Raw genomic sequence first — 57671 nt, 5'->3', positions numbered from 1 at the left:
TAGAAAATGAGATCACTGTGCTAGATCGCAACATCAAATTAAAAAATTGTTTCTTCAGTTGATTCGTTGAGAACATCCAGAAAGAGAGGCAGGCATGCTGGAGTATTACTTTGTGGATAAAAAGAATAAAGTGACCCGAACAGATGACCGTAACTACAACTGGTTGGTGATCGATAGCACGAATGAGGAAGATATCCAAGAGGTCATTGATAAATTCAGGCTACCAGAAGATATTTTCGTAGGAACTACCTATCCAGAAGAAGTATCGAGGATGGAACATTTGTACGACACGAAACTTCAAGATCCTTTGTCCCTGGTGGTGATCAACCTTTCAAAATCAGGGACGAGAATTGAAGAAAGACTGACGCCTATTTCATTCGTGATTTCAGAGGGTCTTTTGATCACGTGTCTTGACCGTGAAACAGAATTCATCGATCGGTTGCTGCAGAAATATCCTGAACAGCTCGATACTTTCGAAAAGATCATCGTTTATTCATCTCTTGATATCTATACGCATTATGTCTCAGAACTTCGAGAAATGAAAAAACGGATCGATGCATTGGATAAAGCAGCGCGAAAAACGACTGAAAACGAAGAATTATACAAGCAGGCGGACTTAGAGCGTGACATCGTCTATATCGACCACACTTTGAGAGACCAAAGAGAAACGATGGACAAATTATGGAAGTCTGAACGTTTTATCGAGCGCTTGAATAATGAACGACTACTTTATGATGTCCATTTGAGACAACGGCAGACAGAAAAGATGATCGAGATTTACCGTGATCTGTTGGAAAGTATCGGTGATTTGTTCAATGGGATGATGGATAACAATCTGAATCATCTGATGAAATATCTGGACTCGGCTGCTTTGATCATTTCCGTACCAGCACTAATCGCAGGTATCTGGGGGATGAATACAGGTGGTCTTCCCGGAAAAAGCTCGACACTCGGCTTCGTCCTTGTCGTCTTAGGATCTGTGATCGCCGCTGCAGTTCTCGGTTATCATTTATATAGGAAAGATTACACGAACTAAAAATGTGGATAAAACAAAGAAATTTGTTTTGATAATAATAGTTAAAATCTAGGAGGAATACAACAATGGCAGAACCAAAATTAATCGATCCAAGAAATCTTTATCACACGGACAAATTCCCTAAACAAGATCAAGACACACCAGCATTACAGGAAAATATGATCCCTGTACCTGACTGTGGGGAAGAATCTTATGAAGGAAACAATCAATTAGAAAACCGTCGTGTCCTAGTTACTGGAGGAGATTCAGGTATCGGTCGTGCGGCAGCGATCGCATTTGCTAGAGAAGGAGCAGATATTGCGCTTCAATTCTTCCCAGGTGAAGAAAAAGATGCGGAAGAAGTCGCTAAATATATCGAAAAAGCGGGACGCAAAGCTATTTTGTTACCGTTCGATCTAAGAGATGAACAAGCGCCGAAACAAATCATCGATCAAGCAGTAAGCGAACTAGGTGGCTTGGATACAATGGTACTGAATGCAGGTCAACAGATTTCTTGTCCGTCGATCGCAGAACTTCCGCTTGAACAGATCAAAGACACATTTACGGTAAATATCATTGCGATGTTTGCATTAGTGAAGGAAGCTGTTCCTCACTTGCCAGCTGGTGCTTCTATCGTGACAACCACATCGATCCAAGCATTCAACCCAAGTGAACATCTATTGGATTATGCTGCGACGAAAGCATCGATTGCCAACTTCACGATCGGTTTAGCGAAGCAGCTTGCGCCTAAAGGGATTCGAGTGAACGGTGTAGCTCCTGGCCCAATCTGGACACCACTTCAGTTAGACCATGGACAACCATCGGATTCGATCCCAGAATTCGGACAACAAAGTTTGTTAGAACGTGCAGGACAGCCAGCTGAATTAGCTCCTGTGTATGTCTTCTTAGCATCGAACAAAGCAAGTTATGTGACGGCTCAAATCTACGGAGTAACTGGTGGGGAAGCAATCAACTTATAAAAGTTGATTGCTTGTCTCAAGGAGGTGTAAAGATGAATAAAGGGGTTAAAACAATTGGCGTCATCGTTTCGCTGCTACTGTTATCCATACTTTTATTCGCGATTTTGTTAAGTGCAGTTTATCCATTGCCTTTTCAATTGGAACGATTCCGGTTCTTTTCGATTACAAATGTTTACGTACAGCAATATGTCTTTTGGTTAGCAGTCGCATTTGCGATTTTGACGATCATCTTGTTGCTCGTATTGATTTTTTATCCAAAAACGATCGGTTCATTCTTGCTGAAACGCGAAGATGGTGAACTGGTTCTCGATAAAAAGGCGATTGAAGGACTTGTACTTTCTCATTTACAGCAGGAAGAATTTATCCATGCGCCAAAAGTCAATGTCAAAGCGACAAAAAACAAGATCGCAGTCAACGTCAAAGGCGAGTTGAAACGAACTTCTGCATTGATCGGAAAAACAGGAACGGTAATGAAAGAAATCGAACAGGAAATCAAACATGTCCTTGGCGATCAGGAAAACGTCAAAGTGGCAATCAAGTATACAGGCTATGAACAGCCGAACAAAAAAACTAGCGACCAGTCTAGAGTAGAATAGGGGGACCAAAAATGAAAGAATTCTTTTCAACATACAAGCTCCCTATCATCTTTGGGGCGATCGGATTAGTGCTAGCGGTGCTATGGATAACAGTCGGATTCTTCAAGACCTTACTGATCTTGATCATGGCAGCAATTGGCGTCGGCATAGGCTTTTATTTGAAACAAACGAAAATCTTAGATCATTATTTCAAATCTTAGGAGGAACTATCTATGAACAACAATAAAAACAACAATAACAATATGAAGAATCAAAAACCGGTATCTGCACATCCAGATCCAACTACACCAAACCAATCAAATGGTGTAAATGACCAAAAAAATAAAACAGCGCCAGTATCTGCGCATCCAGATCCAGTCGTGCCAAATGTTCAGCAAGGAGTAGAAGAAAAGAAACATGAACATGAAAAGAATGCTCCTTCTCATGCAAATTCATCAGACCTTAAAGTACCTGAACAGCATGACGCAATTGATCCTTCCAAACCATTAGAAACACAAGAAAAGCATACTTCTGATCATGAAAAAGCCCAAGAGAAACTTGGTTCTGAACACACAAAAGGACAAGGAAATTCTGGTAATGATCATGGACAATCGATGAATGGGGAATTGACTTACGAAGATAAAGTGGTCCAAAAAATCATTGGTATCGCAATCGAACATGTCGATGGCCTATTATCTGTCGATGGCGGATTCTTCTCGAATGTCGCAGGGAAATTAGTCAACACAGATAATACGACTGCAGGGATCGAAACAGAAGTTGGGAAAAAACAAGTAGCCGTTGATATGGATATCGTAGTCGAATATGGCAAAGATATCGAACACATTTTTGAACAAATGCAAGAGATCATTGGGAAAGAAGTCAAAAACATGACGCACTTGGATGTCATCGAAGTCAACGCCAATGTTGTCGATATCAAGACAAAAGAAGAGTATGAAAAAGATCAAGAAACTGTCCAAGATAAAGTGACAGATGCTGCGAAAACCACAGGTGAGTTTGCATCGAAACAAACACAAAAAGCAAAAGGAGCCGTGGGTCAAGGTACGCAAAAAATCAAAGAAAATACAGAACCACGCGTACAGTAATACGTCAGCAGAATTGTAGGAGGAATGGAACATGGGATTTATTTGGTCACTAATCGTCGGAGGGATTATCGGAGCGATCGCAGGAGCGATCACGAATAAAGGTTCTTCGATGGGGATTATCGCAAATGTCGTTGCAGGTTTAGTTGGTTCAGCCCTTGGCCAAGCCTTGTTAGGATCATGGGGACCATCGATCGCAGGAATGGCAATCGTGCCATCATTGATCGGAGCCATCATCTTGGTATTGATCGTCTCATTTTTTGCAAGAAAGTTATAAGAACGGCCGAACGATTTAAAAACTTTTAAAAGATTTTTAAAACAGACTAGGACCACATCATTTTGTGGTTGCCTAGTCTGTTTTTTTAATAAAACAATGCTTCTCTGAATTTTTTTGACAAAGGAAAAACAAACATACATAAAAGAACCAACAGTTGAAATAGCCAGATCGTCAGTAGATGCGGCATTTGGAAACGGAAAAGCAAATAGCTGTGAATAAAGAATTCGACCAAGTTATTCGCTATCAGAAACAAATAATAGATTTTTCGTACACGTACACGTCGCAGCCAATAATAGCTAGTGTAGTAATCCAATCCGACTAATAAAAGCAGGAATAGCTTGGTCAGTGCTGTTACTGTATCATGCTGCTCTGCTAAACGGTTCACCAGCAACAGCAAAGTAGGAGCCGGGATATATAGTACCAGTAATGAAATGAAAAAATAAACAATAAACGGCATAGTCGACCTCCTGTTTTTATATAGTTTGATTCTAAAATAATAATAGGGATAAAGTAAACTCTCACATAATCATTACAAAAGTTATCTAATCATATTTTAAAAAACATCGGATATACAAAGAACAAATTTTAATTTTCCAGCCCAAAAATATATTTAGTGATTAAAAATCTGTCAAAAATTCCCTATCGACAGGGAAAACATGACATTACTAAAAACTTGGATTCATCATACATTGTATATGTGGAAGTTTGTTTCCGCGATCAATCAAATGAAAAGGAGCGTGAAGTAAAATCATATCGTTACTCATTTCATAACTGAAGCTGATTCAGTCGTATCACCAAGCAGACAATACTTAAAAGACGTTAAAAAGACTGACCGTCAGTTCCTTTGATACCCCGCATGCTTCACGTAGCTGTCACATCTTTGCGGGATACAAGGAACGAGCAGGAAGACCAGAGATTTTAATCGAAAAGAACTTGAACCCTCTTTTTAGCTGAATGAAATAGCCGTGAAATCCTCCTTCGATGCTAGACGGTTTAGAACAGACAAAATTATGTCTGTATAAGGAAAATAAAGGAGGTAACTTGATCTTTGAAAACTTTAAAAAAACTCATGAGCGGAACTCTTATCACTGGTTTGCTTTTTGGGAACATCGGTGGGACCGTCGTCGAAGCAGCCTCTGCTTTACGCAACATCGAAGTCCCAGCATTAAGGCAGTTGGAAAAGAAACAGATCAAGCAAAAAGAAGCAAAAGAAAACTTGGAAGGCACAACGAAAGAAAAGAAGGAAGATAGAGTATCTCCTTTTGTATCAGCACAAACCACTCCGCTGACCATGGATGGAAGAATGGAAAAAATACAAGAAACTACTTCAGTATCAGATGATCATTCTAGTACATTTGGTCTTGTTAGAAGCACTGTTGTTGATCATAGCAGATCTGAAAGTAACAGAGCTGAAATTCAAAGCGCCGTTGGAAATAAAATAGAATGGGCTATAGGTCGTGCTGTGTCAAGTACATCTGCGACCCAATTTAAGGACACTACAATAACCTTTAATCGTATTACTGCTAGAGGATGGGATTTTGGTAGCGACCGGGGGTTTGCACCTGATGTGGGAGAGTTTGTACAGGACAATTTGCTTTTTCTTTATTCCGACCGCCGTGGTATAGGATCTGGGCTATGGTCGACTACAACGGATTCGATTTGCGGGAACTGGCGGTTGACTGTATATGCTTCAAGGGAAGCAGATGATTCCGCCGATCACATATTTGCTAGAATTACCAGGCTGAAATGGGGAAGTCTAAATACGACGAGTGTAAACTTTAATTTACCAATAATAGTTTCTTACGGTGAATGGTTTAACTCTCCACCGTATTTCAGAGACGTTACGTTAGATGGTAGTACTCGTCCAATCAGTATCAACATTCCAGGTATCATACAATCACATGGGCAAATTACAGCTACTGCAAAAACTGGTCCTCATACGCTTACTCAAAATGAAACTGAACTGCCTGATCCTTCAACGTACATTACTACAGGTAATACTATAGGTCGTGTCACGACTGGCTGGAAAGATGGAAAAGCACCGGATACATCAACAGTAGGACGGGTAAATGGAGAAATCACGGTCACAGATGAGACGGGACGAACAACAAATGTAACAGTACCATTTACGGTTCAACCGGCACATTTGCAAGTGACACCAAAAGATGGTACGAATGAGATCTATCAATACGCAGCGTTGCCATCACCAGAAGATTATTTTGAAGTAACAAATCTTTATGGGACACATAGGCTGCAATGGATAGATGCAAGTACTCAAGAGTCTGGCACCCATACGTGGCAAGTAAAAGTTACGGCGAGCGATGGAAGAGAAGCGACAAGTTCGACCACGATGGAAGTCTTGCCCCATCCGGGAATTTCACTGAAATTAAAACCAATTGAAGATCGAAAGCTTGCCGGCGATTATGATACACTTTCGCATAATTTCAGAGAGTATATCGAAGAAGCGACAGCTTTAGGTAAATCGATTAATGTAGATGACTTGGAGTTCGTAGTTAGCGATTCTACAGAGCCAGATTATTCTGTAGTTGGAAAACAAAAAATCAAACTAACAGTTCAAACCAAACATCCTGAAACAGGAAACATCATAAAAGGAACTGCAGAAACAACTGTCAGTATCATATGGGGCGACACTTTCATGTTGAAATCCCACGATGGACAATCCGCTGGGGCGTACGCCTTCCAATTAAGGAATGGAACGACTGCTCGGATCACTGCAGTCAAAGGCCTAGACTCTCCGCTTGATCAGCGTGTCGGCAAAGAGGATTCTCCATATTACTCGATCGAGGTGCTGCGGAATAATGAGCGCACGTATTTCCATGAAGTTCCAGGAAGAGCCACGCTCCAGGAAGTCATCAATACCTTTGGCGATACGAATGGTTATCTCGATGTCCGATTAGGTGATGTCATCAAAATCGATCATCCGCAGCGTACAGACGGAAGTTCTGTCTTGATGGTTGATGAGAAAGAACAAGACTTCACATCAGGCACGAATTACGCGTACTACAAAGTGACTGCTTTTGGGTTCGAACCGATCCCTGTTCTGCCAGATACGAAAGTCGAATTGAAGTTGAAACCGATGGAAGATCGTAAAATCGGCGAGAGCTATGCCACGATGGCAAGTTCTTTCAAAGAATATATCGAAGAAGCCACATTTGAAGGTTCGCCTGTGAATGTGGATGACTTAGAATTTATCGCCGAAGAATCAACAGAGCCATCAAATATGATTGCCGGCGAACAATCTGTCAGGATCACTGTCCAAATGAAACATCCTGTCTCTGGTGAGAGGATCAAAGGATCGGCCGAAACCTCCGTGAATTATCTATGGGGCGATACCTTCATGATCAAATCAAGCACTGGCGGTTCAGCAGGTGCCTTCTCCTTGCAATTGAGGGGCGGGAACTCTGCACGATTGATCGCTTCTCGCGGATTGATCTCACCACTTGATGAACGTGTAGGTAGAGAAGATGCATTGCATTCTGTCTACTATTCGATTGATGTATTGCGAAACAATACATCCCAATATAGCTATGAAGTTCTAGGCAGAGGTACACTGCAACAAGTACTGGACAACTTTGGGGATGGAAAAGGATATCAGGATGTACGTTTAAATGATATCATCAAAGTCTATCATCCGAGACAAGCAGAAAATCATTCGATCGTCATGGTGGATGAGCAGGAGCAGGATTTCACTTATGAATCTGATCATGCCTATTATCGTGTGACTTCCTTTGGGTTTGAACCAATCCCGATAATGGAAGCAGAAGCAGCGACACAAGAATTGACACTCATGCAAGATATCAGCAAACTAGAGCCTAAAGAGTGGATCAAAGACGTGACGATCAACCACAAATCGATTACCGATGATCGCTATACGATCGAAGAAATCACGCCAATCGATGTAACGAAGACCGGAAAAAGAAATGCAAAATTGAGAATCAGAATGAATGATGGCTTAGCTGAGACAGAACTAGAAGTACCTTACGAAGTCAAATGGGGAAGCACGATCGTTCTGAAAGGTCTGGACAATATCACAGCAGGAGCGTACAGTTTGCTGAATCAAAATGATCAGTTGGCACTTTATGCTTCGCCAGGGATCGATGGCACGGATACCAACCAGCCAGTCAACAATCCATTCGGCCGTGGTGTGTATTACGCTGTTGAAGTATTAAAAACGGAAGAAAATAAACCAAAGACCAAATATATCCATGAAGTGACTGGGAATATGACGATCAAGCAAGCCGTGGACAGATTCAACGGCGGACAGCCTCTCCCTGTCGATGTTGGGGATACGATCAAAGTCTACCATGCAGAAACAGGAACGAAGAACGTTCTGATGATGGACGAGATGGAAAGAGATTATACCAGTGGATCGAACTATGCCTATTATCATGTGACAGAAGAAGGGCTAGAACCGGTAGCGGAATTGAAAGCAGATGCGATTGCCCAAGTAATGACTCTGGGTCAAACGACTGCAGACATCGATCCGGCAGCTTTGATCGAAAACGTGACACATAATGGCCGTCCACTGACAACTGATTTGTATAAAGTCGAGCAATTAGCTGCTTTTGATACGACGACGATCGGACAAAAAAGTATCCGTCTGAAAATCACAACGACAGATGGGATCGCTTCAACGGAAGTCAAAGTGCCATATGAAGTACAATGGGGAAGTACGATTCGGATCAAGAACCACGAAGGGGCAACGATCGGCGCATTCAGCCTTGTCAATCAAAACCAGAGACTGGAGATCCGTTCGTCCCAAGCATTGAAAGATACAGAGCTGACAAAAGTCGTCCATGACTACTTGGATCGTTCAGTGTATTATCAGTTCGAAGTGATGAACACAAATAATACCACGAGCAAATTCAATTATGAAGTCACTGGGAATCGAACGATCGAACAAGCATTGGCTCGTTTCAACAATGGTCAGCCATTGAATGTGAATGCGGGAGACATCATTCGGATCTATCATGCGAAAGATTTCAATCAGAACACATTGATGGAAGATGAACAGGAACGAAACTTCACTTATGGCTCTCAATACGCGTATTATGAAGTGACGAATTATGGTTTCGAGCCAACTGGGGAATTCAAGGCGGAAGCCAATGAAGTGGAATTGACTGTCGGGACCAAAGACATCAACCTGAAATCATTCGTCAAAAATGTTCGCGTCAATGGCAAACCAATCACCGAGAATTTTTATACTGTTGCACTTGACTCTGAGATCGATACTTCGACTGTGGGCTCCAATACAGCAACTGTAAGAGTCACAGCGAATGAAGAATATGGAGGATTCACACAAGAACTGAATGTTCCTTATAACGTCTTAGAAGAACAGATCAACGATGCAAGTAACGGCGGTGGAAACAACGGAACTGGGGCGTCCTCTTCGAATGAAACACCTGAAACACCAAGTCTGACAACAGATGGTCCTTCTAGTGAAAGTGGAGAGCTGACACCATCAGGACCAGAAAGCGGATCTTCTCAAAACATGCCGCAAACAGGTGAAATGAGAAACGCTGCATTCACAGCTATCGGATTCCTGATGGCAGGAGCTGCAGGATTCATTCTTTACAAGAGAAGAAAAACTGCTGCAGAAGAAAAAACAGAAACAGGCGAGTAAACGAACACTCGACATTCAGTAAAATACGACAAACAAATGAATAAACAATCAAAGAAGCGCTGAAGCATGGTCAATCATGTTTCAAGCGCTTCTTTGTTGAGTGATGAGAAAAGAAGCATAGAGCCATAATTTCCCTTTAGATGAGAACTTTTTTTGTATTTTTTTTGAAAAAATCGGCGTTTGATAACGTTCGTTTCTATTTGTAGCTACTGTTTGTACATATTACAATGAGAAAGAATTCAAAGAATACAGAAGAACAAACAGAGAACGGGGGGAGAAAAATGCTGGATCTTTTATCGAAAAAACTGCAGCGGCATCTAAAAATAATCGTGTTGCTGTTTGAAGGAGGCGTCTATCGGTTTGGCGACTTAAAAGAGTTGCTTGATTGTTCTTCTAAAACATTGCGGAATGATTTGTTAGACATCAACAGCTATATAAAAGGAATCGAGATCAAGTCGGACCGGGAAGCAGGCGTCACGGCAGTCATCTCTTCCCATATCGCAGAGGATTATATCTACCGTAGTGTGATGAACGAATCGATCGAATATACTTATCTCGAAGCAATTTTAATGAGAAAATTCAATAATTATTTAGAATTGGCCGAGCATTTGTTTGTGTCAGAAAGTACCTTGAGGCGATTGGCAAAAAAAATCGCTTCAGAGTTACAGAAATATGGTTTGCGTATCCAAGGTCTGACAAAAATCGTCGGAGATGACCAAATGCTTACGATTTTGACTGTACGTTTGCTGATGGAAAAATACCAAGTATTCGAAGAAGCTTTTGATCCCTCACTTTGTAAAAAAGTAAAAAGAGCCATTCAGTTATTCATGCAAGAAAATCGGTTATCTGAACCTTTTGCATTAATGGAGCCACAGGAAGATCGATTTTTATGTTTCTTCATTGCCTGCCGCATCATTCGATGGAACGAGAAGAAGTGTGCGGAAATGGAAAAAGAAACAGCAGACAGATTTACTTTCCACCAGCTTGTAAACGATAGCCAAAAGCAGGAAAGGACTATCCCCGCTATTTCATGGGAAGGCTGGCAGTATGTTTTTGAAGATACAATCGTATTTGGTCTGCTGAAGATGAGGCGGCTCGAAGCAAAAACGACTGGTTGTGAGTGTCATGAAGAGCTCGCGGAAATGATTCGTGTAATCGAAAAAAAATACCAGTTATATTGTAAGGACAAAACCAAGATCATCTTAAATATCACAAATGATTTACGTTTTCTCAAGATCCCGTTTTATATACTATATGATCCAACCCGTGCAATTTATAAAAATATCCAAAATGAATTCGATCATCTGAAAGAAGAGTTGATGAGCTATTTTCGACGGATCACTCAAACAATCGGGAAAGACCATCAGATGACGGAACTTATCAGCCAATTCATTCTTTTTGAATTGCTGACGAACTGGCCTGAATTATTAAAAAAAATGGAGCAAAAAAACAGGAGGATACGTGCATTGCTACTTGTCGATTCCACACAAGTGCATGTGAACTACATAATAAGAAAACTACAGGATTATTTAGGGAATCGTTATGAATTTACGATAAGCATGGATTTTTCCATGAACAACCATTTGATCCAACGGTCGGCTTTTGATTGCGTGATTTCAAATCGTACGCTCATAGAACCATGGAAGATCCCTGTATTTGGTATTTCTGTTTTTCCTAATTCAAGAGAGCTTCGCAATTTGCTTTATTTCCACCATCGATTGATCCATAAAACGCATAAACCGTATAAAACGATAGAAGAAAACATTAGTTAGCTATGATATTGCTTGAGCTGATTTGCATAAAAAAAGGCTACTCAGATAAAACAGTTTTTCGTTTTATCTGAGTAGCCTTTTTGTTGAAGACTATCAGTTTCTCCATCCAACTTTTATTTATTATCTTCATTTTCGTAATATAACAAATCACCAGGTTGGCATTCTAATACTTCACATATTTTTTCCAGTGTGGAAAAGCGGATCGCTTTTGCTTTTCCTGTTTTTAAAATAGAGATATTCGCCATCGTAATCCCTACTTTTTCGCTCAACTCTGTTACGCTCATCTTTTTCTGAGCTAACACGACATCTAAGTTGACAATAATCGCCATCATCTACACCTCACACAGTCAAATCATGATCTTTTTTCAATATGATCGCGTTTTCCAGCAGATTTTCCAAGACACTGGTCAATGTACAGACAGCAAAAGGAAGGAAAACGATCGCTAAACCAACTAGCATCAAACCTGGAGCATCGTCTAAATCAGCTACTTTCAGGAACTTAGGCAGTAAGCCGAAGAAGACGAGGCCAATCAGAAGAATCGTTTGCCGGATCCGTTTCAAAATCGATAAACTTTCTTTCGAGAAGGCAAGACCCTGCTCGATTTTTTTAAGCAGCACCAGTAAAAAATAAGCAATCACGATTCCGCAAACTAGCGCAAAGAAAATGACTGAGATAAAAAGCAGAGTCTGCCAATCATAATGGAACCCTTTTTCGCTCGTAGCAAGTTGTGTATAGAAGAGTACACCGAATAGAAGAAACACGGCGCTTAACCCTAAGACGACTGATTTTAAAATAAATGTCTTGAATTTCATCGATTGAACACCTCTTATGTTTTGATATAGTAAATATAGCAATAAAAATATCGTATTGCAATATTTATTTATCGAAAAACGATAAAAGCAAGGGAGTATCCCCGGAAATGAACGATAGCCTTCTCTATTTAGAGAAGGCTATCTAACGAATCAATATTATTATTTAAAGCGGGTGAAGACTATTACTAAAAATTAACTATTTCTCATTTAAACAATGTATTCCCTAACCACTAATACATCCTTGTAACCCTGTAGTTACGCCAGTGTGGATAAATTTCAACAAAACAAATTAAAGTGTCGTATAACATATTTTTCGTACATCTATTATTATAACACATTTTACTAGGGAAAGTAAGCAATAGATATAAATTAACTATCGGATGAGCACCTGTGTATTATTTCTAACGGTATTTTTGGTGTATTGTCACAATAAAATAATTTATATTATTTACAAAAAGTTAGTAAACCATGTTATAATTGAAATGTTCAAACAAAGAACGAAGGAGGAAGATAAAATCAGATATTTAACAGATTTTTTGTAATTATTTTTTATAATGTGTAGTGCGTTATGGAGGTCCTAAAGTGAATATATCAACTATGAGTACATTACTAATAATATCTAGTCAAGTAGGATTCCTGTTTTTTATTTTAGCTTACTTTGATAGGAATTTAAGAAATACAACATACATATTATTCAGCTTGAGTGGTACTTTATGTTATTTGTTTCTTTACCAATTAGTAAATGTGATGACAACTGGAATTCTCTGGATTTTTATGTGTTTACTCTTGGTCTACTTTGATGAGGAAATCTACACGGCGCTCTTTTATGGTTCGTTAACCATTTTATTATATATCTTTGCAGACTATTTATTTACGGTTATTACCTCAGAGTTCTTTGATTTTCAGTTTAATATCATTGCAGTTTTTTATTCATTCTCAATCATTTACTTTTTATTAGCTATCTTTTTCCATCATTTTATTAATAGAATTATCATGAGAAAAAAAGTTTTTATCCGCGTAGCTTCAATAGGTACATCGCTTACTTTCCTACTATACTTTTCAATTATTGTCATGGAACGTTTCTCTTTCTTAAAAAAATATTTGCTTGATATGCATTCTTTCTTCATCGTGATTTATGGCGTATTATCTGCCATCATCTGTATGTATATTGTTTTCATCAAAAAAACAGAATACGAAAATAAAGAAGAAAAAAATCAGATCAAATATCTAATAAAATATAGTGAGCAAATCGAAAAGAATTACACAGAGATACGCAAGTTCAGACATGATTACAAAAATATACTGATTTCTTTAGAAGATTATATTGAAAATGAAGATATCGAAGATTTGAAGGAATACTTTTATGACAATATTAAAGATACAGCTGGATTTTTTGAAAAAGATATTTTTGAAATGGCAGCTATCGGTAATTTAAAAATACGGGAAATAAAAAGTATCGTTTTGAGCAAACTTTACCTTGCTTACGAACAAGGCGTGAAAGTTGAAATAAATATTTCTGAAGAAATCAGAAAAGTAAGCGTTCCCCCGATTCACCTTATTCGAATGTTGGGCATTATATTAGATAATGCGATTGAAGAATCCCAAATGGTAGAGGACCCCAAGATCATGTTTACAGTATTGAGTGTTAATGATGCTTATTTGTTTATCATAGCGAATAAATGTCGAGAAGCTCTTCCAAAGCTTCATGTGTTGAGAGAAAGAGGTTTTTCGACAAAAGGAAAAAATCGCGGGCTCGGGTTAGCCAATTTAGATGAGTTAGTTCGCTTAACGAATAATGTATATCTGGAAACAAAGATTGAGCAAAATCAATTCATTCAAATAATCACTATTAGCGAGGTGTAAAGAACGTGTTGAAGATTTTTGTTTGTGATGATGAAAAAGTGTACAGATACAAGATGACAAAAATTATCCAAAATTATATCCTGATGCAAGATTATGATTTCAAATTTCAGATGGAAACCGCCAATCCCAACGATATTCTTTCCTACATTCGTGAAAATAAAACAGAAGGACTCTATTTTTTGGATATTGAACTAAATTCAGAGATGAGCGGAATCGAATTAGCTGTACGGATCAGAGAATATGATCCTTTAGCGAAGATCGTTTTTGTGACGACTTATACGGATTTAGCTTACCTCACTTTTTTATATAAAGTAGAAGCGTTGGATTATATCGTAAAAGAAGACGATGCGCTTTTGCAACAGAGAATGGTTAATTGTATCGAAGTAACGATCAAACGATATATGGATACGATGCTGCCGACAAGAGAGCAAATTCAAGTAAAAAGCGGGCCTGTACAGGTCAAGTTGTTTGTTGATGAGATTTTATTTTTTGAATCTAGTTCTTTGCCACATAAAATCATTGTCCATTTAGACAATCGAATCATTGAGTACACTGGAAAAATCAAAGATATAGAAAAATTCAGCGAATCGTTTTGCAGATGCCACCAGTCATTCGTAGTGAATATCGATAATATTGCTCAAATCGACCGGAAAGAACGAATCGTAACGATGAATAATGGCGCAATTTGTTTAGCTTCGACGAGACATTTAAAAAATCTGCTGGTGCGATTTGAGGATCGCTAGGCGTTGCTTAGAGAAAAAAGAGCTGCGACAAGGATTTTGTCACAGCTCTGTCTTTTTTATCCAATCCCATCACGTTCTTTCAATACACCAGTAAATAACAGAAGTATGTACACTTTTGTCGTAAACATACGCACTTTTGAGTTTATCAATAACTGGCTCGTTTTTTTACTATAATAAAAAAGAAGGGAGAAAAGATAAATGCCAGATGAATATATTTCTTTTGAAGAAAAAATTTCAAAAAAAATCAGTAGTAAATTAGGCGAAAGAGGGAACTTCTCCGAGCTTGATACAGCGAAAATAGAATACGGACTATCGATTTTACTTGTAGACTCAATCAAACTCATTTTTATCTATGGAGCAGCCATTCTTTTCAATAACGTACTTGCTGTGTTTGTCACTCATATCGCTTTTGTGATACTGCGCATGTTCACAAGTAGTTATCATGCAAGCAACAGCGTGATTTGTACACTGCAAAGTATCTTCCTTTTAGTTGTTTTGTCTTTTTTAGCAGAACATGCAGGGATTGCTGTTTCACGAGGGATGTTTTTGCTAGGTGCCTTATTGATTTGCTTGATTCTAGGAGTCAAAGATTCCTTTATCGCACAGAGTCATTCAAAACAAAAAGGTCATGTGAATCGAAAGTTGTTATTGGCTGGATTAAGCGATACAGTGATCGGTATCGGGATCCCGAATGATCACTTGCGACTGATGGTACTATTGGGCATGTCTATTTCAACCTTGCTGATCCTTATAAAAAAAAGAAAGGAATGGATTCTAGATGAAAAAAATGGGAAATAAAAGTTCTAAAATTTCAACGATCATTGCCAATGCAGCAATCGGAGTAGCAGACCATGCGTTGACAGTTGTTCAAGGCAGCTGTCATTTTGCTACATACGAACCAAAAATACCGGAAGCATTGAAAAAAGCACAAATGAAAAGCTGTACCGTATGAAGCGGTGCAGCTTTTTTTGCTTTAGATACGGAATTGAAGAAAGAAAGTTCTCAAAGCTTTTAGAGAAGGAAAATGATAAAAGCATGGGATAAAAGACAGGTAAAATTACAATTGTTATTTATTTTATTTTTTATTTTCAGAGAATATTTTAATAATAAAAACATTTTTTGTAATAATAACTGAGCATTATCTTTGCATTTTTTAATCTTGAATAATATCCTTTAAGTATAGCCAGTAATAAAAAGCAAATGACATCTGGAAAGATCATGTTATTTCACAAGCAAGGGAACAGTAAAAAACTTTAGGGAACCAACAACTTTTGGTAGCGCTTCATTTACGCTGTGTTGCTTGTTAGCGTAAAGTTTCTTTTCAGTTGGATGTCAATCTGTTTTTCATCACTGGTAGAAGCCATCAAAGTGTTCAAAATAAGTTTTTAGGAGGTGGAAAATGAATAAAGGGGTAAAAACAGTTGGTGTAATCATCAGTTTGCTGCTGCTTTCAGTGTTTTTAGCCATTGCGTTAATCAATGCACCGTATATGTTGCCCACTCAATTGGAACGTTTTCGATTCTTTACCATAACTAACTATTACATGCAGCAATATATTTTCTGGGCGGCTGTCGTGTTCGCGATTCTTGCTATTATCTTTTTGCTGGTCATTCTTTTTTATCCAAAATCAAGAGGAACATTCATCTTGAAGCGTGAAGATGGCAAGCTGACAATCGACAAGAAAGCAATCGAGGGACTTGTACGTTCGCATTTACACGAAGAAGAATTTATTCATTCACCAAAAGTGAGGATACATTCAACTAAGAACCGGATCAACATTCACGTCAAAGGAGACTTGAAGCGAACTTCTTCGTTGGTAGGAAAAACGGGTGCATTGATGCATGATATCCAGGAGCAAGTCACAAAAGTCCTTGGTACAAAAGAAAGTATCAAAGTGGCGGTCACTTACAGTGGGTATCAGGATCAGACGGATGTGAGAGATCACAAGCACTCTCGAGTAGAATAGGAGGGCCAAAAAAATGAAAGAATTATTTTCAGCATACAAGCTCCCTATTATCTTCGGGGGACTTGGTTTACTGCTAGCGGTGTTATGGCTGACAGTCGGTTTCTTTAAAACGTTACTACTCATCATTATGACAGCCATCGGTGCAGGTATCGGTTTTTATTTAAAACAGACAGGATTGCTCGATCAATTTTTTAAATCATAGGAGGACATGAATATGGAAAACAAAGACATGAAAAACATGAACGGCGCTTTAACAAACCAACAAGGAGCTGATCGTACAATGAATGGCGAATTGACTTATGAAGACAAAGTGATCCAAAAAATCATCGGTTATGCATTGAAAGATGTAGACGGATTGTTGACACTTGACGGTGGATTCTTCTCAAACATGGCTGAAAAACTAGTCAATACAGACAATGTAACTGCTGGGATCAATACTGAAGTTGGGAAAAAACAAGTAGCAGTCGATCTTGATATCATCGTTGAATACGGCAAAGACATCGAAGACATCTACAACCAAATCAAAGAATTGATCAGTACAGAAGTGAATAACATGACACATCTTGATGTGATCGAAGTCAACGTAAATGTGGCAGATATCAAGACTCAAGAAGAATATCAAAAAGATCAAGAAACAGTTCAAGACAAAGTCACTGATGCTGCTAAATCTACTGGACAATTTGCTTCAAAACAAACAGATAAAGCAAAAGCAGCAGTAGGCAAAGGCGCACAAAAAGTACGTGAAAACACAGAACCACGCGTACAGTAAGCGTGCAGATCAGAAACTAGGAGGTAAGGAAAAATGGGATTTATTTGGTCATTAATCGTCGGAGGAATTATCGGAGCAATCGCAGGAGCGATCACAAATAAAGGTTCTTCAATGGGAATCATTGCAAATGTGGTGGCAGGGCTTGTTGGTTCAGCGCTTGGTCAAGCGTTATTAGGATCATGGGGACCTTCCATTGCAGGAATGGCAATTGTACCTTCATTGATTGGGGCAATCATTTTAGTATTGATCGTTTCATTCTTTGCGAGAAAATTATAATTCTATAAAAGAAGGAAAGGCCGGGACATTTAGTTCCCGGTCTTTTTTGCTGTTTCAAAAAAATAAAAAAATTTTACAAAAAGAAATGGCTTTCTTACATAAATAAACGCTCTCCAACGATTGGGAAAAAGAATGAACGCTCGATTAACGTTATCATAAAAGAGTTTCTTCGTATTTTATCGATTTTGTTTCTTTTTGATTTTCCAGGGAGAAATGGAAAAAACTCAAGAAAAAAACAGATAGAGCCTCCTCTATACTCGTGACTATAGAAAGGAGGTGGATGAACATGAACAATTTATCGATCAACACTGGGGATACAGCATTTATGATTCTATGTACAGCGATGGTATGCTTGATGACTCCTGGCTTAGCGTTTTTCTATGGGGGATTGGCCAGAAAGAATAATATCCTGACAATTATGGCACAATCTTTCCTATCGATAGGGATCACTACAGTTATGTGGGTATTCGGCGGTTTCGGATTGGCATTTGGCAAAGATATTGGTGGGATCATCGGTAATCCGGCCGATTTCTTTATGATGAGACATGTGACCAGTTATCCGAATCTTTTCCATGGAGCAACGATTCCGTTTCTGATGTTTTTTCTTTATCAGCTGATGTTTATCATCATTACTGTACCTTTGATGACTGGAGCATTTGCCGGAAGGATCAACCTGAAAGGCTATGTCTTATTAGTTGTTTTTTGGAACTTGTTGATTTACTTTCCTGTTTGTCATTGGATCTGGGGCGGCGGGTTCTTGGACCAAGTAGGATTTAGAGATTTTGCAGGAGGTGCTGTCATCCATACGACTGCTGGTTTCGGTTCATTGGCTTGTATCCTAGCTCTAGGACAGCGCGATATCCCATTGGCTGAACGAAATCAGCATAGTAATCTGATGGCAGCAGCAATCGGGACTGGGCTTCTCTGGTTTGGCTGGTTCGGCTTTAATTCCGGTGGTTCGCTACGGGCGGATTTTCAGGCAGCAAATGCCTTTGGAGCGACATTTATCGCTCTTGCTTTTGCTATGGCCACTTGGCTCATCGTCACACGTCTCAAAGGAGCAGAATTTGATTTTGTGGATATCTTGACAGGTTCCGTGGCAGGTCTAGCGACGATCACACCTTGTGCCGGTTATGTGAGTGCGAAGAGCGCCATAGTGATTGGGATCATTGCAGGGATCGTCTGTCGTGTGGCTGTTGACTTTCGAAAGAAAAAGCAGTGGGACGATGCGCTGGATGTCTGGGGTGTGCACGGAATGGGCGGATTCACTGGTACGATTTTGATCGGGCTTTTCGCTGAGAATACACATCTTGAAAGTCCGCATAGCTGGTTCTTATTGGGCGTACAGATCGTGGGTGTACTGGTCGTAGCGATTTATTCGTATGTGATGACTACAGGCATATTGAAAGTGATGATGCACGCAACTACGATCACGACTACAAAAGAAGAACAAGAAGAAGGATTAGACTTCACCTTCTTCAATGAAAACTATCATTAAAAGAAAAGAGGAAGATTCATGCAAGAAAGCAAAACGAAAATTCCTGCAAAAAAATTGACATTCTTCGGCTTTTTAGCCATGACGATCTCGATGGTCGTTTCGTTATATGAATATCCTACCTTCGCCACATCCGGATTCAGTTTAGTCTTTTTCCTTTTATTGGGCGGATTGCTATGGTTCATCCCAGTTGCATTATGTGCAGCAGAAATGGCGACAGTGAAAGGCTGGGAAAAAGGTGGCGTCTATACTTGGGTCAGCCGGACGTTAGGGAAACGCTTCGGGTTTGCTGCGATTTTTTTCCAGTGGTTTGAAATCACAGTCGGTTATCTGACCATGCTGTACTTTCTGACTGGTGCGTTATCTTATGCCACAGGGATCAGTGCGATCCAAAACAATAAATTTTTGAAATTAGCGATATTATTAGTGATTTTCTGGGCGATCCTTTTGTCCCAATTAAAAGGAACGAAATACACTTCATTGATCGCCCGTGTCGGGTTTGTCGCAGGGATCTTATTACCGGCTTTAGTATTGTTCGGCTTAGGGATTCACTATGTTGCTTCGGGTGCACCACTTCAAACGACATTATCGATGAAAACACTGATTCCGGATTTTTCTAAATTGCCGACTCTAGTGGTTTTCGTATCGTTCATTTTAGCGTACATGGGGGTAGAGACTTCTGCCAGTCATGCGAATGAAATGGAAAATCCTAAAAAGGATTATCCGTTGGCTATGTTCGTGCTAGTTATTCTGGCAATCATTTTAGATACATTCGGTGGTTTGACTGTTGCGACAACTGTGCCTCAGCAAGGATTGTCTTTGAATACCGGCGTGATCCAATCACTTGAATTTTTATTGCGCCACATCGATCCTCAGCTTGCATGGATCGCAAAAATACTGGCTATCTTGGTTTGTCTTGGCGTGATCGGAGAAATCGCCTCTTGGGTGACCTCACCTTCGAAAGCACTGCACGTAGCAGCAGAAGAAGGATTGCTCCCTGAATATTTTTCAAAAGAAAACAAGCATGGTGTCCCAGCTCATTTGATGATCGCTAATGGGGTCGTAGCTACGATCTGGGCAGTTGTTTTCACGTTGAGCGGTGGCGGGAACAATCTTTCCTTTTTAGCAGCTATGTCGTTGACAGTGGTCATTTATCTGATGTTGTACTTTATGTTCTTTATCGGTTATCTGAAATTAGTCTTTACTGACGAAAATCTGGAAAGAGCTTATCAGGTACCAGGTGGGAAAGTCGTGAAAACGATCATTGCATGCCTTGGACTACTGACTTCCTTGTTTGCATTTGGTATCTCTTTTGTACCGCCAGCAAGCATAGCCGCTGGACAGCACGGCATTTATGAAACGATACTGATCGTCTCTTATCTGGTCGTTTTAGTCATCCCATTCACGATTTACGCGTGTCGGCATAAGTTCCATCCTGCTAAAGCAGTCACGTCTCAAAAATAAACAAACAGAAAGCTGGTTATGAATATGGATGTGAAAGAATTAGAACAATTAGTTGGGAAAAACTTTCATTACTATCAAACAGGACAAGTAGCGAATTATATTCCCGCGCTAGCAAAAGTGAACCCAGAACAATTAGGAATGGCCCTTTATGACTTGAAAAGCAATCGACTGATCCAAGCCGGAGATGCACAAGTTCGTTTTGCGATCGAAAGTATGTCCAAGGTTCCAGTCTTACTGCTAGCAATCAAAGACAACGGACTTGAAAAAGTATTCGAAACGATCAATACAGAACCTACGGGCTTTGCGTTCAATTCGATTTTGAATATGGAAATCAACCATCGAAAACATCCGATGAACCCATTCGTCAATGCCGGAGCAATTGCAACGACTTCTTTGATCCATGGGAAAGATGCAGACGAACGATTTTCACGTATTTTAACTTTCATGAAAGAAATCTGCGATGACCCTGGTATCACATTGAATGAAGAAATCTATCATTCTGAATCAAGAACCGGAGACATCAATCGTTCCTTAGCTTATTATATGAAAGGGAATCAGATGATCGAAGGGGATGTGACAGAGATTCTAGATGCCTATTTCAGACAATGTTCGGTCAATGTGACTGCAACAGGCATTGCAAAAATCGCGGCTGTTTTAGCCAATAAAGGTGTAGCTCCTTGGAATGGACAGCAGATCGTTTCTGAAGAAAGTGCAACGATCGTAAAATCCATCATGACAACTGCCGGTTTATATGATGAATCAGGCGAGTTTTCAGTTCATGTCGGTGTGCCAGCTAAAAGCGGCGTCGGTGGCGGTTTGATGGCTGCTGTACCGAATCGATTCGGTATTGGTGTATTCAGCCCTGCACTTGATCCTTATGGAAACAGCGCTGCTGGTATCCAGTTGTTAAAAGATGTGATCAAGGAATTGGATGCGGATATTTTCGAATAAAATCAGGAATCTATCAAAAGAAAACAGAAAAAATAGCTGTGGTTTTTACCACAGTTATTTTTTATTGGTCGAGAAAGGGGATTCTCTGTCAAAAAGAAAACAAAATACGCTTCTTAAGTTATGGTTTAATAAAAAGCAGATAACGTGATAGGAGTGTACCAAAAATGTTGGAAAGCTATATTGAACGAAATATCTTTCGCAAAGTATATTTATGTGAACAGCTATTTGAATTTCAAGAAATCAATATTGACGAAGCGGCTCATCTGCTTCATGTATCGACACCTACGATCGTTCATGACTTAGAAAGTATGATCGAATGCTTGGAATACTGTATAGAAGAACATGAGAAAAAGAAACATCTTTATCGAATTGTCTTCAAACACGGCATATTACTCTCAGAATTGACTCAATTTCTTTACGGACAATCGTACTTTTTAAGGTTTTTAAGCTATTATTTCAAGGGCATATTTTGCAGTACAGCTCTTTCTGATCTGGAATTCATTTCACTGAGCAAGGTCTATGCGATCAAAAAAACGGTGTTGGATTTTTTCAAGGAAAACCATTATCTCAAAGCAAAGCAAATCATCATTCCGGAATTTGACATCAGAAACATCCTATTGGCATTAGTACAGTATATCAACTGGGACGGCTACGAAAATAACAACCGGGACATCCGCCAAGCCTGTGAGGAACTGATCTGTTATGTGGAAACAAATTTTTTCAAAAGAAGATACCCGATGGAAGAAAAGCGGTATATCCAACGAGGGATAGAGATTGCTTTAGGAAGAAAAAATCATCCGATCAGTTTCTCTGAACAAGATAAATGCGAAGCAGAAAAAAAGCCGTTGTTCCAGCTAGTCGCACAAGGACTCCAAGAACAAGCACATAGGCTTAAATTGCAGGAAGAAGACGTGTATTATATCTTCTCCTTGTTCAACTCCAGGAATTACACCAATGAAAATATGGAATTGATGCGAAAAGATTTTGACATCGTTTACGAAATGTTCGTCTCCAATCATCCGATACTTACAGAGCTGACGAATGAGATTTCTAGACAAACTCAGCTAACTTGTGTCGATCATTTTATTTTCAAGCGATCGTTCCTGCAATTCATTCGAACTTTTTGGGGAGATGGGCAGATTTTTCTGCCGGAAAAAATCTATTTGTTGACAGAAAAGGAACAGGCACTTTATCTTTGTGTCGTTGAGATTTTGCATTCATGGAAAAAGAAACATGAACTTAGTATCAGATGGAACGAGAACTTAGTACGGAAATTTGTTAAGAGCATCTATCTGACGACTGATCAAGAGTCGGAAACTATGGAACGAGAAATCTTTGTCGTTTCAGACAATCCCTTCAAGCAAATCTATTATCGTCAGAAGCTAGTGGGGTATATCGATGAACAAAATGAGATCAATCCAACGATCTATCATCATTTGGATGAATTGGCAGAAGAGTTTTTATATGCGTCAGAACGAATCGTGTTTTGTGAAGCTGCTGTCTACCAAAAAGGGTTCGATACCGAAAAAACGAAAGTGGTCCAGATCTCATTGAAGAATATCGATGAGCAGCTTTGCCGTTCAATCAAATCGTTACATCTTGAAAAAGAACGGTTCACGCCGCAGACTTTTTAAAAATGATAAAAAAACTTCAAAAGGACGAAGATCTTTTTGGAGTTTTTTTGTGGAAAAATAAATACATAGTCGATCCACCTTATTTTCCTTTAAAATCCTCTTGACTTGGAGTTCACTCTAAGTAGTACAATGATTGCTGTGTTAAAAAATCTATCTTTAAGCATGAGGTATGATAAAGGAGAGAATGTCATATGAACACAGCTTTACGCGTACTGGACAAGATCAATCGTCCAGCAGATGTGAAACAATTGAATCTAGAAGAAATGACACAGCTTGCAAGCGAGATGCGTCAAATGATTCTGCAAAAAGACAGCCAATTCGGCGGTCATGTCGGTCCTAATCTAGGTGTTACAGAGTTGACGATTGCGTTCCATTATGTATTTGATTCACCGAAGGATAAGATCGTTTGGGATGTATCTCACCAATCTTACGGACACAAGCTGTTAACAGGGCGCAAGAACGGTTTTGAAGAAGGACACTATCATGAAGTGACTGGTTATTCCAACCAGCATGAAAGCGAACATGATTTCTTCACAGTCGGTCATACGTCAACGTCCATCAGCTTGGCTGTCGGGTTAGCAAAAGCAAGAGACTTGAAAAAAGAATCTGGCAATATCATGGCATTTATCGGAGATGGCTCTTTAAGTGGCGGTTTGGCATTTGAAGGATTGAACAACGGCGGAGCGTTGAAGTCCAATCTGATCGTCCTAGTCAATGACAATGAAATGTCAATCGATGAAAATCACGGAAGTTTGTATCGTAACCTAGCCGAATTGCGTCAAAGCAACGGGCAAAGCGAAAACAACTTGTTTAAAGCAATGGGCTTCGATTATCGTTACGTAGAAAACGGGAATGATCTAGAAACAGTGATCGATTTGTTCAAAGAAGTAAAAGATATCAGTCATCCAATCGTTCTTCATGTCCACACTGAAAAAGGACACGGCTATCAGCCTGCAGTTGACAATAAAATGAAATATCACTGGCATGCGCCTTTTGATTTGGAAACAGGGGAAGCAAAATCTGTAGCCAATGGAGAATCGTTCAACCAGATCATCATGGAATATATGGATAACAAAGCGCAAACAAGCACTCAGCCAATCGTTGCTGTCAATGCAGCTATTCCCGGGATGTTCGGACTGAAGGAATTCCAAAAGAAACATCCAGACCATTATTTTGATGTAGGGATCGCTGAACAGCATTCCATCACTTTTGCGTCTGCTTTAGCTTCTCAAGGTGTTCGCCCAGTTGTCTTCCAGTCAAGCACATTTTTACAACGTGCTTATGATCAATTGTCTCATGACCTAGCTATCAACGAAAACCCAGCAGTTATTTTAGTGGGTGGAGGAACGATTTCTGCAAGTGATCGGACACATCAGGGAACATTCGACATCCCATATCTGTCAAGTATCCCGAATATCAAGTATCTTGCACCTGCTACGAAGGAAGACATGATCTCAATGCTGGATTGGGCACTCGCTCAAACTGCTCAGCCAGTGGCTATCAGGATCCCAGCTCACGGTGTTCAGCATGGCGAAGCAATTGCCAAAGATTACAGCCAACCAGCTTATCAGCTGTTAGCGCAAGGTGAAAAAGTAGCGATTCTTGCATTAGGCGGCTTTTTGGAATTAGGCAAGCAAGCAGCCGAAGCCTTCAAGTCAGAAGGGATCAATGCTACTTTGATCAATCCAGGTACGATTACAGAATTAGATGAATCGACCTTGGATGCATTGAAAGAGAATCATCAACTAGTTCTTACATTCGAAGATGGCAGCTTGTCAGGCGGATTTGGTGAAAAAATCAGTCGTTTCTATGGTAACACATCAATGAATGTCTTGAATTTCGGTGCTAACAAAGAATTCACAGATAGTGTCCCCGCAGCTGAGTTGTATCAGCGCTATCATTTGACACCAAAACAAATCATCGAAGATAGCTTAGCTGTCTTGAACCAATAAATGTGTGACTCGTCTTACTCTTAGTGTACAATTAGGAGTAAGACGATTTTTTTGTATCTGCTAAAAGAAGGAGAAAACAAAATGACTGCAGCAATCGAAGAATATATCCATAATTTCAAGTTAGAATTTCCTGCGTATCATGCGGAGAAACTAAGTGGTTTTTCATTTGGGAATACAGAAGAGATGGCTGATGAACTGAGCCGATTAGTAGCAGAAGGCATCAAAACAGGTACTTCAAGCATGCTAGATGAATATGAATTTGCACATGAATCTATTCCTGCGAAAAACAAATTAGAGATTGTCTTAGATGGGAAAAACCAACCAGTATGTATCATCAGAAATGTCGCTGTCGATATTCTCCCATTCAATCAGATTACGGAAAGGCAAGCGTTCAAAGAAGGTGAAGGCGATAGAAGTCTATCTTATTGGCGTGAAGTTCATGAAGCTTATTTTTCTGAATGCTGCGAAAAACGAGGCATCGAATTTACTGAAGATAAACTGATCGTATACGAAGAATTTGAGGTCGTTTATAAATGAAGAAGCGTTCGTTCTTGGCAACCAAACGAATTGACACTTCAATAGAAAAGGGTTACATTTTTTATGTGCATAAAAACGTTAATCATCAGATGGAGGAGATGTCATGGATGTTTTAAAACAAATCAAGGGCGGTGTCGTAGTCTCTTGCCAGGCGTTAGAGAACGAACCGCTTCACAGTTCATTTATTATGGGGAAAATGGCTTTAGCTGCCCAAGAAGGTGGAGCAGTTGGGATACGAGCAAATACAGTCGATGATATCGTTGAGATCAAGCGAAATGTAGATCTGCCTGTCATTGGGATCATCAAGCGAGATTATGACGGCTCGGAAGTATTCATCACACCAACGGAAAAAGAAATCAGCGAACTTTTAAGTACAGAAACTGAGATCATCGCACTTGATGCAACTTCCCGAAAAAGGCCTACTGAAACGTCTATCGCAGGACTTGTTAAAATGATCCATGATGGGAATAGGCTGGCAATGGCAGATATTTCGACGTTTGAAGAGGCAGTGCAGGCAAAAGAAGACGGGTTCGACTTAGTATCAACAACGTTAGCCGGATATACTGACTATTCACGGAAAACTGATGAACCAGATATCGATCTGCTGAAGCAAATCGTGGAGCAAGTAGATTTGCCAGTGGTGATGGAAGGGCACACGAATCATCCAGCACAAGTGACGAAAGCTTATGAAGCAGGGGCTTTTTCAGTCGTTGTAGGTTCGATCATCACGCGACCACAGCTGATCACGAAAAGCTATGTCGAAGCCGCAAAAAAAGCAAATGACTGAAAACAGCGCAGTTGCTTGACAAAATCCAAATGTTGATAGATAGTTTAGAGCAGATTCTAAAGGATGGAGAAACCTTCCTTTTAGAATCTGCTTTTTAGCCTATTTTATAGAGAGAAGGTTGACAGATGCTGAAAAAATCTCCGACAGAACTGACAGAGCGGGAGAATTACAAACTGCTGATCGGTTCCGTCATTCCTCGTCCCGTTGCAGTAGTTGCGACAAAATCAAAAGAAGAGATCATCAATATCGCACCATTCAGTTACTTCAACATCGTGAGCTCGAATCCTCCGATCTTATCACTAGCGATCCAAAGAAAAGAGGGCAAGTTGAAAGACACCGCTCGGAATATCCTTGATACAAAAGAGGCCGTGATCCATATCCTAGACGAAGACAATCTAGAAGAAGCAAATAAAACAGCGGCGAACTTGTCTCAAGAAGAAAGTGAACTTTCTCTGACCGAATTTTCAGTCAAAGACTCCAATACAATAGCAGTCCCAGCCTTGGAAGAAGCAAAAGTCCATTTCGAAACGAGGTTGTATGACCATCTTGCCATCATAAAGGACCAAGAGACGACCGCTGATCTCTTCTTGCTAAAGGTAACAGAGTATCACTTAGACGAATCCGTATATGATGAGAAGACAGGGCGGATCGATCCAGTCAAGCTTGGAGCGATAAGTAGATTGGCAGGAAATGATTATGCAACGATCGGAGATATCATCAATATTCCTCGTCCTGAATAAAAATAACAGATGTTTTTTGAGAAGTGTGATAGAATATAGCTGTTCATAAAGTGGCTGGTTATTTTTGTACAGCCAAGAAGGAGAGAACGAACGATGTTGAAAATCAAATATAAAGTATCAGAAGACGCAAAAATCATGGAGAAAGACTACGAAAACGTCAATGCTTTCTTACAAGGACAATACTTAGAAGTACCGCCATTACAAGATCATTTTATGGTTGTCGAAGCAGCCGATGATGGAGAAGAAATCAGTCTGAAAGATCGAACGATCGGCGGATTATTCAACTATTTGAATAAGTAATTACTAAAACTATTTATTCCGAAAAGTTAAAGCATCAAAATTCAATACTTAAAAAAATATAAATTAATCACGAGCAGGCGACCTTTGATGTAAAAAAATACAGAAGAGGCTGCCTGTTCTTGATTTGTTATCAATCCACAGAAACAGACCCCGGTGTTTTTCTGTACGTCGTCCATTTCTTAATCTTTCTTAAATTTAGTTATTTAATTTCAGAATGTATTGCCAAAAAATGACGACAAGGATATGATGAATTCGTAAAAAACAAAAAAATATAGTAATAACCTTGTTAGGTGAGGCTCCTATACAAACATAGGCTATTGCCCAGAAACGTCGAAAGTCGCCAATGGGTAAAACAGAAACTGTCGGATTAAGGCTTTTTCCAATAGCTAAGAATATCTTCTTTACGTTGTATAGTGCTAAAACTCGGACGATGAGATGATGCTAGGTCAGAATTCTTGTTCGAAAAGGTTTCTGACCTTTTCTATTGCTTGATGACTGCCCCGATAGTTTTTCTTTGCTTTTACCTGACAATCAGTTACTGAGAGGGAGGTGATGCGATGAAAAAAAAGAAAAAGATCGATTGGTTGATTTTAGGTCCATATCTGGCCTTGTCACTGATTGGTCTTTTAGAAGTGTATAGTGCGAGTTCCTACCGTTTGTTAGCAGCCGGTGCAGACACAAAAAGCTTATTGATCCGACAACTGATTTTTATCCTCATTAGCTGGCTAGTGATCGCTTTTAGTTATTCACTGAAAAAGAAATATTTGTTTCATCCTAAATTAGCAGTTTACGGCTTATCATTAGCTATTGTCTTCTTGATTTTAGTGAAAATCGGACTATTTGGCGTAACTGTCAATGGTGCGCAACGATGGATCTCGATCTTTGGTGTTCAATTCCAGCCATCAGAGTTAGCCAATTTTTGTCTAATCCTCTATTTAAGCTGGTTTTTCCGGGATACGTTCAATAAACCGAAAAACATACTTGTTCCTATTCTGATCACGGGAGGGACAGCATTACTCGTATTGTTCCAGCCAAAGATCGCTGGAGCACTGACGATCCTGCTGATTGCTGGCGTTATCTTTTGGGCGGCGGTTATTCCAGTGAAAGAAGGGCTCTATGTCGTTGGAATAGCTGTACTTTTATTAGTAGGGACAGCAGCCTTAGTGATGCTTTTAGGCAATAAAGGATGGCTCCCTAGTATTTTCGAACATGCTTACGAGAGGATCACGACACTCGGCGATCCATTTGCAGATGAACATGGCGCAGGCTATCAGATGAGTCATTCTTACTATGCTTTATATAACGGCGGAGTTTTAGGTCGTGGGATCGGAAATAGTATCACGAAAAAAGGCTATCTGCCAGAACCTGAAACAGATTTTATTTTCTCGATCGTTACAGAAGAGCTAGGGCTTATAGGGGCGATGTTCGTTTTACTGATGCTCTTCTTGTTATGTATGAGATTATTTTATCTAAGTACTCGATGTAAAAACCAACAAGAAGGACTGTTTTTTTTAGGATTTGGGACATTATTGCTCAGCCAGACAAGTATGAATATAGGAAGTATCTCAGGACTGATACCCATGACAGGAGTGCCATTACCATTTGTCAGTTATGGGGGAACAAGTTATTTGATTCTTTCATTAGGAATCGGGCTCTCGCTGAATTGTTCGTCTAGAAGACAGGCCGAAGAGTTGCCGCTCTATCGACCTGAAAAACAATAAACCTATACTGAGAATTTTCCCAGCTTGGATTATCATAAAGGACAACTGCCGATTTTTCAAGCATGGGACTTATATTAGAATGCTGATAGAAAGAGGAATGGAAAATGAAAGCATTTCAAAAAGTCATATTAGGAGTCTTGTTACTGTTTGCGGTTGTGATCGGTTTTTTCTCCATCGAATTCGTTCAAGGCTTTTCATCTGTAAAACAGTCAGCAGCTGTAAAAAAAGAAGAACCTGAAAATATCCCAACAACGATAAATGTAGCTTTGATCGGCTCCGATGCACGCTCAAAAGAGGAAAACGGGCGTTCAGATTCCTTGATGGTCGCTCAATACAATCAAAAAACACAAAAAGCAAAACTCATTTCGATCATGCGAGATTCATACGTCGATATCCCTGGATATGGTTTCGACAAAATCAATGCTGCCTATTCATACGGAGGAGTCGAACTGCTTAACAAGACGCTGAAAGAGAATTTCAAATTTGAAGCGCCATATTACGCTAGTATCACATTCCAGGATTTTATCGATTGCGTGAACGAACTGTTTCCAGATGGAGTGACGATTGATGCAGAAAAAAATCTCGATTTGGATGGTGTATTTATCAAAAAAGGGACGCAGAAGATGGATGGGAATACGTTATTGCAATATGCACGCTTTCGCGAAGATGAGGAGGGAGACTTCGGCAGGATCCGGCGTCAGCAGCAAGTCATCAAAGCGATCTCTGATCAGCTGAAGGATGTCACTTCTATCTTCAAGCTGCCAAAAGCAGTTGGGAAACTGTTAGGTAGTATCCAAACGAATCTGCCAGAAAGCGTCCTGATCGACTGCGGTCTTGATTTTGTCAAAGGAAAAAACAAACAAATCGATACACTTTCCGTACCAGTCGACGGAAGCTGGGATTTCAACGATTATACTCCTTCTGGAAGTGTACTCGAACTAGATCTCACTAAAAATCAGCAAGCAATTAACGCTTTTTTGACTAAGTAAGCAAAAAATAAAAGAAAATTTCATAAAGAAGCTGGAAATAGCAATTCCTGTTATGTTCCGGCTTCTTTTATTGTGTTAAAATAAAGCAGTAAAAGTGACAAATGAATCTATCACTTAGAGAGAATGCGGGAGGAAAACGATGAAACGAAGTGACCAGCACGTCAAGAAGAATCGGACGGGCGCTTATATAGCCGGAGCGGTAATTCTACTTGCTGCAGCAGGTGGAGGCTATTTTTATTATCAGCATCATCAGGAAACCCAAGCAGTGAAAGCTGGAGAAAAAACGATCAATCAGTTTGTCCAGTCTTTGAACAAAGCTGACTATGAAAAAGCAGCGAAACTCACTGCTGAAAAGGCTGACGGAAAAAGCGCGTTGTCAGAACAGGAGATCCTGGAAAAATATCAAAATATCTACGGTGCTGCAGACATCAAAGAAATAACAATTTCGGATCTGGACGTAAAGAAAAAAGACGATACAACCTATACATTCAACTATAAAGCAACTATGAGTACGGCATTAGGCGAATTGAAAAATCTTTCTTACAAAGGGACTTTGTCAAAAGATGACGGACAAGAAAAAATCAATTGGCAGCCGAGTCTGATCTTTCCTTCAATGTCAGGAAATGACAAAGTCAGCTTAACTACTCAAGAGGCAGCTAGAGGAGAGATTCTGGACCGGAATGGACAGCCTTTAGCAACGACAGGAAAATTGAAGCAGCTTGGTGTCGTTCCGAACAAACTAGGTGAAGGAGACGAAAAAACGGCGAATATCAAAGCAATCGCCAAGACCTTCGATTTGACAGAAGATGAGATCAACCAAGCGATCTCTCAAAGCTGGGTACAGCCTGATTACTTTGTTCCATTGAAAATCATCGATGGCGAAACACCGGAACTTCCTGCTGGAGCAACCATACAAGAAGTCGATGGCAGATATTACCCATTAGGCGAAGCCGCAGCACAGTTAATTGGATATGTCGGCGATATCACAGCAGAAGATATCAAAAAAAACCCAGAATTGAGTAGTAATGGTAAAATCGGCCGTTCTGGTTTAGAGATGGCTTTTGATAAAGAACTACGGGGAACCACCGGAGGAAAACTAAGTATCACCGATTCTGACGGAACAGAAAAAGAAGTATTACTTGAACATGAAGTAAAAAATGGGCAAGACATCAAGTTGACGATCGATGCAAACGCGCAGAAAACTGCTTTTGACAGCCTTGGCGGGAAAGCTGGTTCTACTGTTGCGACGACTCCGAAAACTGGTGATCTGCTCGCACTTGCTAGTTCACCAAGTTTTGATCCGAATAAAATGACGAATGGAATCTCTGCGGAAGATTATAAAGCGTACGAGGAAAATCCGAACCATCCATTTATCAGTCGTTTTGCGACAGGGTACGCACCAGGTTCTACTTTTAAAATGATCACTGCAGCCATCGGTCTAGATAATGGAACCATCAACCCCGATGAAGTATTGACGATCAATGGCTTGAAATGGCAGAAAGACAGCTCTTGGGGATCCTATCAAGCAACACGGGTAAGTGATGTCTCTCAAGTGAACTTAAGAACTGCCTTGATCTATTCTGATAATATCTACATGGCGCAAGAAACACTGAAAATGGGCGAAAAAGCATTCCGTAGCGGATTAGACAAGTTTATCTTTGGTGAGGATCTAGACTTGCCTATCAGCATGGATCCTGCTCAAATCTCTAATGAAGACAGCTTCAACTCAGAAATCCTTCTGGCGGATACAGGCTACGGACAAGGACAGCTTCTGATCAACCCGATCCAGCAAGCAGCGATGTATTCCGTATTTGCCAATAACGGCAACCTGATCTATCCGAAGCTGATCGCGGACAAGGAAACAAAAGAGAAGAAAAACGTGGTGGGCGAGTCAGCAGTCCAGACAATCGTTCCTGACTTGAGAGATGTCGTTCAGGATGTGAACGGAACGGCACATTCTCTTGCAGCTCTTGGGATTCCTTTAGCAGCCAAGACTGGTACTGCAGAAATCAAGGAAAAGCAAGACGAAAAAGGTCAGGAGAACAGCTTCTTATTTGCTTTCAATCCAGACAATCAAGGCTACATGGTCATCAGTATGCTTGAAAACAAAGAAGACGATGATTCTGCCACGAAACGTGCACCAGAATTATTGCAGTATCTGAATCAGAATTATCAATAAAAAACAAGACCGTACGGATTGATAGTCGTACGGTCTTGCTTTTTATCTTTCTGTATATCATACGTCATAGACTTTTTTCGTGAAGTATTTCAATATCAGTGGTGAAATCAGCGTACTCAATAAAATGACGATGACAAGAGGGGAGTAATATTGCGGCTCGATCACTTTGCTTTGCTGCCCGATCTGCAAAATGATCAACGCCATTTCTCCGCGAGAGATCATTCCTGCTCCAACCATCAAAGAACTGTGTTGCGAAAACCCAGCAATCTGAGCGCCGAAATACCCGCCAAACAGCTTCGTCAAGATCGCTACGATCGTCAAAATCGCAATAAACAATAATTGTTCGACAAAATTAGAAAAATCGACTTCCAAACCAACACTGACAAAAAATACAGGAATGAATACCGCATATCCTAACGCTTCTACATTGTGGTACACTTCTTCCTTGACTTTTGTCTGACTGACGGCGATCCCAGCAAAAAAAGCGCCAATGACTGAGCTAAGTCCGACAAGATCCGCAACGTAAGACATTCCTAAACAAAGGACCAGTGAAACGATAATAATCGATGAATTTGCGTACAATTTCTGAGCAAAGGACAATAAGAATGGCGCGACCCATTTGACCAGTAGAAAGATAAAAATAAAGTAAACAACCTGTTCGAGTAAAACAAGAGGTACTGGCGTACTCCCTGATGTTTCCCCTGTTAGAAATGACAAACTGAAGCTGAGCACCAGTACAACCAGAATATCATCCACCACAGAAGCCCCTAAAATCGTCAAGCCTTCTTTTGTATTGACGACCTTCAATTCCTTCAGAACTTCCACTGAAATACTGACAGATGTTGCGGCCAGTATGATCCCGAAGAATATTGCTTCATTTCCTGAAACCTGGAAAGCTTCGCCCGTGAGCCAACCAAATACTACAGGAAAGATAATCCCTAGTAAAGCAACGAACATACCCGGACGAAAATATTTCTTCAATAAAGAAAGATCACTTTCCAATCCTGCCAGAAACATCAGTAAGATCACACCGATTTCCGAAAAGTCATGAACTAGTATATTAGGATGTACCCAATTCAGTCCAGCCTGGCCAAGAATCACTCCTACCAGCAGCTGACCAATCACAGCTGGTATACCGATCCGTCTCGATAAATGAGAACCGATCGTCGTAGAGATTAGAATCAGGCATAAAATACCTATAAATTCCATAAATAATCATCCTTCCAAATATTCTCATCCATTAGCATAACACACATTATTAAATTTTTCGGGCGATATACTTATAAAAAAACAGTATGACGCGAGGTTTAATCACGTCATACTGCCAATCAAACTATTTTTCTTGAAAAATGAAAAATCAATACATTCTTCTTACTCTGATGAAATTGATGATTTCCAAAATCCCCATGAAGATCAAAATAAACCCGAAGATTTGGAAGAGAACCATCAGACTCTTGAATGGATTGAACAATAAGACTAGTCCGCCAATTAGCAAAACGATGCTGTAGAGACTCCAGCCTTTTGCTTTTGTATTCATGCTGAAGAACAATTGGAACAGACTGTTGAAGATGACTGCCAAACCAAGAAGAATTGGTAAGATAGAGACGATCGCCGGTGCAAAGGCAAAGACGATCAATGCAACGATCAAGAAAAACAGACCGCTGAACAACCCTAAACTCCATGAGCCAGTTCTCTTTTTGAATCGGTAAGCCTCGAAAAGATTGAGGATACCAAGCAAAGCAAAGTAAGCCGTGATCAGATAACCAATAAAATGGAAAACAGCAGAAGGGTTCAGCACAATCACAATCCCAAGCACAACATAGATAAGAGCTCGTAGCAAAGCATATTTTTGGATATTTTGCTTCATCGTATCAAACATATTCATAACCTCCTTTGCCTTATTCTACCGTGAACAAGAGATTTCACCAAGCATTATCAATTAGTCAGGAAAACTTCGAAAGAAACCAGAAGCATCCTGCTGATACGATCGCTTAATCAGCCGATCTTAGGATCTTTTCCATTTTCTTTCCTTTTGCCAGTTCATCAATCAGCTTATCCAAATAACGAATCTCGCGCATAAGTTTATCATCGATCGTTTCGACTCGTACCCCACAGATCACACCGGTAATCAATGAGCGGGCAGGATTGAGGGAAGGAGCTTCTTTAAAGAACTCTTCAAAGGTGACTTCCTTTTCAAGCTGCTGCTCTAATTGAGATGGAGAATAACCAGTTAGCCAGTGGATAATCTCATCTACTTCTTGCTTCGTTCGATTCTTTTTTTCGGCCTTTTTGACATAAAGAGGGTAGACACTGGCAAAAGCAGTGGTAAAAATACGATTTTGTGTCATGCGCGTACTCCTTTTTCCTTTTATTATATAAGAAAAAGAGAAATAGCAACAATAAAAAAGCAGAAAGGAGAGAACTCCGATCTGCTTAGTTCGTTGATTGGCTCAAGACTGCTTTCGAATCAGATAGTCAAAGGCACCTAATGCGGCGGTCGCTCCTGAGCCCATAGAAACGATGATTTGTTTATAGGCACTATCTGTGCAATCGCCAGCTGCATACACACCTTCCATATCAGTCGCCCCATATCGATCGGTGATAATCTCTTTTCGTTCATTTAAAGCCAATGTCCCATCAAGCCAATCCGTATTAGGAAGAAGACCGATCAGAATAAAGACACCAGATACCGTCAATTCATGTGCCAGCCCAGTCGAGCGGTCGATATAAGACAGCCCAGTCACTTGTGTATCTCCGCTGATCTCATTTGTTTCTGCATTTGTGATCACTGTGACATTTGTCAAAGTGGCCAGTTTCTCTTGTAAAATCTGATCGGCTTTCAATTCTGGCAGGAACTCCAGTACATAGACATGCTTCGCTAGCCCAGCAAGATCGATGGCTGCTTCTACGCCGGAATTCCCACCGCCAATCACAGCGATCTCTTTGTCTTTGAACAAAGGACCGTCACAGTGAGGACAATAAGCGATCCCTTTGTTCTTGAATTCTTTTTCGCCAGGCACGTGGATCGGACGCCAATGTGCACCAGTTGCAATGATGGCTGTTTTTGACCGCAAAGAAACACCACTAGCTAAGCCAAGTTCGATCCGATTCTCTTTTCTTTTTAGTGATACAGCCCGCTGATTGGTCATGATGTCCACTGGATACGTACGTAAATGTTCTTCCACTTGTTTCATCAGCTGAGGGCCTTCTGTATAAGGAGTCCCGATCATATTCTCGATGCCTAATGTTTCAACTACTTGTCCGCCGATCGCATCAGCGACTAGCCCCGTCCGAATGCCTTTTCGGGCGGCATAAATCGCTGCACTGCTAGCTGCGGGCCCGCCGCCAATCACTAACACATCATAGAGTTCCTCAGTATTCAATGTTTCTGTATCTGGAGATGTACCCACGATTTTCTCGACGATTTGTTCCAAGGTCATTCGACCGCTACCAAATTCCTCGCCATTCAAAAAGACAGTTGGCACAGCCATGATCTTCTTTGCTTCAACTTCTTGTTGGTAGGCACTTCCTTCGATCATCGTGTGCGAGATTTTTGGATTGATGACAGAAAGGATATTCAACGCTTGCACAACATCAGGGCAATTGTGACACGTCAAACTGACGTACGTCTCAAAATGTAGATCTTTGTCTATTCGTTCGATCTGATTTAACAGCGAGTCACTGATTTTAGGCGGGCGGCCACTAACTTGCAGCATAGCAAGCAGAAATGATGCAAATTCATGACCTAAAGGCACCCCAGCGAAACAGATGCCGCTTTCTTTCTGGCGATTGATTTCAAAACTTGGTGTTCGAGAAAGATTTTTTTCTTCGAGTAGGATTTTTGGAGACATATCTGCGATTTCTTGTGTAAAAGCTGCCATTTTTTCAGACGCTTCGCTATGATCCAAACTGACTGAAAAGGTGATAGGCTCGTCGATCAGTTTTAGATAAGGAATCAAATTCTGTTTCGTTTCGTTATCCAACATAAGCGGTCCTCTATATCTTTCCGACAAGATCAAAACTTGGTTTCAATGTCTCGCCGCTTTCTTTCCATTTAGCAGGGCAGACTTCCCCTGGATGCGTACGAACATATTGCGCTGCCCGTATCTTATCGATCAGTGCGCTGGCGTCTCGTCCAATCCCATCTGCATTGATTTCCATCGCTTGGATAACCCCATCTGGATCGATGATAAAAGTCCCGCGTTGTGCCAACCCTTGTTCTTCGTCCAGTACATCGAACAGGCGTGACAACTGATGAGAAGGGTCTCCGATCATCGTATATTCGATTTTGCCGATAGCATCTGAGGTGTCATGCCATGCTTTGTGTGTAAAGTGCGTATCTGTCGAGCAGGAAAATACTTCTACACCTAGTGACTTCAGTGTTTGATACTGTTCTTGTAAATCTTCCAGTTCGGTAGGGCAGACAAAGGTAAAATCTGCAGGATAGAAACATAAGACACTCCAATTTCCTGTAAGTTCTTTCTCTGACACCTCTAAAAATTCGCCTTGACGGTACGCATTTGCTTTAAATTCTTCTACTTTTTTTCCAATTAACGACATAAGAAAACCCTCCAATAATTATTATTTATTTATAATCATTATAATTAGAAATCTAGAAGGAAGTCAATATATTTTTGTTATTTATTGCATTTCCACTAAAAAAAGTAGGTTAAATATAAATCGCTATCATGGTGGATTTTAACAAAAAAGTGATTGATTCAACCGATAGCGGAGCCAATCGCTTTTTCGTTTTTTATTTTCTCACTTAGACACTTTCTCTTTCAACTCGAACACATACTCCGCGATTTTCATGATTACTTTTTGCCAATCTTGAGGTGTGATGATCCCATCCAGCAAATAGATCTTCTTGATATGTGATGGCAGTTGCAAAGGGCAATCGCTGATGACGATATCACATGTTTCCATGAAGTCTTTCTGGATCGTGATCGATTCTTTTGAAAAGATCTGTTCGATTTTCACTAACAGATCCTTACTGATATAAAAATCTCGCGTGTAATTGACACCGATAACGATCGGACGTTCTTTTTTGTATCGGTCGTATAAATGAACGAGATCTTCAATCATCCATTCTTCATTTTCTTTTTCTGCAAGTGGAGCGAATTCATCTTGATGGTGTTGTTTGAAAGCACGATAGAACTGCTCGATTACGACTTGGATCTCTTTTAGTCCGGCATGTTCTTGGTAAAGCATGAATGTCGGAAGGGGCGTGTTCGGTTGGTCTGTACTGAGAAAACCGCTGTAAATGGTGTTTTTTGCGAAATTCAAACTGTAGATGATCCGATAATTTTCAGGAATCGACAGATCGAAAGTTTCGGAAAAAGCTTCGACCAGTTTTTTAGAATAAAGGATATGCGGCACTTTTGCTTCAAGCAGAAGGTCATATTGTCCACGACTAGATGCTTCATCTTCGATTTCTGAGATCGACAGTCTGGCTAGAACATTGATCATTATCCTTTGGTCACGGCAAATAGGGAGTCCAGGACGTAAAATATCGACGATCGGGTCAATGAAAAAGTCGATGTACGCATAGTTTTCAAATTCTTTTTGAACAGCGCCAGAAGTCGTTGCCGGAAAACTCTCTCTGCATATTTTCAGCAGAAGGTATAACTTATCAACCATTCCAACACTCAATCTTTCCAGCACTTCTTTTTTAAAGTAAGTAGATAATGTCAATCCGATCATTTGCCGGTCTTCCTGATAAAAAAGAGTGGCAGTGCTTGAAAAGATATTCCAATAAACATCCAGCAGACAATATAAGATCTGTATTTCAGTACCCGAAAGATCCTTGGTTCCTTTATTGGAGAAAGAGACAGTTAATCCATATAAGGACAAAAATTCATTGATGGCTTTCATTTTCGAGTAAATATACGAGGCGCTGTAATTCGTCTGCTGACTGAGAGCGATGATGGAATTGGTCTGTCGGTTGAATATAGCAGTCAAAATCTGATAATTCGTCGATTCGATACAATATCTGCCAAAAAGGCGGTAATAACAGAAAGCAAGGTCTGTATCTTCCAGCTCTAATTTCAAAAAATGTTTTTGTTTATCTATATGGATGTTTTTCAATCCTAAATTAGCGAAATCTTCTTCCAATTCCTGGATGTAAAGAAGAAAATTCGATTCTGACATCTTAAAGTGATTGGCTAGATAAGGGATAGTGATAAAAAGACGATGCTCAGTCAAAAAAAGGAAAATCTCCAGTTTGACTTTGTTTTTCTTCTTTAATAAATGAGTTTTAATCGCTTCTTGTGTTTGCATCAACGATCCTCCAGTTTTTTTACATATATCTATTTAAGTTTACTTTTTTTTTGGTCATTTTCCACAAAAAAATCATAACCACACTTGCTTATTTTCAATTATCTTATTTCTGGCATATAAATCATATGAGAAATGAGGAATATTCATGAACTACATACCAGTTTTGCTCTCTACATGTTTAGTAGCAAGCATGGCTTTTCTTCCTATGCCATCTGAACAGGTAAATGCAGAGGAAACAAGGATGGAAGTGTCACAATGGGCAGAATCCAAATGGGCGAATGTCAACCGGATCACATTCACAGATGAACATTCTTCTTTCAATTCAGGCGTTCTTCAATTGAAGAAAGGGCAGACAGCAACGATCCATACTACGGTGGATTATTCAGGAGATCTTGTCCCTATCCTACAATCGGATGTTCGCTTCGAACAAGTCGATCCAGCGTTATCCATCGATTATGATGCAAATACGCTAAAGATCAGTCATCGACAAGCATCTTTTACGTTCACTGTAACATTGAATCAAGAGATTGCCAAACCAGCGCTTTTTACCGTAAAAGTAGCGGATAGAATCCCGGATGACCACCATCATCTGACACCTTACAGCCAAAGACAAACGATCGAACAAGCGGTCGATGAACAAAAACCACCTGAAGATCTTGGAGAAAACCCGTCAGAAAAACCTGGGCAAGAAACCGATCCGACCCCAGAGCCAGATACTGACTTGGTACCAGATGAACAGCCGAGTGAGGAGGAAACGAAAGAGGAAGAAATCGTCTTGCCAGAAGAAAAACCGGAGCCAGCCCCGGAAGAACAGCCAGTCGGAACACCAGATCCTGGTCAAAACCAGGAACCGTCATCCGAATCTGTTCCAGTAACAGATATCAATGAAAACAGCACAAATTCGGACACTAAACCGTTCGAGAAGACTACATCATCTACGTCAGATCAGATAAAGGAACTAAATAACAAAGAAACAATTTTACCTGTAAAAGAAAGCAGCCAATCTGATTCTGCAACTCCTCAAAAAGTGACAGAAAAAATGGCAAAAACGATTCCTTCAGAAGAAGCCGGAGCAGCGAGAACATCAGAAGAAAAGATAGACAAACAACTATTACCGAAAACAGGAGAAAGCCAAATAAACAACACTTTTTACAGCTATGCCGGAAGCTTATTCGCAGTGGGAACCATACTGTTATTTAGAAAAATCAAGAAAAACAGATCTTAACAAATCAATATAAAAGACATCCAATGACCGTTGATAAAAAAGCGCGAACTGCAGCTCAAACGTTCATTGGATGTCTTTTTAATATTCTTGCCAGATGATCAAGAAAGGTATATTTTGGATAACTTAGTGAATTGTTGTTTCTTTTGTCGTGTGTTTAGGGATTTCTTTTACTTTCAATACATCTAAAAAGAAGGTGAAAATCGGGATACCTACGATCAGCCCCCACACACCGAAGAAACGTTCACTGACAAGCAGAACAACAAATGTATAGAAAATCGGTAATTCTGTTTTGCTGGACATCAGTTTCGGATTCAGTACGTACGACTCGATCAGATGGACGACTAAAATGGTCAGTAAGATATAGACGACATCGCGAATCCCGCCTTGCGAATATGCAATAAACGAAAGGGGGATACACGAGATAATAACACCAGCAACAGGAACCAGACTCAAAAAGAAAACCATGATCGCCAGACTCAGCAACTGGTGGAACCCGAAAGCAGCGAGTGCGATCGTAGTCAAAAGTGTATTCAAAAGTGCGATGATGAACTGTGCTTCTAAAACAAGACCAAATGTGTTGACGAATTTATAAGCAAAATAGTAGATATCCTGGAAGAACCAGGAAAATTCACTTTTCAAAAACAGACGAGAGAAAACGACCGTTTTTTTCTTTTCGATCATAAAAAAGAAGCTCAAGATAAACGACATGGCAAACGCAATCGCCATTTTCCCGATATCTTGCAGATAACCCAAAGCAATCGAAGCCCCGTTTTGCAGCTGCTCGAAAAAGTCGTTCCGTTCGATATAGTTGTGGATATAAAGCAGGACCGGGTCAGCATCTTTTGGCTGATGCTCATAAAAATTGATGACCGACTGCACCATATCGAATGTTTGATGGATGAGCATCGGGATATATTTTGTAAAAGCCAGATAAATCAGACAAACGATCAAGGCATAGATGATGATCGCAAGAACCCCAGTAGGTATCCGGACAAAGCGTTGGATGATCTGGACGAAATGGATCATCAGATAAGTGAAGATAAAAGTTAGAAGAATCGTTGTGATCATACTTCTAACTAAAAATAAAACAAAAATAACAGATAATAAAACAGTCAGACGGCGAATTTTTTCATTCGCTAAAAAACGCTGATATACAGTCAAAGAAACACCCTCCATGTAAAAATAAACTCGTTATTATTATAAAGAAGAATGTCCAAATAAGAAAGCCAAAGGGACGAAAAGCCACCAAAGAATTCCTTTTGGGCTTTTTTAGCTCAAAATCGATCCTTTGGCGGCTTCTAGTCATTTGAATTTTGCTGACGGAAACGGACAAGCATTTTTTTGGTCAAAGCTTGTAAGGTTTCCAATTCTTCCTGTTCGAGAGGAAGAGAAGACATGATGGCAGCAGGAATACCTTCTGCCTGCTTCTGTAATCCCACTCCGTCATCCGTCAATGTGATGAGCAGTTTACGTTCATCGCTTGCTCCGCGAGTCCTCATGACATAATTTTTTTCTTCTAGCTTTTTCAATACGGGCGTCAGCGTCCCGGAATCTAAGCACAAAGCCTGACCTAATACTTTGACCGTCACTTGTTTCTGTTCCCACAATACTAACATCACAAGGTATTGAGTATAAGTCAGATTCAGTGGTTTGAGAAGTGGTGCATAGTGCCGAATGATTTCTTTAGAGGTGGCATACAAAGGAAAACATAACTGATTCGCTAAATACAATTCTTCCATTTTTCCACCTCCGCTCTTGTTTTACTCGTGTGTATCATAGCGGATTTTTGAAGAAATGTCTATTCGCTTACAGCTTTCAGAGTGACTTCAATATTTCCGGCAGTTGCTTTGGAATAAGGGCAGACTTTATGCGCTTCTTCCAGCAATTCCTGTGTTTCTTCTAGTGAGAGACCTTCAACGAATCCTTCGATTTCAACGCCAAGGACGAAACTCATTTCATTTTCAGCATAAAGTGAGACTTGAGCACTGATCGTTGAAGCGCCAGTGATATTTTTTTGTTGTTTGATCAATTCCAAAGCGCTATTGAAACAAGCGCTGAAACCAGCTGCAAACAATTGTTCCGGATTCGTGGCATTTTCCACACGTTTTCCTGGTGCTGCGATATTCAATTCGAAAGAACGGTCTGGATTGTGAACTTCTCCGGCACGTCCGCCTGTGTTGATCATTTTTGTCGAATACATTTTTTTCATGAAAAATCACTCCTACGATTTATATTTTATGCAATTCAATTGTACACAACCTATTTTGAGATAGCAAAAATTCGGCTTGAGTAGAGATTTGGAAAAAATATGGCGCATAGAGGATCATTCAATTGGATGATAAGTAAAACCACTTCCCAACACTTCAGCTACACTGCTCACAATGACGAAAGCAGTCGGATCGATTTCTTCGATCAGCGGTTTGACACGTGTAAATTCATGGTCGGTCACGACAATCAGCAGCACTTCTTTTGGATTACGATTATACCCGCCTTTTGCTTCCAGCAAAGTCAGCCCGCGTCCGATCTCTTTACTCAATCGTAACCGGATCTCTTCAAGCGAGTCTTCGCTCATGATCATGACTGATTTCTTTCGGTTCGTTCCCGTTTCGATATAGCTCATCACGATGGAAGTGATCGCAATCGAAAGAATCGCGTATAAAAATTCTTCAAATCCGAAAACAAATAAATTTAATGAGACGACTACAGCATCTGTAAACAATAAGCCGATAGAGGGATTCAAGTGAAAATATTTTTTGAAGATAAGCGGAGGAATGGTCGTACCGCCACTTGAAGAATTGTTTTTGTATAAGATAGCCACACCGAAAGCAAAAATCGCGCTACCGAAAATCACAGAAAGCAGACGATCAGAAGTGACCATGGTTTCTGGAACAGTGGCAATAACGAGAGGGAAAACGATGCTCCCGAATAATACTTTGAAAAACGCTTTTTTCCCTAAAAAGATCAAAGCAAGAACTAGCATAATCAGATTCAACACAAGAATGACCATTGCTCGATCGAAGCCCATCGCCGATTCAAGCAAAATACCTAGACCACTTACACCGCCAGCTGCGATATGATGGGGGCCAAGAAACATATTGATACTGATTCCAAGAATAATCAGAGCGAATATAATCTTTGAGTACGTCACAACAAATGTATTTTTTTCTTTCATTCATCCACATCCTATATTTATTTAACGTTATTATAATCATAGTATAACGTATTTTTAAGTTTAAGTTAAGTAGTTTTAACAAAAAAATTAGCTATACCTAAAATAAGGCGAAATGAATCTGTTACCGATAACATTCGATGAAAGCGTTGTCTTCGGGCGCTTTTTCTCTTATAGTGTGTTCGTAATCATAAAAAAAGGAGGAACGATATGGATACAGCAGCGATCTACCACCGTCCAGAAAGCGAATACGCCTTTTTGTATACGGAAAAAAGCTTTCGCCTGCGGTTGCGTACAAAAAAAGATGATGTAAAAAATGTCTATGTGCTGAAAGGTGATCCCTACACGATCACGACTGAACGATGGTATTTAGAAGAAAGGGCGATGGAAAAAGGACTGAGTACGACACTCCATGATTATTGGGAAATCGAAGTATCTAGCTCTACACGCCGTTTGCAATATGGCTTCCATGTAGTAGGGACCGATGGGATCGAATGTTTCTATGGCGATCAGGGGATTTTTCCTTATCGAAGGGAGGTAGTGTCTGAACCTAATTATTATTTCCGGATACCTTTTTTTCATCAGATTGATCGTTTCACCGTTCCAAAATGGGCAAAAGAAACGGTCTGGTATCAGATTTTCCCGGAGCGCTTTGCCAATGGAGATCCAATGAACGATCCGAAAGAAACATTGCCATGGGGAAGCAAGGCACCAGATCGTGATGATTTTTTTGGCGGCGATTTACAGGGAGTGATCGATCATCTAGATTATTTAACGGAATTGGGGATCACAGGAATCTATTTTTGTCCAATTTTTCAAGCAACCTCCAATCATAAATATGACACGATCGATTATTTGAAAGTTGATGTTTCTTTTGGCGACAAAACGCTTTTGAAAGAACTGATCCACCAAGCGCATCAAAGAGGGATCCGGATCATGCTGGATGCTGTATTTAATCATATGGGGGTGGATTCACCACAATGGAAAGATGTCATGGAGCATGGAGAGCAATCGGTTTATAAAGACTGGTTCCACATCCATTCCTTTCCTTTAGATACGTACCAACTGACAGACATTCCGGAAACAGCTGTAAATCTTCCTTACGATACTTTTGCATTTACGCCGATGATGCCCAAACTCAATACCGCTAATCCTGAAGTACAGGAATATCTGCTCCATATTGCCTCTTATTGGGTAGAGGAGTTCGATATCGATGGCTGGCGATTAGATGTGGCAAACGAAGTCGATCACCATTTCTGGAAAAAATTCCGGGAGACTGTCACAAAAATCAAACCGGACATCTATATTTTAGGTGAGATATGGCATTCGTCGCAGGCTTGGCTCCAAGGGGATGAATTCCATGCGGTCATGAACTACGCCTTTACAGATTCGATCAAAGACTATTTCGTGCATCAAAAAATCTCGGCTTCACAAATGATCAGTGGCATGAACCATCAGCAAATGTTATACCGCGATCAAGTCAATGAAGGGACATTCAATCTTCTTGATTCGCATGATACAGCGCGGATCCTAACCTTATGTGGAGAAAACAAACAATTGATGAAGGCAGTCATGACCTTTATGTTTCTTCAAAAAGGTGCGCCTTGTATTTATTACGGAACAGAAATCGGATTGACAGGATGGGATGATCCAGATTGCCGCAAATGTATGGTCTGGGAACAAGAGGAACAAGATTTAGAATTGCTTGACTTCATGAAAGAACTGATTTCTTTGCGAAAAAGACTCCAGTCATTCGTGACAGAAGGAAAAACAGAGTGGGAAATGATCGACGATGAAAAGAATCAGCTCGCTTTTGTTATTAAATGGAACCGTCAGACCATCCATGCTTATTTCAATTTGTCAGAAGAACCCTATCTGATCGAACAAGGATCGGATCCACTTTTCAGCCAGCAATGCCAACTACTGGAAGATGGAAAAGCAGAATTGAAGAAACACGGATTTTTGATCACTTGTTAAAAACTGTTACCGGTAACAGCAGGTAAGCGCTTGCAAAGATAAATTCAATAACAGTATAATTGATTCGAAACAGCAAGATAAAGAGCAGGAGGAAGCGAAAATGAATGTAAAAAGTGTGAAGAAGATCGGATTGGGTCTACTTTCTTTAGGTATCCTTGGAGGGTTAACTGCTTGTGGAAACGGTAGTTCAGCATCTGACAGCAACAAAGAAGACGGAAAAACATTAACCGTCTCCGTCGACCCGGGTTACAAAGATTATGTAAATGAGATAAAAGAAACGTTTGAAAAAGACAACGATGTGAAGATCAAGCTTATAGAAAAAGACATGTTCGATCAATTGGAATCCTTAGCACTCGATGGACCAGCAGGAAAAGGCCCGGATGTGATGATGTCTGCCTATGACCGAATCGGAGCACTTGGACAGCAGGGCCATCTGGCAGAAGTAAAACTAGGTAATGAAGCAGATTATGATGAAACAGACAAGGCACAGGTCACGTATGAAGGAAAAGTCTATGGAGAACCTGCAGTTATAGAAACACTTGTTTTGTATTACAACAAAGACCTAGTCGATGCTGCACCGGCTACATTTAAAGATTTAGAGAATCTTGCCAAAGATCCCCGTTTTGCATTTGATTCTGAAACAGGAAAAAATACCGGTTTCTTAGCCAAATGGACTGATTTCTATTATTCTTACGGTTTATTGTCCGGTTATGGCGGCTATGTATTTGGCGAGGATGGAACAGATCCGTCAGATATCGGGTTGAACAACCAAGGCGCTGTCGAAGGCATTTCGTATGCGACAGACTGGTTCCAAAATGTCTGGCCAAAAGGGATGCAGGATATAAAAAGTGCTGGGGATTTTGTCAGTCAGCAATTCATGTCAGATAAAGCAGCTGCAATCATCGATGGTCCATGGCAGGCCCAAACCTATAAAGAGAACGATATCAACTATGGTGTAGCAAAGATCCCGACTTTAAACAACGGGGAATCTTACCAGCCATTTGGCGGAGGAAAAGGCTGGGTAGTCAGCAATTATTCCAAAAACAAAGAAGTAGCACAAAAATGGCTAGATTATGTGACAAACCAAGAAAATCAAGAAAAATTCTTTGAAATGGTCAATGAAATCCCGGCAAACCAAAAAGCTCGAGAAACAGCTAAAGCAAAAAATGACGAACTGACCACTGCCGTCATCGAGCAATATGAAACAGCACAAGCAATGCCGAACATCCCAGAAATGGGCGAAGTGTGGACAGGAGCAGAAAACCTGATGTTCGATGCTGCATCTGGATCGAAAACACCAAAAGAATCTGCTGACGCGGCAGTAAAAACGATCCATGAAGCAATCGAACAAAAATATTAAGCAACCAACGAAGTAAGCATTTTCTAACAATAAATCTCAGGAAAATGCACTTCGAAGTCAGAAAAACGTAAAAAACGTAGATGAAACATACCTGAGCAAAGGGACTGCGGTGAAGTACGAGATCGTATAGATAAGTAATGAATTCTTGTCGCAGTTTCTTTGTTCCAGGTTAGATTAGGGGGAGTTATCATGCAGCATTCCGGAACATCCAGTAACGTTAATGTCAGAAAAACGACACTTTATTCTCTTGTCCCAGGAATGGGGCAATTTGCTAACGGTCAGCCATTCAAAGGACTTGTTTTCTTCAGTATCTTTCTTGTATTTCTCATCCAGATGGCATTAGGTGGTCTTCGTTCTCTGATCGGACTCGTGACATTGGGGAGTATCCCAATGGAAGACCATTCGTTGTTTATTCTGATTCAAGGCACCTTACAATTGATCATCACGATCATTTTTCTGATTTTTTACGGGCTGAACCTTCTAGACGCCAAGCGTGTCGCAGTCATGCGTAAAGATGGCAAAACAATCAATCGAACAATGAAGGAAGTATTACATAACGTCGGCGATGAAGGATTTCCTTATCTGCTGACCCTTCCGGCATATCTATTAATGGTTTTTACGATTATTTTCCCAGTACTGGTCACCTTGTTCACTGCCTTCACTAATTACGATTTCAACCATATCCCGCCGGCCAGCTTGATCGATTGGGTCGGAACCAAGAACTTTTTCAGTATTTTCTTTTTGAGCTCCTATCGGAATACCTTTTTCGCTGTATTCTCATGGACGGTGATCTGGACCTTATGCGCGACTACACTTCAAATCACTCTAGGCATATTCACAGCTGTGATCGCCCATCAGAAGTTCATCAAATTCCGACGTATCTTCGGTATTATCTTTCTTTTGCCTTGGGCAGTTCCTGCATTTATCACGATCATGAGCTTCTCGAATATTTTCAATGATAGTGTAGGTGCGATCAATACCCAAGTGATTCCTTTCCTGAACCATCTTCCTTTTATCGACATCAGTGCGATTTCTTGGAAGACAGACCCTAATTGGACGAAAGTAGCCATTATTTTGGTGCAAGGCTGGTTAGGATTCCCTTATATCTATGTCATGGTTACTGGTATTTTACAATCGATTTCAGAGGATCTGTACGAAGCAGCAAAAATCGACGGTGCGAATGCTTGGCAGCGATTCTCAAATATTACACTTCCAGCTGTTTTTCTTGTTGCAGCACCAACTTTCATTACTCAGTATACGGGCAATTTCAATAATTTTTCGATGATCTATCTTTTCAACAATGGCGGTCCAGGCAGCGTTGGCGGGGGCGCAGGCTCAACAGATATATTGATCTCATGGATCTATAAATTGACGACAGGGACTTCGCCTCAATATTCCATGGCTTCAGCCATCACGTTGATCATCTCTGCTATTGTGATTTGTGTTTCTTTACTTGTCTTCAAAAAGACTAAGGCATTCAATATGGAGGATTAGCCGATGAAAAAAATCAATACAAGTGCACGTTTCCAGAAACGTGTCGCTCATTTCTTTACGTATGTATTTTTATTGCTGTTGTCAGTCATTATCATTTATCCGCTGCTGATCACAGCAAGTACTGCATTCAAATCCGGTAATATCGCTGCATTCAGCCTAGATTTTTCTAGTGACTGGACGATGGATAATTTTACGCGGCTATTCAGTGAGACTCTCTATGGCACTTGGTACAAAAACACCTTGATTATTTCAGTATTGACGATGATCGTTCAAGTAACAGTAGTGACTTTGGCTGGTTATACGTACAGTCGTTATCGTTTTATTGGACGAAAATCCAGTTTGATGTTCTTTTTAGTGATCCAGATGGTGCCAACGATGGCGGCTCTGACAGCCTTTTATGTCATGGCTTTTTTACTTGATGCCTTAGACAAATACTGGTTTTTGACGATGATCTACATCGGTGGCGGCATACCGATGAATACATGGCTGATGAAAGGATATTTCGATACAGTGCCGATCGACTTGGATGAATCGGCAAAGTTGGATGGTGCCGGTCATTTGAGGATTTTTCTACAAATCGTCTTGCCACTTGTCAAACCAATGATCGCTGTTCAGGCATTATGGGCATTCATGGGGCCATTCGGTGATTTCATGCTGGCAAAATTCCTCTTGCGCACACCGGAAAATCAAACGGTTGCGGTAGGGTTGCAGACATTTATTTCGGATGTAACGAATCAGCGAGTTTCCCTTTTTGCAGCAGGAGCGATCCTGATTGCTTTACCGATTTGTCTGTTATTCTTCTTTTTACAAAAAAACTTTGTTACCGGCTTGACTTCTGGCGGGACAAAAGGATAGGAGCATAAAAAAGATGCAGCCATTCCCATTGAATTACTTCGCAAGTCTAAGTACACCTGTACGTTTGTTTTCAGGAAGAAAACAGCTTTCTTGGCCGAAATTCTGTTTGATTTTTCTGTTTTTGGTTTCGCTGATGGTCATGCCTGTCACGCTTTATTACAGTCATCAGCTAGATTCGATCCCAATCGAGCAGTTCCTTTCTGTCGATCGTCTGATCGATCAAAAAGGAGTCGAACAATTCGCTAAGATCCAAGTCATCGATGGACAGACCCAGGAAGAAAAGAGGATATTAGCGGACAACGCCGACTTGGTGATTGGAGTAGATTTATCTAAAGGTGAGCAAAAAAAGCGGGACGCATTCATCAATTTCGAGAAAAAACAATGGACTATCCAACAAAAAGAAGGGGAGGACGTACGACGTTACACGATGAATTATCATCCGTCTTTCATCCCGTCTTCTGTCACTTCACCTGAACAGTTCGCAAGTTTTTTGGAAAAAGAATTTTATGCGAGCAATCGACCGATGATCATTTTGTCCTATAGTCTGAGTTTCGGTATCCTTTTGTTTCTAATGACTGCTTTGCTTTTGTTTGGCGCTGCGTTTTTCTTGTGGCTGACGAGGAAAAGCCGTTTTTCATCAATCCGTTCGTTCAAAGAAAGTGCGGTGCTCATGCTGAATATACTCGGTGTTGGTTCGATCATTGCAACGATTTTCGGTTTGATCCATTTTGATCTAGTGATGATGTTAGGTATCCAGTCGGTTATTTCTGTCTTGTTGCTGTTATGGATCTTCGCAAAAACTGGTTTCAAGGATGAGCGTATCTCCTGACATAAAAACAGGTTTTATGAGACAATTGACGTGAAAAATGAAAAAATAGAGTGTTTTTTGAAAAATTTCTGAAAAAAACAAACTTCTTAGTTGATTCTTTTGATTTTTAGTATTAACGTAATAAGGTAGTTTTTTTAAGGAGGAAAATCATGTTAGAGAAAACTTTATACAATCAATTATTTTCACGTTCTTTCTCACTGCCTGTCGAAGTCAGCTATTGGGACGGTACCACAAAACAATACGGAGATACCGACAATCCTCCCCAAATCAAAATCAATATCCATGAAGAAATCCCTATGAAAGAGATTACAAGTAATGCTTCACTTGCTTTAGGCGAAGCTTACATGGATCATCGTATCGAGATCGAGGGAAGTATCCAGGCGCTTATCAATGATGCTTATCAACAGGCAAACAGCTTTTTGAGAGGAAAAGATTATCTGAAATGGCTGCCTAAGAAAGAAAAACATACCAAACAACAAAACAAAGAAGATATCCATGCGCATTATGACTTGGGTAATGATTTTTACAAACTTTGGCTAGACCCAACGTTGACTTATTCTTGTGCCTACTTCAAAACACCGGAAGATACACTGGAACAAGCACAAATCAATAAAGTCCATCACATCCTAGACAAACTATTCATCAAAGAAGGCGAAAGTTTGCTTGATATCGGATGCGGATGGGGCACACTGATGTTTACAGCTGTTAAGGAATACAATGTCAAAGCTACAGGGATCACATTGAGCGAAGAACAGTATGATCTTATCAGCAAAAAAATCAAAGAAGAACACCTAGAAGACAAATGCCGTGTCTTATTGATGGACTATCGTGAACTAAAAGGGGAAACATTCGACCACATCACCAGTGTGGGGATGTTCGAACATGTCGGTTCAGATAATCTGGAAGGCTATTTCAAAGTTGTCAAAGATTTACTGAATCCTAAAGGGACTGCATTGATCCACGGTATCAGCCGTCAACAAGGCGGAGCAACGAATGCATGGATCAATAAATACATTTTCCTTGGCGGTTATGTTCCTGGTGTCACTGAATTAGTGGACAATATTACTAAAAACGATCTGCAATTGATCGATCTGGAAAGCTTGCGTCGCGATTACCAGTTGACTTTGGAACACTGGACGGAAAACTTCCATAAAGTACAAGAAGAAGTGACCAAAGAGATGGGGGATTCGTTCTACCGAATGTGGGACTTATACCTACAAGCTTGTGCTGCTTCATTTGAATCAAGCAATATCGATGTGATCCAGTATCTGTTGGTCCAACCTGGAAATAATGAAATCCCAATGCACAGAGCTTAAAGCGATAAAGTAAAACAACACAAACTGAATAGATGAGAAAAGTGTAAACTGTAGGGCGTTCCAAAAATCAAAAACCCTGATTTTGGAACGTCTTTTTTTGTTTCTCCGAATCTGTTCGACATATGACTGACGTTCTTTTATCTATTAGATGACAAAGTTTTTCAACTCCGTTATACTTATAAATGAAAAAGAAAGAAAAGAATTTTGCATGAAAGGAAGTAAGAAAATTATGAAAAAAACCGTTATTTATTCTAGTCTATTCGCAGCATTGTTCCTCGCTGCCTGTCAATCAAACCAAACCCAAAACGAAGAGGCTCCAGCTCCTTCCAGCAGCCAGACAAGTGCTTCAGAAAGTCAGTCTTCTTCTGCTCAGTCAGCTTCAAGTTCCAATGACCAATCACAGAATAGCTCTAGTACTTCTGCGACAAGCTCTGACATCAAAGTGTCTGCTGAGCGTGCGATCCAGTTATTCAAAGAGAAATATTCCGATACGGCGATCACTAGCTTGGAATTGGATAGCGATTGGGGAAGCTATTATTACAAAGTAGAAGGTGTAGATAATCAGAACGAATACAAAGCAAAAATCGATGCCAATAATGAAAAAATGGAAACAGAAGCACCTGAGACATTGGATCAGGATGAGCAGAACGGACAAAAGAAAAAAGAAGATGGCCTGGATACAGATAAACTGATCAGCATAGAAGAAGCTGGAAAGATCGCCGTAGACAAAGTAGGGAACGGAACCGCCACAGATTGGGATCTCGATAAAGATCTTGGTACGACATACTGGGAAGTCAAAGTGAAAAACGGCAATCAAGCAACAAAAGTCAAAATCAACAGTCAGTCAGGAGAAGTTTTATCTACGGAACAAGATGACTAACGTTCGACTAAGTCAGAGAGAAGTTGCTTTTTTCATCAGACATGATACACTAGATAAAATAACTTATCATAAGGAGCGATTATCTTGAGTTTAGAAACCACTTTTTCCAATCACGTCTTTGCCAACCCGTTTATGAATGCTTCGGGCGTCCACTGTATGTCTGTTCGCGAATTAGATGAAATGGCCCAGTCCGAAGCCGGGGCATTTATTACAAAAAGCTGCACGATCAACGAACGCTCTGGTAATCCCGAGCCACGTTATTATGACGTTCCGCTAGGTAGTATCAATTCAATGGGACTGCCAAATCGAGGATTTTCTTATTATCTGGATTATGCACTGGAGTATGAAAAACAAAATGCGGGCGACCAGCCTTTGTTCTTCTCGATTGCTGGGATGAGCGGTGAAGAAAATCTGGAAATGCTCCAAATGATTGAAAAAAGTGAGTTTCAAGGGATAACTGAACTGAATCTTTCTTGTCCTAACGTCCCGGGGAAACCGCAATTGGCTTATGATTTCGAAGCAACAGAAAACTTGCTGGAACAGGTCTTCGACACCTTCACGAAACCTTTAGGGATCAAGCTGCCTCCTTATTTCGACTTTGCTCATTTTGATCAGATGGCTACGATCTTGAACCGTTTCCCGCTCACATATGTCAACTCGATCAACAGTGTAGGGAATGGGCTCTATATCGATACCGAAAAAGAATCTGTTGTCATCAAACCGAAAGAAGGCTTTGGCGGATTGGGCGGAGAATACGTCAAACCGACTGCATTAGCTAATGTTCGAGCCTTCTACACAAGACTGAATCCTGAAATCAAAATCATTGGTACTGGAGGAATACGTACAGGCCAAGATGCATTCGAACACTTGCTTTGTGGAGCGAGCATGTTGCAGATCGGAACAGAACTGCATAAAGAAGGGCCAAGTATCTTTAACCGAATCACGAAAGAATTGGAACAAATCATGCAGAGAAAAGGTTATACATCAATTGACGAGTTTCGTGGAAAATTGCGTACGATCGAAGCGTGAAAGCGTGGTCGTGACAGAAGCGGAAAGTTTCAAGAAAATAAGAGATGATTTCCGGTGGATCACTGTTTATTCAATAAGAGGAGGTGTGACAAGTCTTTGTCACGTCTCTTTTTTTAAAAAAACGCTTGTCTGTTTATTTATATGCAAGCGTATCCATTGTGTGATAAACTAATCTATGGCAAAATAACGGAGGCAAAAGGAGGAAATGATGAAAGACGGAATTGAATTAGCGAACGAATTAAGAGAAAAGAAAATCAGCTTTCAAGAATTACTGACAGAGATAGAAAGGAAGGTCAAGAAAAAAAATCCAACTTTGAACGCCCTTGTATCTTTTGATCCAGCACAAGCGCAAGTAGCATACGAAAAAGTAGCTCGGCAACAAAAATCACCATTGTCTGGCGTTTTGTTCCCCTTAAAAATGCTTGGACAGGAAAAAAAGGGATGGTCTGCGACATCTGGCTCCCGATTGTTCAAGGATCATCTTGCAGCAAATGATTCGACCTATGTCCAGCAAGCAGAAAAAATCGGACTGATTCCGCTAGGTCAGACGAATGCCCCAGAATTCGGATTCAAAAATATTACAGATCCTGTTCTTTATGGTACAGCACGAAACCCATGGAATCCAGACTATTCTCCTGGTGGTTCAAGCGGAGGAGCAGCAGCCGTTGTCGCTTCAGGCATTTTTCCATTAGCAGGAGCCAGTGATGGAGGAGGTTCTATCCGTATCCCAGCTTCTTTTTGCGGACTGATTGGTCTGAAACCTTCCAGAGGGACCATGCCAGTAGGACCTTACGCTTTTCGAGGCTGGCAAGGAGCGTCCATCGATTTTGGCCTGACTCTTTCGATGCGAGATACAGAAGCATTGTTTTATGGTATGCGTGGTATCCATTCAGGAGCGCCATATCAGTCTGCCCCAGCTGAGTGGAAAAAACATCCGGAGAAGAAGCGACTGAAAATCGCTGTTTGCATCGATTCACCGATCGGCTCGAAAATCAGTGAAGAAGCCCGTCTAGCCGTAAGAAACGCCGTTGCATTTTTAGCAAATGAAGGCCACGAACTGATCGAGATAAATTATCCGGTAAACGGAAGAGAATTGATCCATTCTTATTATCAGATGAACGGAGCTGAAACAGCGGCAATGATTGCTTCGATCGAAAATGATTTGAATCGAAGTATACGGCAAGATGAATTGGAACCGATCTCTTGGACGTTGCTGCAATATGGAAAAAAACTATCTGCAGCCACTTATATCCATTCTCTGCAGCTGTGGGACCAAGCAGCCGTCACGATGGAAGAGCTGTTCCAAGAAATCGATTTGTTTCTTTCGCCTACAACTGCTTTTTCTGCACCCAAAATCACTGCGGATCTGCAAAATTATCAAATCCGAACACAAATGGAACACATCATCGAGTTTTCTGAAAAACAGTCTCTCGAGGTTGTTTCATCTATGTTTGAAGAAAGTCTACAACTCACGCCATATACGCAGTTAGCCAATTTAACAGGACAGCCGGCTATTAGTCTTCCCACCCATTTGACGAAAGAAGGACTGCCTTTGGGGATTCAATTTATGGCAGCAAGAGGAAGAGAAGATCTGCTTTTTCAAGTCGGACATCTATTTGAACAAAAACAACAATTTCACTTACCCGAAGACAAGGGCTAGTGGACACGGAGGAAAATGATGAAGAAAAAAAATCTATTTATTTTTATATCGAGCCTATTGATGGTCGTGCTATTATCCGCCTGCCATGCCGCTTCAGCTAGTCAAGAAGACAACAGCTGGCGGAATGTCAAGGAAAAAAAGGAACTTGTCGTTGCTACCTCGGGCACCTTGTTTCCTGCATCTTATTATAACGATCAGAACCAATTGGTAGGGTACGATGTCGATATCGCAAAAGAAGTAGCGAAGCGTTTAGGTGTAAATCTTTCATTCAAAGAATACAATGTAGATGGTCAGATTACATCTGTATCCAAACAAGAAGCTGACTTTGCTGCAAATGATTTCGGTATCATAAAAGAAAGAGAGAAAAAATTTTCCCTTTCAGAACCATTCAAATATTCTTTTGACAGTATGATCGTCCGGCAAAAAGACGATTCAGGTATCCATTCGCTAGAAGATCTAAAAGATAAAAAGGCAGCAGGGGAACCAAATACGAGCTATATGCGCTTGGCAGAAAAATACGGCGCCAAACTCGTCACTTATGACAATGCGACCAACGACCAGTACTTGACAGATGTCGCGAACGGACGGACAGATGTCATTTTGAATGATTATTATCTACAAAAAATGTCGGTTGCGGCGTTACCTAATATTCCTGTAAAGATCCTGGAAAACGTCTACTTCAATGAAAATCATAGCGGGTTTTTATTCAAAAAAGGGCATGATGAACTAAAAAACAAAGTAGACCAGATCTTAAAGGAAATGAAGGAAGACGGAACGATGAAAAAAATCTCAGAAACTTACTTCCAGACGGATGTTTCTGTGAAGCCAAAAGAAAAAATCATTGAAACGGTGGAAGAATAATGTATCTGCCAGTAATTGATTTCTCATTGATGTGGTCGTCCTTGCCATTTGTTCTGCAAGGATTAGCTTACACTCTGGGAATCGGTATTTCATCATTCATATTAGGCAATCTGCTAGGCATCGTATTGACTGTTTTAGGGTTGGTCAAGTGGTTGCCCTTGAATCTGCTAGTCCGGCTGTACTTGTCGTTTTTTCGCGGCGTCCCTGCACTTGTGTTATTATTTCTTTTATATTTCGGGTTACCTTACCAATTAAGTGCACTTACAGCGGCGATCATCTGTTTTACGATCAGTAGCAGTGCATTTATCGGAGAAATCTATCGCGGCTCATTAGCGGGGGTTTCTCAAGGGCAGTGGGAAGCTGGATTAGCTTCAGGTTTTTCTTTTCTAGGTGTTTTGAGACATATTGTTTTACCTCAGGCTTTTCGTATTTCTATCCCAGCACTCAGCAATGTAGCGATGGATCTTATCAAAGGCACTTCATTGGCTGCAACTATCACTGTCCCAGAAATCTTCCAAAAGGCAAAGATCGTTGGCGGACGGACTTTCGATTATTTTTCATTGTATATTTTGGTCGCATTGATCTATTGGGGGATATGTATCGGTATCGAAAAACTGCAGAAATACCTAGAAAAGCGTTCAGCTCATCAAGCTATCTGACTACTGTCAGTCCATTCAAGCAAAAAAGAAGCGTTTCGGCGTTTCTTTTTTTGCTTTTTTCTTATTTATTCATATAATTTCATAAAATAACATCAGAAATTCCTTTTTTGCTCTATTGTTCAAATTTTGATTGTGATAAACTCAACATAAAAGATAAAAAGGAGCCCAGCGTGAAAAAGAAAAAATGGTGGCTGATCCCACTGATCGGCGTACTCATACTTTTAGGGATAGGAGGAAAACTAGTGATAGACAAGCAAAACAAAGCAGAAAAGCTACATGAAGAAATGGTCAAAGTCGTAAAAAGTGAGGAGGCAAAACAGGAATTCCAAGAGGTATGTAAAAATTTAGATTCAAGAGCATTTATGTCTGGCGGATTAATCCAAACTTATAAAATTGATTATACTACTGTGAGACATAATCCAATGGGCGGAATTAACGTAGTGCTAATAATTAATAATAATGGAGAATTAACCATAGAATATACTCTTAATAAAAACAATGGAAAACTGGAAGCTGGCGGAATTAGTTATTCTGGAAAATTAGCTGAGCTATTGGTGGTAAATCATAATGAATGATAAACAAAAAGTAGAGTTAGCTAATAAAGAGTACGATAATTTAAAAATAAAAAATAAAATAGATATAGACAAGGGAACCTTATCAATCGGCTACGTCTCCCAAGTCATCAACAAGCCCTCCGGCGAACAATCTTTTGTCATCACCCACACGGACCACTTCGTTTCTCCAGTTGCGCCCCTGCCGGAAAGACGAGCGAGATAAATCAAACTAAAAAGGAGTCCAGCGTGAAAAAGAAAAAATGGTGGCTGATCCCATTGATCGGCGTACTCATACTTTTAGGGATAGGAGGAAAACTAATGATAGACAAGCAAAACAAAGCAGAAAAGCTACAAGAAGAAATGATCAAAGTCGTAAAAAGTGAGGAGGCAAAACAGGTCTTTGAAGAAGGTTTGAAGAACTTGGACTCCAAAGCACTGACCCCAGAAGGAGTGATACGAACTTATGAAATCGATTACGACAGTATAGAAAATAATCCGATGGGTGGGATAAATGGGAAATTTATTGTAAATAAGGATAAAGACTTAATCGTCCTTTTCCGTTTAGATAAAGACAATAATGGTAAATTTTCTAGTAAATATGTAATCTCAGGTAATTCTGGAGAATTAGGTAAAATGCTACGGGAGGAGAATAATAGGTGAGTCTACGTTATTATAGTGATAAAGAACATGTAGAGATTGCGGCGAAAGAGTATGAAGATTGGAAATTAGGATACGGAGTATATCTTGAAGATGGTAAATTTTTAGGGATTATCTCCCAAGTCATCAACAAGCCCTCCGGCGAACAGTCTTTTGTCATCACCCACACGGACCGTTTCGTTTCTCAGGTTGCGCCTTTGCCGGAAAGACTGGCAGTCAAAGAAGTAACGGTGCTTTACCGCGGTTCGACAGGTGTAGATAACATCAAGGGACAAAGTGGCGATGTGTGGCAAGACTGGGTCGTCAACAATGTGGACATTGCCCG

The 57671-nt window shown here is 40.3% G+C and carries 57 protein-coding genes, 1 pseudogene and 1 riboswitch (1 of these 59 running past the window's edge); of the genes and pseudogenes, 45 read left to right on the top strand and 13 right to left on the bottom strand.

Features of this window, described 5'->3' with window-relative positions:
- From G7Y42_RS10585 to G7Y42_RS10555, 7 genes are all read left to right on the top strand, one after another.
- A protein-coding gene (locus tag G7Y42_RS10585) for an iron-sulfur cluster biosynthesis family protein (protein WP_165005980.1) crosses the window boundary here: on the top strand, positions 1-62 show its end. Its footprint begins 289 nt before the window's first position; the window shows 62 of its 351 coding nt (coding positions 290-351); its start codon lies beyond the left edge, outside the window; its stop codon occupies positions 60-62.
- 32 nt (positions 63-94) lie between these two features.
- Positions 95-1036, top strand: coding sequence for a magnesium transporter CorA family protein (locus tag G7Y42_RS10580; protein ID WP_165005979.1), 942 nt, complete (start codon positions 95-97; stop codon positions 1034-1036).
- A gap of 65 nt (positions 1037-1101) precedes the next feature.
- Complete coding sequence (locus tag G7Y42_RS10575; RefSeq protein WP_165005978.1) at positions 1102-1995, top strand: SDR family oxidoreductase; 894 nt, start codon at positions 1102-1104, stop codon at positions 1993-1995.
- A gap of 32 nt (positions 1996-2027) precedes the next feature.
- Positions 2028-2591, top strand: a complete 564-nt coding sequence (gene amaP / locus G7Y42_RS10570) for an alkaline shock response membrane anchor protein AmaP (RefSeq protein WP_165005977.1) — start codon at positions 2028-2030, stop codon at positions 2589-2591.
- An 11-nt stretch (positions 2592-2602) separates the two neighbouring features.
- The gene (locus G7Y42_RS10565) at positions 2603-2791 is read left to right on the top strand and encodes a DUF2273 domain-containing protein (RefSeq protein WP_165005976.1); all 189 of its coding nucleotides are present in this window, start codon (positions 2603-2605) and stop codon (positions 2789-2791) included.
- A gap of 12 nt (positions 2792-2803) precedes the next feature.
- On the top strand, positions 2804-3673 hold the full coding sequence (locus G7Y42_RS10560) for an Asp23/Gls24 family envelope stress response protein (RefSeq protein ID WP_165005975.1): 870 nt from the start codon (positions 2804-2806) through the stop codon (positions 3671-3673).
- 31 nt (positions 3674-3704) lie between these two features.
- Complete coding sequence (locus G7Y42_RS10555; RefSeq protein WP_002291278.1) at positions 3705-3947, top strand: GlsB/YeaQ/YmgE family stress response membrane protein; 243 nt, start codon at positions 3705-3707, stop codon at positions 3945-3947.
- Between the two features lie 85 nt (positions 3948-4032).
- On the opposite strand, the gene G7Y42_RS10550 is transcribed toward G7Y42_RS10555, so the two are convergent.
- A complete protein-coding gene (locus G7Y42_RS10550; protein WP_165005974.1) occupies positions 4033-4404 on the bottom strand; it encodes a hypothetical protein in 372 nt (123 codons plus the stop codon).
- 591 nt (positions 4405-4995) lie between these two features.
- Between G7Y42_RS10550 and G7Y42_RS10545 the strand changes: the two genes are divergently transcribed.
- Positions 4996-9591 (top strand): LPXTG cell wall anchor domain-containing protein, encoded by a 4596-nt coding sequence (locus G7Y42_RS10545; protein ID WP_241161945.1) that lies wholly within the window; start codon positions 4996-4998, stop codon positions 9589-9591.
- A 281-nt stretch (positions 9592-9872) separates the two neighbouring features.
- A complete protein-coding gene (locus G7Y42_RS10540) occupies positions 9873-11363 on the top strand; it encodes a helix-turn-helix domain-containing protein (RefSeq protein ID WP_165005973.1) in 1491 nt (496 codons plus the stop codon).
- 113 nt (positions 11364-11476) lie between these two features.
- On the opposite strand, the gene G7Y42_RS10535 is transcribed toward G7Y42_RS10540, so the two are convergent.
- Entirely contained in the window at positions 11477-11692 is a 216-nt protein-coding gene (locus G7Y42_RS10535; RefSeq protein WP_165006058.1) for a helix-turn-helix transcriptional regulator, read from the bottom strand.
- Positions 11693-11702: 10 nt separating this feature from the next.
- A complete protein-coding gene (locus G7Y42_RS10530; RefSeq protein WP_165005972.1) occupies positions 11703-12176 on the bottom strand; it encodes a DUF2975 domain-containing protein in 474 nt (157 codons plus the stop codon).
- Between the two features lie 582 nt (positions 12177-12758).
- Here G7Y42_RS10530 and G7Y42_RS10525 point away from each other — a divergent pair.
- The 20 genes from G7Y42_RS10525 to G7Y42_RS10430 all read left to right on the top strand — a co-directional run bounded on the left by G7Y42_RS10525 (position 12759) and on the right by G7Y42_RS10430 (position 32542).
- Complete coding sequence (locus G7Y42_RS10525; protein ID WP_165005971.1) at positions 12759-14039, top strand: GHKL domain-containing protein; 1281 nt, start codon at positions 12759-12761, stop codon at positions 14037-14039.
- A 5-nt stretch (positions 14040-14044) separates the two neighbouring features.
- Positions 14045-14782: a LytTR family DNA-binding domain-containing protein gene (locus G7Y42_RS10520; RefSeq protein ID WP_165005970.1), complete on the top strand. Its 738-nt coding sequence runs from the start codon at positions 14045-14047 to the stop codon at positions 14780-14782.
- Positions 14783-14980: 198 nt separating this feature from the next.
- The gene (locus tag G7Y42_RS10515; RefSeq protein WP_165005969.1) at positions 14981-15580 is read left to right on the top strand and encodes an accessory gene regulator B family protein; all 600 of its coding nucleotides are present in this window, start codon (positions 14981-14983) and stop codon (positions 15578-15580) included.
- The gene (locus G7Y42_RS10510; RefSeq protein WP_241161943.1) at positions 15561-15734 is read left to right on the top strand and encodes a cyclic lactone autoinducer peptide; all 174 of its coding nucleotides are present in this window, start codon (positions 15561-15563) and stop codon (positions 15732-15734) included. The genes G7Y42_RS10515 and G7Y42_RS10510 overlap by 20 nt, the downstream gene beginning before the upstream one ends.
- Positions 15735-16181: 447 nt before the next feature.
- On the top strand, positions 16182-16748 hold the full coding sequence (gene amaP, locus G7Y42_RS10505; RefSeq protein ID WP_165005967.1) for an alkaline shock response membrane anchor protein AmaP: 567 nt from the start codon (positions 16182-16184) through the stop codon (positions 16746-16748).
- Positions 16749-16761: 13 nt separating this feature from the next.
- Positions 16762-16950 carry a DUF2273 domain-containing protein gene (locus G7Y42_RS10500; RefSeq protein WP_165005966.1) on the top strand — a complete coding sequence of 63 codons (189 nt, stop codon included), beginning with the start codon at positions 16762-16764 and terminating at the stop codon, positions 16948-16950.
- 12 nt (positions 16951-16962) lie between these two features.
- Positions 16963-17517 carry an Asp23/Gls24 family envelope stress response protein gene (locus G7Y42_RS10495; protein WP_165005965.1) on the top strand — a complete coding sequence of 185 codons (555 nt, stop codon included), beginning with the start codon at positions 16963-16965 and terminating at the stop codon, positions 17515-17517.
- Between the two features lie 33 nt (positions 17518-17550).
- The gene (locus G7Y42_RS10490) at positions 17551-17793 is read left to right on the top strand and encodes a GlsB/YeaQ/YmgE family stress response membrane protein (RefSeq protein ID WP_002291278.1); all 243 of its coding nucleotides are present in this window, start codon (positions 17551-17553) and stop codon (positions 17791-17793) included.
- Between the two features lie 286 nt (positions 17794-18079).
- Positions 18080-19291, top strand: coding sequence for an ammonium transporter (locus tag G7Y42_RS10485; RefSeq protein ID WP_165005964.1), 1212 nt, complete (start codon positions 18080-18082; stop codon positions 19289-19291).
- An 18-nt stretch (positions 19292-19309) separates the two neighbouring features.
- A complete protein-coding gene (locus tag G7Y42_RS10480) occupies positions 19310-20752 on the top strand; it encodes an amino acid permease (RefSeq protein ID WP_165005963.1) in 1443 nt (480 codons plus the stop codon).
- A gap of 24 nt (positions 20753-20776) precedes the next feature.
- Entirely contained in the window at positions 20777-21703 is a 927-nt protein-coding gene (gene glsA, locus G7Y42_RS10475) for a glutaminase A (protein WP_165006057.1), read from the top strand.
- Between the two features lie 164 nt (positions 21704-21867).
- Complete coding sequence (locus tag G7Y42_RS10470) at positions 21868-23337, top strand: hypothetical protein (RefSeq protein WP_165005962.1); 1470 nt, start codon at positions 21868-21870, stop codon at positions 23335-23337.
- Positions 23338-23528: 191 nt separating this feature from the next.
- Positions 23529-25289 carry a 1-deoxy-D-xylulose-5-phosphate synthase gene (locus G7Y42_RS10465; RefSeq protein WP_165005961.1) on the top strand — a complete coding sequence of 587 codons (1761 nt, stop codon included), beginning with the start codon at positions 23529-23531 and terminating at the stop codon, positions 25287-25289.
- Between the two features lie 81 nt (positions 25290-25370).
- Positions 25371-25826 carry an ASCH domain-containing protein gene (locus G7Y42_RS10460; protein WP_165005960.1) on the top strand — a complete coding sequence of 152 codons (456 nt, stop codon included), beginning with the start codon at positions 25371-25373 and terminating at the stop codon, positions 25824-25826.
- Between the two features lie 103 nt (positions 25827-25929).
- The gene (locus G7Y42_RS10455) at positions 25930-26613 is read left to right on the top strand and encodes an N-acetylmannosamine-6-phosphate 2-epimerase (RefSeq protein ID WP_165005959.1); all 684 of its coding nucleotides are present in this window, start codon (positions 25930-25932) and stop codon (positions 26611-26613) included.
- A gap of 125 nt (positions 26614-26738) precedes the next feature.
- Positions 26739-27353 (top strand): flavin reductase family protein, encoded by a 615-nt coding sequence (locus G7Y42_RS10450; protein ID WP_165005958.1) that lies wholly within the window; start codon positions 26739-26741, stop codon positions 27351-27353.
- A gap of 93 nt (positions 27354-27446) precedes the next feature.
- Positions 27447-27653 carry a hypothetical protein gene (locus tag G7Y42_RS10445; protein WP_165005957.1) on the top strand — a complete coding sequence of 69 codons (207 nt, stop codon included), beginning with the start codon at positions 27447-27449 and terminating at the stop codon, positions 27651-27653.
- A gap of 275 nt (positions 27654-27928) precedes the next feature.
- Positions 27929-28095, top strand: a riboswitch (M-box (ykoK) riboswitch).
- A 115-nt stretch (positions 28096-28210) separates the two neighbouring features.
- Entirely contained in the window at positions 28211-29374 is a 1164-nt protein-coding gene (locus G7Y42_RS10440) for an FtsW/RodA/SpoVE family cell cycle protein (RefSeq protein ID WP_165005956.1), read from the top strand.
- A 104-nt stretch (positions 29375-29478) separates the two neighbouring features.
- Entirely contained in the window at positions 29479-30363 is an 885-nt protein-coding gene (locus tag G7Y42_RS10435) for an LCP family protein (protein WP_165005955.1), read from the top strand.
- A gap of 139 nt (positions 30364-30502) precedes the next feature.
- Positions 30503-32542 carry a penicillin-binding transpeptidase domain-containing protein gene (locus G7Y42_RS10430; RefSeq protein ID WP_165005954.1) on the top strand — a complete coding sequence of 680 codons (2040 nt, stop codon included), beginning with the start codon at positions 30503-30505 and terminating at the stop codon, positions 32540-32542.
- Positions 32543-32599: 57 nt separating this feature from the next.
- On the opposite strand, the gene G7Y42_RS10425 is transcribed toward G7Y42_RS10430, so the two are convergent.
- From G7Y42_RS10425 to G7Y42_RS10400, 6 genes are all read right to left on the bottom strand, one after another.
- A complete protein-coding gene (locus G7Y42_RS10425; protein WP_165005953.1) occupies positions 32600-33751 on the bottom strand; it encodes a monovalent cation:proton antiporter-2 (CPA2) family protein in 1152 nt (383 codons plus the stop codon).
- Positions 33752-33899: 148 nt separating this feature from the next.
- Entirely contained in the window at positions 33900-34421 is a 522-nt protein-coding gene (locus G7Y42_RS10420) for a DUF308 domain-containing protein (RefSeq protein ID WP_165005952.1), read from the bottom strand.
- Between the two features lie 112 nt (positions 34422-34533).
- Entirely contained in the window at positions 34534-34890 is a 357-nt protein-coding gene (locus tag G7Y42_RS10415; protein ID WP_165005951.1) for a DUF2200 domain-containing protein, read from the bottom strand.
- Between the two features lie 102 nt (positions 34891-34992).
- The gene (gene ahpF / locus G7Y42_RS10410; protein WP_165005950.1) at positions 34993-36528 is read right to left on the bottom strand and encodes an alkyl hydroperoxide reductase subunit F; all 1536 of its coding nucleotides are present in this window, start codon (positions 36526-36528) and stop codon (positions 34993-34995) included.
- A gap of 10 nt (positions 36529-36538) precedes the next feature.
- The gene (gene ahpC, locus G7Y42_RS10405) at positions 36539-37102 is read right to left on the bottom strand and encodes an alkyl hydroperoxide reductase subunit C (RefSeq protein WP_165005949.1); all 564 of its coding nucleotides are present in this window, start codon (positions 37100-37102) and stop codon (positions 36539-36541) included.
- 201 nt (positions 37103-37303) lie between these two features.
- Entirely contained in the window at positions 37304-38821 is a 1518-nt protein-coding gene (locus tag G7Y42_RS10400) for a helix-turn-helix domain-containing protein (protein WP_165005948.1), read from the bottom strand.
- A 145-nt stretch (positions 38822-38966) separates the two neighbouring features.
- Between G7Y42_RS10400 and G7Y42_RS10395 the strand changes: the two genes are divergently transcribed.
- A complete protein-coding gene (locus G7Y42_RS10395; protein WP_165005947.1) occupies positions 38967-40046 on the top strand; it encodes an LPXTG cell wall anchor domain-containing protein in 1080 nt (359 codons plus the stop codon).
- 123 nt (positions 40047-40169) lie between these two features.
- Here G7Y42_RS10395 and G7Y42_RS10390 read toward each other — a convergent pair whose 3' ends face one another.
- The 4 genes from G7Y42_RS10390 to G7Y42_RS10375 all read right to left on the bottom strand — a co-directional run bounded on the left by G7Y42_RS10390 (position 40170) and on the right by G7Y42_RS10375 (position 43218).
- Positions 40170-41207, bottom strand: a complete 1038-nt coding sequence (locus tag G7Y42_RS10390) for an AI-2E family transporter (RefSeq protein ID WP_165005946.1) — start codon at positions 41205-41207, stop codon at positions 40170-40172.
- 137 nt (positions 41208-41344) lie between these two features.
- Positions 41345-41785 carry a MarR family transcriptional regulator gene (locus G7Y42_RS10385; RefSeq protein ID WP_165005945.1) on the bottom strand — a complete coding sequence of 147 codons (441 nt, stop codon included), beginning with the start codon at positions 41783-41785 and terminating at the stop codon, positions 41345-41347.
- Positions 41786-41844: 59 nt separating this feature from the next.
- Entirely contained in the window at positions 41845-42255 is a 411-nt protein-coding gene (locus tag G7Y42_RS10380; RefSeq protein WP_165005944.1) for an Ohr family peroxiredoxin, read from the bottom strand.
- Between the two features lie 114 nt (positions 42256-42369).
- Positions 42370-43218: a YitT family protein gene (locus tag G7Y42_RS10375; protein WP_165005943.1), complete on the bottom strand. Its 849-nt coding sequence runs from the start codon at positions 43216-43218 to the stop codon at positions 42370-42372.
- A gap of 207 nt (positions 43219-43425) precedes the next feature.
- On the opposite strand from G7Y42_RS10375, the gene G7Y42_RS10370 reads away from it, so the two are divergent.
- The 15 genes and pseudogenes from G7Y42_RS10370 to G7Y42_RS10300 form a co-directional block, all read left to right on the top strand.
- Positions 43426-45192 carry a glycoside hydrolase family 13 protein gene (locus tag G7Y42_RS10370; protein WP_165038188.1) on the top strand — a complete coding sequence of 589 codons (1767 nt, stop codon included), beginning with the start codon at positions 43426-43428 and terminating at the stop codon, positions 45190-45192.
- Between the two features lie 100 nt (positions 45193-45292).
- Positions 45293-46552 (top strand): extracellular solute-binding protein, encoded by a 1260-nt coding sequence (locus G7Y42_RS10365; RefSeq protein WP_165005941.1) that lies wholly within the window; start codon positions 45293-45295, stop codon positions 46550-46552.
- A 189-nt stretch (positions 46553-46741) separates the two neighbouring features.
- Complete coding sequence (locus tag G7Y42_RS10360; RefSeq protein WP_165005940.1) at positions 46742-48046, top strand: sugar ABC transporter permease; 1305 nt, start codon at positions 46742-46744, stop codon at positions 48044-48046.
- A gap of 3 nt (positions 48047-48049) precedes the next feature.
- Entirely contained in the window at positions 48050-48901 is an 852-nt protein-coding gene (locus tag G7Y42_RS10355; protein WP_165005939.1) for a sugar ABC transporter permease, read from the top strand.
- A gap of 13 nt (positions 48902-48914) precedes the next feature.
- Positions 48915-49730, top strand: coding sequence for a maltodextrose utilization protein MalA (locus G7Y42_RS10350; protein WP_165005938.1), 816 nt, complete (start codon positions 48915-48917; stop codon positions 49728-49730).
- Positions 49731-49879: 149 nt separating this feature from the next.
- Positions 49880-51046: a cyclopropane-fatty-acyl-phospholipid synthase family protein gene (locus G7Y42_RS10345; protein ID WP_165005937.1), complete on the top strand. Its 1167-nt coding sequence runs from the start codon at positions 49880-49882 to the stop codon at positions 51044-51046.
- 229 nt (positions 51047-51275) lie between these two features.
- Entirely contained in the window at positions 51276-51926 is a 651-nt protein-coding gene (locus tag G7Y42_RS10340; RefSeq protein WP_165005936.1) for a PepSY domain-containing protein, read from the top strand.
- Between the two features lie 84 nt (positions 51927-52010).
- Positions 52011-52955 (top strand): dihydroorotate oxidase, encoded by a 945-nt coding sequence (locus G7Y42_RS10335; RefSeq protein WP_165005935.1) that lies wholly within the window; start codon positions 52011-52013, stop codon positions 52953-52955.
- Positions 52956-53163: 208 nt separating this feature from the next.
- Positions 53164-54615, top strand: a complete 1452-nt coding sequence (locus G7Y42_RS10330) for an amidase (protein ID WP_165005934.1) — start codon at positions 53164-53166, stop codon at positions 54613-54615.
- An 18-nt stretch (positions 54616-54633) separates the two neighbouring features.
- Positions 54634-55476 (top strand): transporter substrate-binding domain-containing protein, encoded by an 843-nt coding sequence (locus G7Y42_RS10325; RefSeq protein ID WP_206215460.1) that lies wholly within the window; start codon positions 54634-54636, stop codon positions 55474-55476.
- Positions 55476-56135, top strand: coding sequence for an amino acid ABC transporter permease (locus G7Y42_RS10320; protein WP_165005932.1), 660 nt, complete (start codon positions 55476-55478; stop codon positions 56133-56135). The genes G7Y42_RS10325 and G7Y42_RS10320 overlap by 1 nt, the downstream gene beginning before the upstream one ends.
- A gap of 170 nt (positions 56136-56305) precedes the next feature.
- Positions 56306-56710: a DUF1310 family protein gene (locus G7Y42_RS10315; RefSeq protein ID WP_165005931.1), complete on the top strand. Its 405-nt coding sequence runs from the start codon at positions 56306-56308 to the stop codon at positions 56708-56710.
- Complete coding sequence (locus G7Y42_RS10310; protein ID WP_165005930.1) at positions 56703-56912, top strand: hypothetical protein; 210 nt, start codon at positions 56703-56705, stop codon at positions 56910-56912. The genes G7Y42_RS10315 and G7Y42_RS10310 overlap by 8 nt, the downstream gene beginning before the upstream one ends.
- Before the next feature lie 23 nt (positions 56913-56935).
- Positions 56936-57349, top strand: a complete 414-nt coding sequence (locus tag G7Y42_RS10305) for a DUF1310 family protein (protein ID WP_165005929.1) — start codon at positions 56936-56938, stop codon at positions 57347-57349.
- Positions 57346-57671: pseudogene (locus G7Y42_RS10300) on the top strand (hypothetical protein); the annotation flags it as partial. The gene G7Y42_RS10305 and the pseudogene G7Y42_RS10300, both read left to right, overlap by 4 nt.

The sequence above is a fragment of the Enterococcus sp. ZJ1622 genome (genome assembly GCF_011038845.1).
Lineage (GTDB): Bacteria > Bacillota > Bacilli > Lactobacillales > Enterococcaceae > Enterococcus_B.
The sequence above is the reverse complement of the archived record's forward strand: the minus strand, read 5'-3'. Positions and strand labels throughout refer to the sequence as shown.

Excerpts from the sequence above, each read along its gene's own strand:
- G7Y42_RS10490 (WP_002291278.1), top strand. The coding sequence starts at position 17,551 with ATGGGATTTATTTGGTCATTAATCGTCGGAGGAATTATCGGAGCAATC.
- ahpF (WP_165005950.1), bottom strand. The coding sequence starts at position 36,528 with ATGTTGGATAACGAAACGAAACAGAATTTGATTCCTTATCTAAAACTG.
- G7Y42_RS10445 (WP_165005957.1), top strand. The coding sequence starts at position 27,447 with ATGTTGAAAATCAAATATAAAGTATCAGAAGACGCAAAAATCATGGAG.
- G7Y42_RS10420 (WP_165005952.1), bottom strand. The coding sequence starts at position 34,421 with ATGTTTGATACGATGAAGCAAAATATCCAAAAATATGCTTTGCTACGA.
- G7Y42_RS10325 (WP_206215460.1), top strand. The coding sequence starts at position 54,634 with ATGAAGAAAAAAAATCTATTTATTTTTATATCGAGCCTATTGATGGTC.
- G7Y42_RS10465 (WP_165005961.1), top strand. The coding sequence starts at position 23,529 with ATGAACACAGCTTTACGCGTACTGGACAAGATCAATCGTCCAGCAGAT.
- G7Y42_RS10430 (WP_165005954.1), top strand. The coding sequence starts at position 30,503 with ATGAAACGAAGTGACCAGCACGTCAAGAAGAATCGGACGGGCGCTTAT.
- G7Y42_RS10450 (WP_165005958.1), top strand. The coding sequence starts at position 26,739 with ATGCTGAAAAAATCTCCGACAGAACTGACAGAGCGGGAGAATTACAAA.
- G7Y42_RS10350 (WP_165005938.1), top strand. The coding sequence starts at position 48,915 with ATGCAGCCATTCCCATTGAATTACTTCGCAAGTCTAAGTACACCTGTA.
- G7Y42_RS10500 (WP_165005966.1), top strand. The coding sequence starts at position 16,762 with ATGAAAGAATTATTTTCAGCATACAAGCTCCCTATTATCTTCGGGGGA.
- G7Y42_RS10535 (WP_165006058.1), bottom strand. The coding sequence starts at position 11,692 with ATGGCGATTATTGTCAACTTAGATGTCGTGTTAGCTCAGAAAAAGATG.
- G7Y42_RS10425 (WP_165005953.1), bottom strand. The coding sequence starts at position 33,751 with ATGGAATTTATAGGTATTTTATGCCTGATTCTAATCTCTACGACGATC.
- G7Y42_RS10550 (WP_165005974.1), bottom strand. The coding sequence starts at position 4,404 with ATGCCGTTTATTGTTTATTTTTTCATTTCATTACTGGTACTATATATC.
- G7Y42_RS10495 (WP_165005965.1), top strand. The coding sequence starts at position 16,963 with ATGGAAAACAAAGACATGAAAAACATGAACGGCGCTTTAACAAACCAA.
- G7Y42_RS10480 (WP_165005963.1), top strand. The coding sequence starts at position 19,310 with ATGCAAGAAAGCAAAACGAAAATTCCTGCAAAAAAATTGACATTCTTC.
- G7Y42_RS10530 (WP_165005972.1), bottom strand. The coding sequence starts at position 12,176 with ATGAAATTCAAGACATTTATTTTAAAATCAGTCGTCTTAGGGTTAAGC.
- G7Y42_RS10575 (WP_165005978.1), top strand. The coding sequence starts at position 1,102 with ATGGCAGAACCAAAATTAATCGATCCAAGAAATCTTTATCACACGGAC.
- G7Y42_RS10330 (WP_165005934.1), top strand. The coding sequence starts at position 53,164 with ATGAAAGACGGAATTGAATTAGCGAACGAATTAAGAGAAAAGAAAATC.
- G7Y42_RS10365 (WP_165005941.1), top strand. The coding sequence starts at position 45,293 with ATGAATGTAAAAAGTGTGAAGAAGATCGGATTGGGTCTACTTTCTTTA.
- G7Y42_RS10555 (WP_002291278.1), top strand. The coding sequence starts at position 3,705 with ATGGGATTTATTTGGTCACTAATCGTCGGAGGGATTATCGGAGCGATC.
- glsA (WP_165006057.1), top strand. The coding sequence starts at position 20,777 with ATGGATGTGAAAGAATTAGAACAATTAGTTGGGAAAAACTTTCATTAC.
- G7Y42_RS10565 (WP_165005976.1), top strand. The coding sequence starts at position 2,603 with ATGAAAGAATTCTTTTCAACATACAAGCTCCCTATCATCTTTGGGGCG.
- amaP (WP_165005977.1), top strand. The coding sequence starts at position 2,028 with ATGAATAAAGGGGTTAAAACAATTGGCGTCATCGTTTCGCTGCTACTG.
- G7Y42_RS10400 (WP_165005948.1), bottom strand. The coding sequence starts at position 38,821 with ATGCAAACACAAGAAGCGATTAAAACTCATTTATTAAAGAAGAAAAAC.
- G7Y42_RS10415 (WP_165005951.1), bottom strand. The coding sequence starts at position 34,890 with ATGACACAAAATCGTATTTTTACCACTGCTTTTGCCAGTGTCTACCCT.
- amaP (WP_165005967.1), top strand. The coding sequence starts at position 16,182 with ATGAATAAAGGGGTAAAAACAGTTGGTGTAATCATCAGTTTGCTGCTG.
- G7Y42_RS10360 (WP_165005940.1), top strand. The coding sequence starts at position 46,742 with ATGCAGCATTCCGGAACATCCAGTAACGTTAATGTCAGAAAAACGACA.
- G7Y42_RS10580 (WP_165005979.1), top strand. The coding sequence starts at position 95 with ATGCTGGAGTATTACTTTGTGGATAAAAAGAATAAAGTGACCCGAACA.
- G7Y42_RS10310 (WP_165005930.1), top strand. The coding sequence starts at position 56,703 with ATGAATGATAAACAAAAAGTAGAGTTAGCTAATAAAGAGTACGATAAT.
- G7Y42_RS10345 (WP_165005937.1), top strand. The coding sequence starts at position 49,880 with ATGTTAGAGAAAACTTTATACAATCAATTATTTTCACGTTCTTTCTCA.
- G7Y42_RS10385 (WP_165005945.1), bottom strand. The coding sequence starts at position 41,785 with ATGGAAGAATTGTATTTAGCGAATCAGTTATGTTTTCCTTTGTATGCC.
- G7Y42_RS10460 (WP_165005960.1), top strand. The coding sequence starts at position 25,371 with ATGACTGCAGCAATCGAAGAATATATCCATAATTTCAAGTTAGAATTT.
- G7Y42_RS10435 (WP_165005955.1), top strand. The coding sequence starts at position 29,479 with ATGAAAGCATTTCAAAAAGTCATATTAGGAGTCTTGTTACTGTTTGCG.
- G7Y42_RS10515 (WP_165005969.1), top strand. The coding sequence starts at position 14,981 with ATGCCAGATGAATATATTTCTTTTGAAGAAAAAATTTCAAAAAAAATC.
- G7Y42_RS10340 (WP_165005936.1), top strand. The coding sequence starts at position 51,276 with ATGAAAAAAACCGTTATTTATTCTAGTCTATTCGCAGCATTGTTCCTC.
- G7Y42_RS10370 (WP_165038188.1), top strand. The coding sequence starts at position 43,426 with ATGGATACAGCAGCGATCTACCACCGTCCAGAAAGCGAATACGCCTTT.
- G7Y42_RS10485 (WP_165005964.1), top strand. The coding sequence starts at position 18,080 with ATGAACAATTTATCGATCAACACTGGGGATACAGCATTTATGATTCTA.
- G7Y42_RS10440 (WP_165005956.1), top strand. The coding sequence starts at position 28,211 with ATGAAAAAAAAGAAAAAGATCGATTGGTTGATTTTAGGTCCATATCTG.
- G7Y42_RS10470 (WP_165005962.1), top strand. The coding sequence starts at position 21,868 with ATGTTGGAAAGCTATATTGAACGAAATATCTTTCGCAAAGTATATTTA.
- G7Y42_RS10380 (WP_165005944.1), bottom strand. The coding sequence starts at position 42,255 with ATGAAAAAAATGTATTCGACAAAAATGATCAACACAGGCGGACGTGCC.
- G7Y42_RS10540 (WP_165005973.1), top strand. The coding sequence starts at position 9,873 with ATGCTGGATCTTTTATCGAAAAAACTGCAGCGGCATCTAAAAATAATC.
- G7Y42_RS10355 (WP_165005939.1), top strand. The coding sequence starts at position 48,050 with ATGAAAAAAATCAATACAAGTGCACGTTTCCAGAAACGTGTCGCTCAT.
- ahpC (WP_165005949.1), bottom strand. The coding sequence starts at position 37,102 with ATGTCGTTAATTGGAAAAAAAGTAGAAGAATTTAAAGCAAATGCGTAC.
- G7Y42_RS10395 (WP_165005947.1), top strand. The coding sequence starts at position 38,967 with ATGAACTACATACCAGTTTTGCTCTCTACATGTTTAGTAGCAAGCATG.
- G7Y42_RS10455 (WP_165005959.1), top strand. The coding sequence starts at position 25,930 with ATGGATGTTTTAAAACAAATCAAGGGCGGTGTCGTAGTCTCTTGCCAG.
- G7Y42_RS10375 (WP_165005943.1), bottom strand. The coding sequence starts at position 43,218 with ATGAAAGAAAAAAATACATTTGTTGTGACGTACTCAAAGATTATATTC.
- G7Y42_RS10560 (WP_165005975.1), top strand. The coding sequence starts at position 2,804 with ATGAACAACAATAAAAACAACAATAACAATATGAAGAATCAAAAACCG.
- G7Y42_RS10320 (WP_165005932.1), top strand. The coding sequence starts at position 55,476 with ATGTATCTGCCAGTAATTGATTTCTCATTGATGTGGTCGTCCTTGCCA.
- G7Y42_RS10510 (WP_241161943.1), top strand. The coding sequence starts at position 15,561 with ATGAAAAAAATGGGAAATAAAAGTTCTAAAATTTCAACGATCATTGCC.